58 protein-coding genes (2 of these 58 only partly in view) are annotated in these 57317 nt (G+C 43.7%); 29 read left to right on the top strand and 29 right to left on the bottom strand.

Translation table 11 applies throughout. From position 1 onward, the window contains the following. The 4 genes from K6Y31_RS09975 to fruB form a co-directional block, all read right to left on the bottom strand. Window positions 1-295: the beginning of a J domain-containing protein gene (locus K6Y31_RS09975; protein WP_233052637.1), read on the bottom strand. 821 nt of this gene lie to the left of the window's left edge; only the first 295 of its 1116 coding nucleotides appear in the window; it begins with the start codon at window positions 293-295; the stop codon falls past the left edge of the window. Between the two features lie 173 nt (window positions 296-468). Beyond that, window positions 469-2214 (bottom strand): PTS fructose transporter subunit IIBC, encoded by a 1746-nt coding sequence (gene fruA, locus K6Y31_RS09970; protein ID WP_233052636.1) that lies wholly within the window; start codon window positions 2212-2214, stop codon window positions 469-471. A 5-nt stretch (window positions 2215-2219) separates the two neighbouring features. Continuing rightward, window positions 2220-3182, bottom strand: a complete 963-nt coding sequence (gene pfkB / locus K6Y31_RS09965; protein WP_233052635.1) for a 1-phosphofructokinase — start codon at window positions 3180-3182, stop codon at window positions 2220-2222. Further along, complete coding sequence (gene fruB / locus K6Y31_RS09960; protein WP_233052634.1) at window positions 3172-4299, bottom strand: fused PTS fructose transporter subunit IIA/HPr protein; 1128 nt, start codon at window positions 4297-4299, stop codon at window positions 3172-3174. Before fruB ends, pfkB begins: the two co-directional genes overlap by 11 nt. Before the next feature lie 201 nt (window positions 4300-4500). On the opposite strand from fruB, the gene cra reads away from it, so the two are divergent. Beyond that, window positions 4501-5487 (top strand): catabolite repressor/activator, encoded by a 987-nt coding sequence (gene cra / locus K6Y31_RS09955; protein ID WP_233052633.1) that lies wholly within the window; start codon window positions 4501-4503, stop codon window positions 5485-5487. A gap of 96 nt (window positions 5488-5583) precedes the next feature. On the opposite strand, the gene K6Y31_RS22425 is transcribed toward cra, so the two are convergent. Continuing rightward, window positions 5584-6903, bottom strand: coding sequence for a diguanylate cyclase domain-containing protein (locus tag K6Y31_RS22425; RefSeq protein ID WP_233052632.1), 1320 nt, complete (start codon window positions 6901-6903; stop codon window positions 5584-5586). Next, on the bottom strand, window positions 6900-7904 hold the full coding sequence (locus K6Y31_RS09945; RefSeq protein WP_233052631.1) for an ABC transporter substrate-binding protein: 1005 nt from the start codon (window positions 7902-7904) through the stop codon (window positions 6900-6902). Before K6Y31_RS09945 ends, K6Y31_RS22425 begins: the two co-directional genes overlap by 4 nt. Window positions 7905-8326: 422 nt before the next feature. Here K6Y31_RS09945 and frdA point away from each other — a divergent pair, with 422 nt between their 5' ends. The 5 genes from frdA (at window position 8327) to K6Y31_RS09920 (ending at window position 12709) form a co-directional block, all read left to right on the top strand. Next, on the top strand, window positions 8327-10123 hold the full coding sequence (frdA, locus tag K6Y31_RS09940; protein WP_233052630.1) for a fumarate reductase (quinol) flavoprotein subunit: 1797 nt from the start codon (window positions 8327-8329) through the stop codon (window positions 10121-10123). Continuing rightward, complete coding sequence (locus K6Y31_RS09935; RefSeq protein ID WP_233052629.1) at window positions 10116-10853, top strand: succinate dehydrogenase/fumarate reductase iron-sulfur subunit; 738 nt, start codon at window positions 10116-10118, stop codon at window positions 10851-10853. Before frdA ends, K6Y31_RS09935 begins: the two co-directional genes overlap by 8 nt. A 93-nt stretch (window positions 10854-10946) precedes the next feature. Beyond that, entirely contained in the window at window positions 10947-11348 is a 402-nt protein-coding gene (locus tag K6Y31_RS09930; protein WP_233052628.1) for a fumarate reductase subunit C, read from the top strand. Between the two features lie 8 nt (window positions 11349-11356). After that, window positions 11357-11734, top strand: a complete 378-nt coding sequence (gene frdD / locus K6Y31_RS09925) for a fumarate reductase subunit FrdD (RefSeq protein ID WP_233052627.1) — start codon at window positions 11357-11359, stop codon at window positions 11732-11734. 228 nt (window positions 11735-11962) lie between these two features. Beyond that, a complete protein-coding gene (locus K6Y31_RS09920; protein WP_233052626.1) occupies window positions 11963-12709 on the top strand; it encodes a GAF domain-containing protein in 747 nt (248 codons plus the stop codon). 73 nt (window positions 12710-12782) lie between these two features. Here the strand turns inward: K6Y31_RS09920 and efp are convergent, their stop codons facing one another. Then, window positions 12783-13349, bottom strand: a complete 567-nt coding sequence (gene efp / locus K6Y31_RS09915; RefSeq protein ID WP_232801397.1) for an elongation factor P — start codon at window positions 13347-13349, stop codon at window positions 12783-12785. Window positions 13350-13380: 31 nt separating this feature from the next. Between efp and epmB the strand changes: the two genes are divergently transcribed. Next, window positions 13381-14403, top strand: a complete 1023-nt coding sequence (epmB, locus tag K6Y31_RS09910) for an EF-P beta-lysylation protein EpmB (RefSeq protein WP_233052625.1) — start codon at window positions 13381-13383, stop codon at window positions 14401-14403. Between the two features lie 86 nt (window positions 14404-14489). Here epmB and K6Y31_RS09905 read toward each other — a convergent pair whose 3' ends face one another. Then, on the bottom strand, window positions 14490-14678 hold the full coding sequence (locus tag K6Y31_RS09905; RefSeq protein ID WP_233052624.1) for a hypothetical protein: 189 nt from the start codon (window positions 14676-14678) through the stop codon (window positions 14490-14492). A 147-nt stretch (window positions 14679-14825) separates the two neighbouring features. Between K6Y31_RS09905 and K6Y31_RS09900 the strand changes: the two genes are divergently transcribed. Further along, window positions 14826-15146 carry a hypothetical protein gene (locus tag K6Y31_RS09900; RefSeq protein WP_233052623.1) on the top strand — a complete coding sequence of 107 codons (321 nt, stop codon included), beginning with the start codon at window positions 14826-14828 and terminating at the stop codon, window positions 15144-15146. A gap of 48 nt (window positions 15147-15194) precedes the next feature. Here the strand turns inward: K6Y31_RS09900 and K6Y31_RS09895 are convergent, their stop codons facing one another. Together K6Y31_RS09895 and K6Y31_RS09890 are read right to left on the bottom strand one after the other, a co-directional pair. Further along, window positions 15195-15851: a PilZ domain-containing protein gene (locus K6Y31_RS09895; RefSeq protein ID WP_233052622.1), complete on the bottom strand. Its 657-nt coding sequence runs from the start codon at window positions 15849-15851 to the stop codon at window positions 15195-15197. Between the two features lie 23 nt (window positions 15852-15874). Then, a complete protein-coding gene (locus K6Y31_RS09890; RefSeq protein WP_233052621.1) occupies window positions 15875-16381 on the bottom strand; it encodes a DUF3087 family protein in 507 nt (168 codons plus the stop codon). Window positions 16382-16700: 319 nt separating this feature from the next. Here K6Y31_RS09890 and rluA point away from each other — a divergent pair, with 319 nt between their 5' ends. The 4 genes from rluA (at window position 16701) to K6Y31_RS09870 (ending at window position 19626) form a co-directional block, all read left to right on the top strand. Continuing rightward, entirely contained in the window at window positions 16701-17357 is a 657-nt protein-coding gene (gene rluA / locus K6Y31_RS09885) for a bifunctional tRNA pseudouridine(32) synthase/23S rRNA pseudouridine(746) synthase RluA (RefSeq protein ID WP_233052620.1), read from the top strand. A gap of 131 nt (window positions 17358-17488) precedes the next feature. Further along, window positions 17489-18259, top strand: a complete 771-nt coding sequence (locus K6Y31_RS09880; RefSeq protein WP_233052619.1) for a substrate-binding periplasmic protein — start codon at window positions 17489-17491, stop codon at window positions 18257-18259. 97 nt (window positions 18260-18356) lie between these two features. Next, window positions 18357-19004, top strand: coding sequence for a YkgJ family cysteine cluster protein (locus K6Y31_RS09875; protein WP_233052618.1), 648 nt, complete (start codon window positions 18357-18359; stop codon window positions 19002-19004). A 259-nt stretch (window positions 19005-19263) separates the two neighbouring features. Continuing rightward, on the top strand, window positions 19264-19626 hold the full coding sequence (locus K6Y31_RS09870; RefSeq protein WP_233052617.1) for a DUF2799 domain-containing protein: 363 nt from the start codon (window positions 19264-19266) through the stop codon (window positions 19624-19626). An 81-nt stretch (window positions 19627-19707) separates the two neighbouring features. Here K6Y31_RS09870 and K6Y31_RS09865 read toward each other — a convergent pair whose 3' ends face one another. Together K6Y31_RS09865 and K6Y31_RS09860 are read right to left on the bottom strand one after the other, a co-directional pair. Further along, window positions 19708-19878, bottom strand: coding sequence for a hypothetical protein (locus tag K6Y31_RS09865; protein WP_233052616.1), 171 nt, complete (start codon window positions 19876-19878; stop codon window positions 19708-19710). A 179-nt stretch (window positions 19879-20057) separates the two neighbouring features. Further along, a complete protein-coding gene (locus K6Y31_RS09860) occupies window positions 20058-21137 on the bottom strand; it encodes a beta-N-acetylglucosaminidase domain-containing protein (protein WP_233052615.1) in 1080 nt (359 codons plus the stop codon). 149 nt (window positions 21138-21286) lie between these two features. Between K6Y31_RS09860 and K6Y31_RS09855 the strand changes: the two genes are divergently transcribed. The 3 genes from K6Y31_RS09855 to K6Y31_RS09845 all read left to right on the top strand — a co-directional run bounded on the left by K6Y31_RS09855 (window position 21287) and on the right by K6Y31_RS09845 (window position 24305). After that, a complete protein-coding gene (locus K6Y31_RS09855) occupies window positions 21287-22219 on the top strand; it encodes a DNA/RNA non-specific endonuclease (protein WP_233052614.1) in 933 nt (310 codons plus the stop codon). Window positions 22220-22348: 129 nt separating this feature from the next. Further along, window positions 22349-23284 carry a formimidoylglutamase gene (hutG, locus tag K6Y31_RS09850; protein WP_233052613.1) on the top strand — a complete coding sequence of 312 codons (936 nt, stop codon included), beginning with the start codon at window positions 22349-22351 and terminating at the stop codon, window positions 23282-23284. A 427-nt stretch (window positions 23285-23711) separates the two neighbouring features. Continuing rightward, a complete protein-coding gene (locus K6Y31_RS09845) occupies window positions 23712-24305 on the top strand; it encodes a superinfection exclusion B family protein (RefSeq protein ID WP_233052612.1) in 594 nt (197 codons plus the stop codon). A gap of 68 nt (window positions 24306-24373) precedes the next feature. Here the strand turns inward: K6Y31_RS09845 and K6Y31_RS09840 are convergent, their stop codons facing one another. After that, the gene (locus K6Y31_RS09840) at window positions 24374-26302 is read right to left on the bottom strand and encodes a hybrid-cluster NAD(P)-dependent oxidoreductase (RefSeq protein ID WP_233052611.1); all 1929 of its coding nucleotides are present in this window, start codon (window positions 26300-26302) and stop codon (window positions 24374-24376) included. Between the two features lie 68 nt (window positions 26303-26370). After that, window positions 26371-26829 (bottom strand): methylglyoxal synthase, encoded by a 459-nt coding sequence (locus K6Y31_RS09835; RefSeq protein ID WP_233052684.1) that lies wholly within the window; start codon window positions 26827-26829, stop codon window positions 26371-26373. Window positions 26830-27101: 272 nt separating this feature from the next. Here K6Y31_RS09835 and K6Y31_RS09830 point away from each other — a divergent pair, with 272 nt between their 5' ends. Further along, the gene (locus K6Y31_RS09830; RefSeq protein ID WP_233052610.1) at window positions 27102-27587 is read left to right on the top strand and encodes a hypothetical protein; all 486 of its coding nucleotides are present in this window, start codon (window positions 27102-27104) and stop codon (window positions 27585-27587) included. 132 nt (window positions 27588-27719) lie between these two features. Next, the gene (aroG, locus tag K6Y31_RS09825; RefSeq protein ID WP_233052609.1) at window positions 27720-28775 is read left to right on the top strand and encodes a 3-deoxy-7-phosphoheptulonate synthase AroG; all 1056 of its coding nucleotides are present in this window, start codon (window positions 27720-27722) and stop codon (window positions 28773-28775) included. Window positions 28776-29106: 331 nt separating this feature from the next. On the opposite strand, the gene K6Y31_RS09820 is transcribed toward aroG, so the two are convergent. Together K6Y31_RS09820 and K6Y31_RS09815 are read right to left on the bottom strand one after the other, a co-directional pair. Continuing rightward, window positions 29107-30288, bottom strand: a complete 1182-nt coding sequence (locus K6Y31_RS09820; RefSeq protein WP_233052608.1) for a cystathionine beta-lyase — start codon at window positions 30286-30288, stop codon at window positions 29107-29109. A 196-nt stretch (window positions 30289-30484) separates the two neighbouring features. Continuing rightward, window positions 30485-31195 (bottom strand): DUF3581 domain-containing protein, encoded by a 711-nt coding sequence (locus tag K6Y31_RS09815; RefSeq protein ID WP_233052607.1) that lies wholly within the window; start codon window positions 31193-31195, stop codon window positions 30485-30487. Between the two features lie 346 nt (window positions 31196-31541). On the opposite strand from K6Y31_RS09815, the gene K6Y31_RS09810 reads away from it, so the two are divergent. Further along, entirely contained in the window at window positions 31542-32450 is a 909-nt protein-coding gene (locus K6Y31_RS09810) for a chemotaxis protein (RefSeq protein ID WP_233052606.1), read from the top strand. On the opposite strand, the gene K6Y31_RS09805 is transcribed toward K6Y31_RS09810, so the two are convergent. From K6Y31_RS09805 to K6Y31_RS09770, 8 genes are all read right to left on the bottom strand, one after another. Next, window positions 32445-33149: a tyrosine-protein phosphatase gene (locus K6Y31_RS09805; RefSeq protein ID WP_233052605.1), complete on the bottom strand. Its 705-nt coding sequence runs from the start codon at window positions 33147-33149 to the stop codon at window positions 32445-32447. The two genes, K6Y31_RS09810 and K6Y31_RS09805, sit on opposite strands and share 6 nt — an antisense overlap. Further along, window positions 33142-33489 carry a VanZ family protein gene (locus K6Y31_RS09800; RefSeq protein WP_233052604.1) on the bottom strand — a complete coding sequence of 116 codons (348 nt, stop codon included), beginning with the start codon at window positions 33487-33489 and terminating at the stop codon, window positions 33142-33144. Before K6Y31_RS09800 ends, K6Y31_RS09805 begins: the two co-directional genes overlap by 8 nt. 68 nt (window positions 33490-33557) lie before the next feature. Beyond that, the gene (locus tag K6Y31_RS09795) at window positions 33558-34235 is read right to left on the bottom strand and encodes a hypothetical protein (RefSeq protein WP_233052603.1); all 678 of its coding nucleotides are present in this window, start codon (window positions 34233-34235) and stop codon (window positions 33558-33560) included. A gap of 54 nt (window positions 34236-34289) precedes the next feature. Then, window positions 34290-35123: a UTP--glucose-1-phosphate uridylyltransferase GalU gene (galU, locus tag K6Y31_RS09790; protein ID WP_233052602.1), complete on the bottom strand. Its 834-nt coding sequence runs from the start codon at window positions 35121-35123 to the stop codon at window positions 34290-34292. 71 nt (window positions 35124-35194) lie between these two features. Then, window positions 35195-37450, bottom strand: coding sequence for a GumC family protein (locus tag K6Y31_RS09785; protein ID WP_233052601.1), 2256 nt, complete (start codon window positions 37448-37450; stop codon window positions 35195-35197). Between the two features lie 18 nt (window positions 37451-37468). Continuing rightward, window positions 37469-38005 (bottom strand): polysaccharide biosynthesis/export family protein, encoded by a 537-nt coding sequence (locus K6Y31_RS09780; protein ID WP_233052600.1) that lies wholly within the window; start codon window positions 38003-38005, stop codon window positions 37469-37471. A 5-nt stretch (window positions 38006-38010) separates the two neighbouring features. Continuing rightward, a complete protein-coding gene (locus K6Y31_RS09775) occupies window positions 38011-39216 on the bottom strand; it encodes an outer membrane beta-barrel protein (protein WP_233052599.1) in 1206 nt (401 codons plus the stop codon). A 9-nt stretch (window positions 39217-39225) separates the two neighbouring features. Beyond that, window positions 39226-40626, bottom strand: a complete 1401-nt coding sequence (locus K6Y31_RS09770) for an undecaprenyl-phosphate glucose phosphotransferase (protein ID WP_233052598.1) — start codon at window positions 40624-40626, stop codon at window positions 39226-39228. A gap of 277 nt (window positions 40627-40903) precedes the next feature. On the opposite strand from K6Y31_RS09770, the gene K6Y31_RS09765 reads away from it, so the two are divergent. The 6 genes from K6Y31_RS09765 (at window position 40904) to K6Y31_RS09740 (ending at window position 46913) form a co-directional block, all read left to right on the top strand. After that, the gene (locus K6Y31_RS09765) at window positions 40904-41626 is read left to right on the top strand and encodes a transglutaminase-like cysteine peptidase (protein ID WP_233052597.1); all 723 of its coding nucleotides are present in this window, start codon (window positions 40904-40906) and stop codon (window positions 41624-41626) included. Between the two features lie 9 nt (window positions 41627-41635). Further along, window positions 41636-43546, top strand: coding sequence for a bifunctional diguanylate cyclase/phosphodiesterase (locus K6Y31_RS09760; RefSeq protein WP_233052596.1), 1911 nt, complete (start codon window positions 41636-41638; stop codon window positions 43544-43546). Window positions 43547-43635: 89 nt separating this feature from the next. Further along, the gene (locus tag K6Y31_RS09755; RefSeq protein ID WP_233052595.1) at window positions 43636-44292 is read left to right on the top strand and encodes a hypothetical protein; all 657 of its coding nucleotides are present in this window, start codon (window positions 43636-43638) and stop codon (window positions 44290-44292) included. A 63-nt stretch (window positions 44293-44355) separates the two neighbouring features. Then, window positions 44356-45711 carry an O-antigen ligase family protein gene (locus tag K6Y31_RS09750; RefSeq protein ID WP_233052594.1) on the top strand — a complete coding sequence of 452 codons (1356 nt, stop codon included), beginning with the start codon at window positions 44356-44358 and terminating at the stop codon, window positions 45709-45711. 254 nt (window positions 45712-45965) lie between these two features. Then, the gene (gene zur, locus K6Y31_RS09745; protein ID WP_233052593.1) at window positions 45966-46418 is read left to right on the top strand and encodes a zinc uptake transcriptional repressor Zur; all 453 of its coding nucleotides are present in this window, start codon (window positions 45966-45968) and stop codon (window positions 46416-46418) included. A 30-nt stretch (window positions 46419-46448) separates the two neighbouring features. Beyond that, window positions 46449-46913: a chemotaxis protein CheX gene (locus K6Y31_RS09740; RefSeq protein ID WP_233052592.1), complete on the top strand. Its 465-nt coding sequence runs from the start codon at window positions 46449-46451 to the stop codon at window positions 46911-46913. Between the two features lie 126 nt (window positions 46914-47039). On the opposite strand, the gene K6Y31_RS09735 is transcribed toward K6Y31_RS09740, so the two are convergent. From K6Y31_RS09735 to dnaB, 3 genes are all read right to left on the bottom strand, one after another. Next, window positions 47040-47642: a peroxiredoxin C gene (locus K6Y31_RS09735; protein WP_232801428.1), complete on the bottom strand. Its 603-nt coding sequence runs from the start codon at window positions 47640-47642 to the stop codon at window positions 47040-47042. Window positions 47643-47862: 220 nt separating this feature from the next. Then, window positions 47863-48939, bottom strand: coding sequence for an alanine racemase (gene alr / locus K6Y31_RS09730; protein ID WP_233052591.1), 1077 nt, complete (start codon window positions 48937-48939; stop codon window positions 47863-47865). A 57-nt stretch (window positions 48940-48996) separates the two neighbouring features. Continuing rightward, on the bottom strand, window positions 48997-50421 hold the full coding sequence (gene dnaB / locus K6Y31_RS09725; protein ID WP_233052590.1) for a replicative DNA helicase: 1425 nt from the start codon (window positions 50419-50421) through the stop codon (window positions 48997-48999). A 272-nt stretch (window positions 50422-50693) separates the two neighbouring features. Between dnaB and K6Y31_RS09720 the strand changes: the two genes are divergently transcribed. The 5 genes from K6Y31_RS09720 to ilvN all read left to right on the top strand — a co-directional run bounded on the left by K6Y31_RS09720 (window position 50694) and on the right by ilvN (window position 55326). Next, window positions 50694-51587 carry a LysR substrate-binding domain-containing protein gene (locus K6Y31_RS09720; RefSeq protein WP_233052589.1) on the top strand — a complete coding sequence of 298 codons (894 nt, stop codon included), beginning with the start codon at window positions 50694-50696 and terminating at the stop codon, window positions 51585-51587. 71 nt (window positions 51588-51658) lie between these two features. Further along, window positions 51659-52219 carry a GNAT family N-acetyltransferase gene (locus tag K6Y31_RS09715; protein WP_233052588.1) on the top strand — a complete coding sequence of 187 codons (561 nt, stop codon included), beginning with the start codon at window positions 51659-51661 and terminating at the stop codon, window positions 52217-52219. An 87-nt stretch (window positions 52220-52306) separates the two neighbouring features. Further along, window positions 52307-52954: a hypothetical protein gene (locus tag K6Y31_RS09710; protein WP_233052587.1), complete on the top strand. Its 648-nt coding sequence runs from the start codon at window positions 52307-52309 to the stop codon at window positions 52952-52954. A gap of 417 nt (window positions 52955-53371) precedes the next feature. Then, window positions 53372-55042, top strand: coding sequence for a biosynthetic-type acetolactate synthase large subunit (gene ilvB, locus K6Y31_RS09705; RefSeq protein WP_233052586.1), 1671 nt, complete (start codon window positions 53372-53374; stop codon window positions 55040-55042). After that, complete coding sequence (ilvN, locus tag K6Y31_RS09700) at window positions 55039-55326, top strand: acetolactate synthase small subunit (protein WP_233052585.1); 288 nt, start codon at window positions 55039-55041, stop codon at window positions 55324-55326. The genes ilvB and ilvN overlap by 4 nt, the downstream gene beginning before the upstream one ends. A 58-nt stretch (window positions 55327-55384) precedes the next feature. Here ilvN and chrA read toward each other — a convergent pair whose 3' ends face one another. Then, window positions 55385-56545 (bottom strand): chromate efflux transporter, encoded by a 1161-nt coding sequence (chrA, locus tag K6Y31_RS09695; protein WP_251080805.1) that lies wholly within the window; start codon window positions 56543-56545, stop codon window positions 55385-55387. A 355-nt stretch (window positions 56546-56900) separates the two neighbouring features. Further along, a protein-coding gene (locus K6Y31_RS09690; RefSeq protein ID WP_233052584.1) for a DUF4202 domain-containing protein crosses the window boundary here: on the bottom strand, window positions 56901-57317 show its 3' portion. Its footprint extends 177 nt past the window's final position; only the last 417 of its 594 coding nucleotides appear in the window; the start codon falls outside the window, past its right edge; it ends in the stop codon at window positions 56901-56903.

The raw sequence follows: 57317 nt of genomic DNA, 5'->3' as shown, positions 1-57317 counted from the left end.
CCATCAGCGCCTTACGCTCTTGATCAGTTAAGCTTTTATCTGCAATAAAGCCAATTAAATGCTTTAGTTGCTGGCGCTTCAAGTTAATGAGGGCCTGTTCAGCAGGCCCTAATTCTGCCATGAAGTGCTGATAAACCACGTCGGCATCTTGCCCTAACTGCTGCTGGTGATGCGCTATTTCAGACACCTGCTGTAGAAGCAATGGCACTTCGGGATCGCCAAAACCGACCAGTTCAGTTTCATTTTCTGGTACCGAGAAGGAGGAAAGGGCTTGATGATCCGCAAAATTGGACATAGTAAACTGGGCTTAGCTTGCTGCAAAAATATGCTTATGGTAACGGAGAACAAGACAAGACAAAAGCTTAGAGCAGTAAAGAGAAAACCGCCACGGGTCAGTGGCGGTGTAAATATCCCCAATCAACTTGAAAATGCATGTTTAAAGCATCTCCAGGTTGGGTATAGACTAACTTAAGCGACAGCGGGCACCGCTCGGTCACTGCGCTTTAACATGGCATAACCTAGGCCTGTCACCAGGGTTCCCGCCGCTATTGCAACCAAATATAACAAAGCAGGACTAATCGCACCGGGAATTAGTAGTACAAACAAGCCACCATGAGGTGCCATTAATTTTGCGCCAAACAACATGGATAGCGCGCCCGTTAATGCCCCACCTGCCATACAGCAAGGGATAACCCGCATTGGGTCTTTCGCCGCAAACGGAATCGCCCCCTCAGAGATAAAACATAAACCCAAGACAAAAGAAGCTTTACCGGCTTGCACTTCGCTATCGATAAATTTCGATTTAGCGACAAAAGTAGCTAAGCCCATGCCTAAAGCAGGCACCATACCCGCCGCCATAATCGCGGCCATTGGCAAATAAGTTTGCGAAGCCAATAAGCCCACGCCAAAGGTATAAGCGGCTTTATTGACAGGCCCACCTAAGTCAAAACACATCATCGCCCCCAATAACACACCTAATAGCACGGCATTGGTTGAGCCCATATTGTTCAAAAATTCAGTTAACCCCGACATCATGGCTGCAACGGGGCCACCAACCACATAAATCATCACTAAGCCAGTGACTAAAGTCGCCACTAAGGGAATGATTAAAATTGGTTTCAATGCCGCCATCGAATCTGGTAATGAAATTTTCTCCGCTAAAAACTTGGCGCAATAACCAGCTAAAAAGCCTGCCACGATCCCGCCTAAAAAGCCGGCCCCAATACTACTGGCCAACATGCCACCAATCAGACCTGGCGCTAAACCGGGACGGTCGGCAATGGAAAAAGCAATAAAGCCCGCTAATACCGGGATCATTAACGCGAATGCCGAACCACCACCAATGGTCATTAACGCAGCGGCCAGCGTGCCTTCTTCTTTAAATGCTTCAATGCCAAACACAAACGAGAGCGCGATCAACAAACCACCCGCAACCACCAGCGGCAGCATGTGTGATACACCAGTCATCAGATGTTTATAAACGCTGGATTTTTCACTCCCAGCGCTACTTTGAGAAGTGCTCCCCCCCCCCTGATGTTGATAAACATCGGCAGAAAAAGCTTTTTTCATTTCTTGCTCGGTTTTTTTCAACGCTAGACCAGTACTGGTTTTGTAGAGCTTTTTACCTTGGAATCGAGCCAAGTCCACTTCAATATCGGCAGCAATAATAACCAGATCGGCTTGCGCAATATCGTCCTCGGTCAGTTGATTTTTCGCCCCTACCGAGCCGCGGGTTTCAACTTTAATTTGATGGCCTTGTTTTTGACCTTCAGCGAGTAATGCCTCTGCCGCCATAAAGGTGTGAGCCACACCAGTAGGGCACGCCGTAATGGCCACAATACGCGCCTGACTATTTGCTGAAAGAAGTGGGCTTTCACTTTTTGGCACTACGATTTGCGCTTGCTCTAGAGGCTTAGCTTGCTCCTTAGCGAGGGTTAAGTAAGCACTCGCATCTTCAAAGCAGGCTTCAATATTCGATTGATAAACACTTTTACCGACAAAGCGAGTCAGATCGAGCTCGACACTCGCCGCGACGATCACTAAATCAGCCTCATCAATTTGCTGTTCAGAAAGTAAGGTTGTCTCGCTTACTTGGCTATGGCACTCAACACTCACTGACCAATTCAGGGCTTTGCCTGCTTGCTCTAATAGTCCTGCCGCGATAAAGCTGTTAGCTATACCATTTTGACAAGCGGTAATAATTGCAACTTTCATACTTATTATCCTTTTATGACCAGATCCATCGGATCAACCAGTTTCACTTGTTCGAGCAATGGCGTTAATTGCGATAAATCATCAATACCCACGCCCACTTGGCTGACCGCGAGTGCTGCTAATGCGGTCGAAAATGACAAGGTTTGTGATTTTGGCCAAGCATTTAGCTCACCCCAACACAGTCCCGCAACTAACGTATCGCCCGCCCCCACGGTACTAACTAACTCAACCTTGGGTGGCAATGCTGCTAAACAACCTTGGTCATCAAACCACAACAAACCTTGTTCGCCGAGCGAGACCACCACGTTGCGACAACCTTGCTGCTGCAATGTTTGGCCCGCTGCAGACAAACTGGCTATATCGGTTAAAGGTAACTGAGTTAACTCTCGTAACTCAGTCTCGTTAGGCTTAACCAAAAATGGCTGAGCTTGGATTCCTTGTGCCAGCGCTTGCTGGCTACTATCGAAAAATACTTTACAGCCTAGCTGAGTTAAACGAGCCACTAAGCTGCCACACTGACTTGGCGTCACCCCGCGCGGCAGACTGCCTGAAATGACAAAAACACGATGGGTTTCAGCTAGCTTTATTAGTTTCTCGGTTAAAGCTGCGAACGCTGCATCATCAATTTGCACACCGGGAAAATTTACATCGCTGACCCGGCCATCTTGCTCAACCAACTTTACGTTGATCCGCGTAGCGCCTGGCACCCTAATAAACGCATCTTCAATACCACTGCGCAAAAACAAGTCAGCGAAGGGGGTGTGATTCTCTTCACCTAAAAAGCCAGTTACCGTTACTTTCGCGCCCAACTCTGCCAGCACCTTAGCCACGTTAACGCCCTTGCCTGCAGGATGAAGAGTTGATTGGTTAACTAAGCTTACCTGCCCCGGTTTTAGCTCATCGAGTAAACCCGTTAAATCCAGTGCGGGATTCAAAGTAACGGTAACAACGGATAAATTAGCTTTCATGTTTTGTCTCCCCTAGCCCTTGTTCTATGGCTTCACCTAACGCCGTTAATGCCGCTTCGGCATCATCACCATCGGCGGTAAACGTTAAACGGTGGCCGCACTTAACCCCTAACGTCATTAGCTTCATCAAGCTTTTAGCGTTTGCACTTTTACCTTCGCTATCCAAATTAGTAACCTGAATTGAAGCATTAAATTTTTTCGCCACACTCACCAACATCGCCCCCGGACGAGCATGTAAACCGTGAGGGTTCTTAACCGTAAACGTTGCACTGATCCCGGTCGCTGGCGCCTGAGTGAGTAATTGAATAATTTCAGATTCTGAGCCATTCAAGAGCGACTCTAGGGAGTGAGATCCCATTAAGTTGATTAACAAAGATAAGTTGCTAGCGTGTAAATCATTACAACTGGCAATACAAAGTAAGCCTAACAACGGCTTTTCAGCTTGGCTTAAGGTAGCTTCTGGTGTAACAAAAGAAATAGCCGTTTCAGTAACACCTACCCCCGCGCAGCTCAGCCACAGCCCCTGCCCTAAATAAGTGGGCTCGTTAGCAATGACCTCTGCCACAAAGGCTTTATCAACATAGTGCTTGTTTTTCAGTAAACCTGCAGCCACAGCGGTGAGCTGCAATAAATCCGTGGCATTAAACTTTAGCTTAATAAGATCTGCTGCAACATGGGTTTGTAATTGTTGTTGCCCATTTAACAACTGCACCAGCGTGCTCTCATCGTTAGCTTGTTGCAACGCAGCTTCAACGCCGTCGGCACTTAACACTTTTGTGAGTTGTTTTAAGATGGCGAGATGTTGATCGGACTGGGCTGCAATACCAATGGCCAAGTAAACGGTGTTACCGTCACCCCAATCAACACCATCAGGAAAATGATGTAGTAAAACGCCTGTTTGTTTAACTTGGTCACGAGTATCCGTCGTGCCATGTGGGATCGCAATGCCACTGCCCAAAAATGTCGAGTTTTGTTGCTCACGCGCTAGCATGCCGTCGATGTAACCATCAGCGACATAGCCCTGCGCGATGAGTCCTTTTGCTATAGCCGTGATCGCTTGCTGTTTATTATCAGCTTGCTGCGCCATCACTATGTCTTGCTGGCGAATAGATAGCATTGCTCACCTACCTTGTCGGGTTTGCTGAACAAGTGAAACGATTCAGCAAATAGAGAAAAATAATTCAGCTTGCGCTATTTAGCCACAAGCTGAATCGGTTCAGTTGACATACTGAAACGATTCAGCGACAATTGCAACCACTTTTTATTATAGAATCAAAAAACATTTTTGTTTTTTGATTCCCGTTGGGATGTGTTCATCATGAAGTTAGAGCAAATCGCAAAATTAGCGGGCGTATCACGCACTACCGCCAGTTATGTAATTAATGGCAAGGCACAGCAATACAGGATCAGTGAAAAAACCCAACAGAAAGTAATGGCGGTCGTTAACCAACACAACTACACCCCTAATTATGCCGCCAGCTCACTACGAGCCGGTAATAGCCGAACCTTTGGCTTAATTATTCCCGACCTAGAAAATGCCAGTTATGCCAAGCTGGCTAAACTACTTGAACGCGATGCGCGAAAATTCGGTTATCAACTGATCATTTCCTGCTCGGATGACGAGATAGCAACGGAAATACAGGTGGCAGAAAACCTATTGAGTCGACGAATTGACGTGCTATTAGTCGCCAGCTCACTGCCTGTTGATCATCCTTTCTACCGTAAAGCATTAAACAAAGGTATTCCTATTGTTGCTTTAGATCGAGCCATGGATGACGAGGTATTTGCCAGTGTGATAAGTGAAGATTTAGAAGGCGCAGCATCCCTTTGTCACGCTTTGCTACAATCTCAGCCAAGCTCAATCGGCTTAATTGGCGCAGTACCAGAGCTGGTCGTATCGAAGGAACGTCAACAGGGCTTTGATAGCGCCATTAAGCACTATCCACAGAGTGTTCAGGTTCAATATACTTATGGCGATCATTTTAGTATTGAGCAAGGCAAATTATTAATGCAAGCATGGATCGAGCAACAGCAGATCCCCGCTGCAATCCTAGTGACCTCTTACACTCTATTTGAAGGCGTATTGGATTGCCTTTCTGCTTATCCTGATATATTGGCAAACACACGCTTTGCGACCTTTGGCGATCATCGGTTGTTAGATTTTTTGCCGATAAAGATCCAATCGTTACCGCTGCAATTAGAAATGATTGCAGAAAAGGCGCTTTATTTAGCGATGCAAGCCAGTAAAGGCGATTATCAAACAGGCATTGAAATCGTGCCTAGACGCCTCATTACAAGAAGCTAAGCAGACCACTTCACGAAGCTAAGTCCATAGCAAGCTAAGGTGATTACCCAGCGAGGGTTGAAATTGTATCGCAACTCGGCAATTGATTTCGCAAAGTTAAGTCTCAGACAAGCTTTGCCCTTGATAAAAACAATAAGCTGAGTGCAGCTCTGGCTTAGCTTTATACATAGCCTGATCTGACGCTTTCAGTAGTTCAGTAAAGTGCTTGCCGTCGCTAGGGAAAATACTAATACCAATGCTACAGCCAACAACCAGAGGTTGCCCTAAATACTCAATCGGTTGCGCAAGCGCATCCATGATACCTTGTGCTTTGTTTTCAACCTCTTCCTTTTTAGATATAAGATCCAACCAAACCACAAACTCATCACCGCCTAATCTACCAACCAAATCAGACTCTCTAATTAGGCCTCTCAACCGTTCGGCGGTGGCAGTCAATATAAAATCACCGGCATCATGGCCGTGGGTATCATTAATGTCTTTAAACTTATTGAGATCGATAAAAAGCATCCCTGCCATTGAATCGGTTCGACGATCGCGTGCCAAGGCTATCTTAACTTGGTTTTCAAATGCTCTGCGGTTGTAAAGCCCGGTAAGATCATCATGCTCCGCTAAAAAACGTAATCTCATGTGCTGCGATCTAAGTTGGCTGGTTTGTTGTTCGACCTCGTATTGCAGCAAATCCCGTTTAATCGTAGTTTTTTCCAATGAACCTTTCATTTGATTGAAATATTCAGCTAGCTGAGTAAATTCATCTTTTTGGCTTGGGCATAGGCGACTACTTAAATCTCCTCTGGCTAAATCATTCATCCCATGATGCAACATAGTAAAACCCACTTTGAACCGCCTTAACGTGGCGTAAGCAAATACAGCTAGCACAATAGCAATCACTAACAATGCGACACCATTTAAATACAGGATTTGCAAAGTTACCCGCTGCGCTTCATTAATGGCTTTTTGGTGTAATCGATATAAGTCTTCGGTCATACCTTGAATAGTCATGTTGAATCTAGCTTGAAGCATACTTTTAGCATTTGACTGCTCTGCTAATTGACCTCCCCCTGAGGTCTCCTTATTTATATCTAACAAGGCGCCAATAGTGGCATTCATTCGTTGTAAATTAAGTAACTCCAACGGCTCCGAATCTGATTGTATATGGGTTTGCGCAAGCTTCTCTGATAGGGCTAGCTGAGTGCTGCGCGCTTGCGCAAAGCCAGATTGATCTTGGTATTCGTGATACTGCCAAAGATGACTTCGTAACACATCCAAATTCAACTGTAACTGCATAATATGCTGCAGCTCTTTATTTACCACGCTTTGATGGGAATGGAGTCGAAACAAAGAAAAAATGACAGCAAAAATTAAGCTTACCGAGAGCAAGGATAGGATTAATAGACGCCGAGAGATAACTAAATTCACCTCTCCTCCAGCGGCTCATCAATTAAAGCTAATGATTTCCCTTTTGAAAACATTGCTCTAAAATCTGGCACTTCACTGCCCATAATTAATTGGCGATCTAACGCCCAACGCGCTTGGGCGTGAAGATTCGATAACAAAGCGTTACCTAGTGATAAGCGAAATAGGTAGTCTTGCCAAGACCAATTTAGCTGACGAAAGGAAATGCCCAATATTTCACTGACCAAGGTTTGGCTTTGTTTTGGATGCGTGATGAGATAAAGATTAGCTTGTTCAAGTGCGGCTAAAATGCCCGGAATAGATTCAGCCTGCTTACCCTTTTCCCCCAAACCTATAAGGTTAAAAGATAAATTATAAACACCCCGGCTAGGCAGCTGCACGACTTGCTCTGGCACCGTGTTAGTAAGCTCATAACCGTAAGGCTCCCACGCTGCAATAGCATCAACCTCAGTCAATAGTAACGCCTCCACTAACTGCGCCGGTTTATAGTATTTACGCTCCACCAAACTAGAATCAATTCCATTGAGAATTAATAAGCTATCAAGAAAAAACTCACTGGCACTGGCTTTAATTACCCCCACCTTCTTGCCTTCTAGTTGATCTAAGCTCGCTATCCCACCGCCTGATAAGGTAAGTAACTTGACATCATTATCTGACTCAACAAATGAAGAAATCAATCGTAAATCAGGCTGCTTAAAGCTATTAAACATAAATACGGTTTCAGATGCTGTGGCAAAATCAACTTCGTGATTAAGTAACATTTCCATACATTTATGGCCACCAAAACAGGGAACCAAAACAACCGCTAGTTGCTGTTGCGAAAAAAGACGTTTGTTTTTCGCGATAAAAAAAGGAGAAGAAAGAGGCGTTTGGGAAACGGCAATGCGAATAACGGGCTCAGAAGTGTCTAGATTAAACGCTCCAATTGCACGGCCATTAACCAACCACCACAGCAGCGCTGCAAGTAAAGTAATCCCCAACAATGTGGTGGCGACTTTTATCATCCGTAATTTCAGCCTTAATTCATTAATAAATTAAAGTGTAGTCAGGATTCCTTTTATCTTCTTCTTGATAGAAGTATTAATTGAAATAATCAACCACAAGTATTACATAAACACGAATATTCAATACTTTTCTTTACAGGATACTCACTTAACAACTAACCATCACACAGATCACAGAGTAACGATTGTTTATCCATAAATTTCTCATTAATGGTTCAACTTATGCTGATTTCGACTAACTTTATCTTTGTTTTCTCTGTTCCAAGAGCTAGCCAATAAAAACATTAATCAATTGTTTTGAAATAAGAAATATTAGTCAATTTGGTTTAATTCAGAAGCAGTTTTTGATCAAGATCATCTCTTAGAGTGTGGAAGAGAGGATCATCTACAAATATAAAATAATCACTCCTTAGGAGGTTAATGTGGAAATCATAAAAACGGACGTTGCGATTATAGGTGCAGGAGGAGGGGGGTTGCGTGCCGCCATTGCCGTGGCAGAAACTAATCCCGAGTTAGAAATTGCTTTGATTTCTAAAGTTTACCCGATGCGCAGCCACACCGTCGCGGCCGAGGGTGGCGCTGCAGGAGTAGTGCAAGAGCACGATTCTCTCGACAACCACTTTAACGATACCGTATCGGGCGGCGATTGGCTCTGCGACCAAGATACCGTTGAATACTTTGTCGAAAATGCCACTCGCCAACTCACTCAGTTAGAGCATTGGGGCTGCCCTTGGAGCCGTAAGGAAGACGGTAAGATTAATGTGCGCGCCTTTGGCGGAATGAAAATAGAGCGCACTTGGTTTGCCGCCGATAAGTCTGGCTTTCACATGCTTCATACCTTGTTCCAAACCTCAATTAAGTACCCTTCAATCAAACGCTTTGATGAACATTTTTGCCTTGATTTATTGGTATTTGATGGCAAGGTGCAAGGCGCGGTGTTACTCGATATAGCCGAAGGCATTACCCGCGTTATCCACGCTAAAACCGTGATTGTCGCCACGGGCGGTGCCGGTCGAGTTTACACTTATAACACCAATGGTGGCATTGTGACCGGCGATGGTATGAGCATGTGTTACCGTCACGGCGTGCCCCTGCGCGACATGGAGTTTGTTCAGTATCATCCAACAGGATTACCTGGCTCGGGCATATTAATGACGGAAGGTTGTCGTGGCGAAGGCGGTATTTTGGTCAATAAAGACGGCTATCGCTACTTACAAGATTACGGTTTAGGGCCTGAAATCCCCGTTGGTCAAACCAAAAATAAACACATGGAGCTCGGTCCGCGCGATCGCCTTAGCCAGTGTTTCTGGCAAGAGCAACAACAAGGCCGGGTTATTTCAACTAAGCGCGGCGATGTGGTGCACCTTGATTTACGCCACCTCGGTGAAGCCAAAATTAACGAACGCTTACCTTTCATTCGCGAATTAGCCAAAGCCTATGTTGGTGTAGATCCTGTTCATGAGCTAATACCCGTTCGCCCCACCGTACATTACACCATGGGCGGTATTGAAACCGACGCTAAAACCGCGACTCGCTTACCCGGTTTATACGCTGTTGGCGAATGTGCCTCGAGCGGCTTACACGGTGCCAATCGCCTAGGCTCTAATTCATTATCTGAGCTAGTGGTATTTGGCGAAGTCGCAGGCCAACAGGCTGCTAAATTCGCGCAAGAAAATAAGCATAGTGCAATAGGCAAAGTACGCGATGCCGCTAAAGTCGTCATTGATAAAGCCGAGGCTTTATTACACAACGATGGCACAGAAAGTATGGCCAAAATTCGTCGAGAAATGGGTGATTGCATGGAAGCGGGTGTCGGAATCTACCGCACCGAAGCCTCGATGCAGCAAGCAATAGACAAATTAGCCGAATTAAAACAACGCTATAAAAATATTAAAATCAGCGATAAATCCAGTGTATTTAATACCGAACTGTTATACGCCATTGAGCTAGGCTACCTCCTTGATACTGCTGAAGCTATGGCTCATAGCGCTATTTTACGCAAAGAATCCCGTGGCTCTCATCAACGTATTGACGGTTATGAAAAACGCGATGATGAAAACTATCTCACCCATTCACTGGCTTTTTATAATCCAGATAAGGCGCCCACTATCGACTACGCCAGTGTCACCATCACAAAAAGCCAACCAGCAGAGCGAGTTTATGGCGCCGCCTCAGACGCGCAAGATGCAGCCAAAGCAGCGGAGGTGAAGCATGACTAACCCAATGATTGAAATTGATATTTTACGTTATCGGCCGGAGCAAGATACGGCGCCGTTTATGCAAACCTATAGCATTCCTTACGACGAAGAAATGTCGATCTTAGAGGCCTTGCAATACATTAAAGATGAACTTGATGGCAGCATTAGCTTTCGCTGGTCTTGTCGGATGGCGATTTGTGGTAGCTGCGGCATGATGATAGACGGTGTGCCAAAGCTTGGTTGCAAAGCATTTTTACGCGACTATTTCCCTAACAAAATCAAACTAGAACCACTGGCTAACTTTCCAATTGAACGGGACTTAGTCGTGGTAATGGATGATTTTATTAAGAAACTTGAAAGCATTAAACCTTATATTATTCCTGCGCAGGAAAAATCCATCGATGATGGTGAATACATTCAAACCCCAGAGCAGATGGCTAAATATAAACAGTTTTCCATGTGTATTAACTGCGGATTGTGTTATTCGGCTTGCCCTCAGTATGCCCTCAACACCGAATTTACCGGTCCCGCGGCGTTAGCTTTACTGGCACGTTACAATCGTGATTCGCGCGATGCCGGCAGCGCCCAGCGCATGGAAATAGTGAATGCGGAAGAAGGCGTTTGGGGTTGTACCTTTGTCGGCTACTGCTCTCAAGTATGCCCAAAAGGCGTCGACCCTGCGGCAGCCATTCAACTATTTAAGGTGGAAAGTGCCAAGGATTATCTTATTGGTATGTTTAAGCCAGATTAAGGCATAGCTAGATGAATAACACATTATACGAACATAAACCCTATCAGCGTGAGTTAGCCGTTGTTAGTTCGTCCAAGTTAAGGAGCGCGGTATATGAATAATCCAGCAAGTAAAAGAAAACCCTATCAGCGCGAACTGCCCGTGGATTGGTGGTTGAAACATGCTTTTTATACTAAGTATATGATCCGTGAAGGGACCAGTATCGCCATCACTATTTACAGTTGCATTTTGGCTTGGGGCTTATTGCGATTATCCCAAGGACCAGAGGCATGGCAAGGATGGCTTGACGCGCTACAACACCCTATTGCCATCTTATTTCATATCATCGCGTTAGGCTTAGCCTTGTATCACACCGTGACTTGGTTTGACTTAGCCCCTAAAGCTGCTGATATCTGGCTTAAAGGAAAAAAGCTAGATGATAAATTCATCGTTATCGGTCATTACGCAGGCTTTGTCTTAGCAAGCTTGGCCGCTCTGATAATTATTACGCTATAGGAGGCGTTATGAGTCATACCGATTCAACTAAATTAAAGCGCTCTCACGAGCCCGTATTTTGGGGATTATTTGGCGCTGGTGGCATGCTCACGGCCTTTTTAACACCAGTAATGATACTAATTACCGGTATTTTAGTACCATTAGCTATTATTAGCCCAGAAGCACTTAGCTATGAGCGTGTACATGGTTTTGCTACTTCTTGGTACGGTGCGGCTATTTTATTGGTACTGATCGCACTACCACTCTGGCATACGCTACATCGTATTTTTCATGGCTTACATGATATAGGCGTTAAGCGAGGGCGAGATTGGCAACAAGTAATCTGTTATGGCGCCGCTTTTGCTGTATCAGTTTTTGTCTTTACCTTGCTACTTCAGATGCTTTAATTAACATAAAGCTCAATTGCAGTATTTTATACAGTAAAGTCCGGCGCTTTGGGCTTTACTGTCGTACTTATCATATCAAGCTAAAACCCTAAACAACTGTTTATAAAACACTTATTAAACATTAATTTAATTTAATCTATATTCGTAAGTTTTTTTGCGCTAAAAACTAAGCAACTTTGTTTTTAGCGTATATGCTATTGAGAGTGGCCAATAAGTAGTAGTGAAATTATGAATGATTCTCAAGCAAATGTTTTTACTTTTAACGTTAAGGCGGACTCAACGCAAGACGCCCTTGCAGAGCCGCAATCTCAAATGACTCAACGCTTAAGTGCACTTTACGAAATATCTGAACTTGGTAAAACAGCATTGCCATTAAGCCAGGTATTTTTCGCTTTTCATCAAGCAATAAAAAAAGCTCTGTATGCCGATAACATGTTATTGGCATTGTATAACGCTGAAAGAAGCCATATTCATATTCCATATTTCGTTGATCAAGCAGATGAAAATGTCGAACTACCAGGCTTAACACCTGCGCGTGAATTTATTGAATCTACCTTAGTCGGGTATATTTTTCGTCGTAAGCAAGCTTTTTTAGCAGACAGCGAAAAGCTACAAAGATTGAAAGAGTCCGGTGCTATCACCTTTCGTGGTACGCAAAGTGAGAGCTGGCTAGGTTTGCCTTTAGTATTTCAAGATGAACTACTTGGCGTGCTAGTGCTGCAAAGTTATGACCCCACCAAGCTGTATAAAAATGAGGATTTAGAATTTTTAACACACGCAGGCAATCAGCTTGCAGCTGTACTCGGTTATCAACTGGCGCAAACGTCACATAATAGTTATGTTGAGCAACTAGAAGATTTAATCGATTGGCAAATTGATGAGATAAAACACATTAGTAAGAAAGCACTCAAGTTAGAGGCTTTTCAAAAAGCAGAAACGAGTCCGAGAGCGATGAAGCAAAAAGTAACACATTAGCTCTAGTTTGTAGGCTATTACAAAATCATTAAAAAAAGCGGAAACATTCCGCTTTTTTTGTCTCATTAAGAAATTACTTAACTCGACCTACGTATTCGGCCGAACGCGTATCAACTTTAATCACTTCACCAATCTGAATAAACAAAGGAACACGAACAACGGCACCAGTGGCCAGAGTGGCTGGCTTGCCACCCGTTCCAGCAGTATCGCCTTTCAGGCCTGGATCGGTTTCGGTCACTTCAATCTCAACGAAGTTAGGCGGGGTAACTGCAATCGGATTATCATTCCATGTGGTAATCGTACAAATGTCTTGCTCAATTAACCATTTCCCTTGATCACCTACCGCTTTCGCATCTGCTGCGACTTGCTCAAACGTGTCATTGTTCATGAAATGCCAAAACTCACCATCGTTGTATAGGTAAGCTAGGTCATAATCCATCACGTCAGCCGCTTCTACCGACTCACCTGATTTAAAGGTTTTCTCTAATACTTTACCTGAAAGTAAACGACGGATACGCACGCGGTTAAAGGCTTGGCCTTTACCGGGCTTTACAAATTCGTTTTCGATGATGGCACATGGCTCGTTATCGAGCATTATTTTTAGGCCGCTGCGAAAATCACTGGTACTATATGTTGCCATTTTTTCCTCTTAGCAAAATCGAGTTACGCAAATGCCGCAAATAATAACCCGAAATGACCTCCCTGTGCAGGGGCATTGGCAAAAAGAACTGGCAAATGCGATCAAAACCCCCTCTGAATTGATCAAAATCCTAAATTTGAACGAAAAGGATTTCATCGAGGGCTTCATTGCACGCCAATCTTTCCCAATGTTAGTGCCATTGCCCTTTGTCAAAAAAATGCAAGTGGGTGATAAACACGATCCACTACTGCGTCAAGTGCTGCCTCTCAAAGAGGAATTACTAGAAGTAGAAGGATTTGGTCCTGATCCCCTTGAAGAGCACAATACTGCCGCACCCGGGTTGCTGCACAAATACAAAAGCCGGGTACTGTTTATTGTTAAAGGTGGCTGTGCCGTGAATTGCCGTTATTGCTTTCGCCGCCACTTTCCTTATCAGGACAACAGCCCGAATAAAAATGAATGGCACACAGCGCTCGATTATATTCGCCAGCATACTGAAATTAACGAAGTCATTCTTAGCGGTGGCGATCCCCTCATGGCCAAAGACGAGCACCTTGACTGGCTGTTAACCCAATTAGAGCGGATCCCCCACCTTACTCGGGTACGATTACACACTCGACTCCCCGTGGTGATCCCAAGTCGTTTAACCGATGCATTACTGAGCCGGCTACAACAGAGCTCTTTAAAGGCGATAATGGTATTGCATATAAACCATGCTAATGAGTTAGATCAAGCGCTCACAGCGGCGCTACAACGTACAAGGCGCTATGGCATTACCCTGCTAAACCAAAGTGTACTGTTAAAAGGCATCAATGATACTAGCGCTGACTTAATTAACTTAAGCGAAGCTTTATTTGCAGCAGATGTCTTGCCTTATTACCTTCATCAATTGGACAAGGTAGCAGGTGCCGCGCATTTTGAAGTGGATGAACAGCAAGCGAAACAGCTAGTGAAAGCCATGTTGCATGAACTACCAGGTTTTCTAGTGCCGAAGTTGGTTCGCGAGATAGCAGGTGAAAAAAGTAAAACGCCGTTGGATTTGTTCCATCCCTAGTGATGGGCTCATTCCTTGGTAAAAATCATAAAAAAAACGCGCTAATAAAGCGCGTTTTTTATGAAGCAGAGATCTCATAGCAATAACTAGACCTGAATATTAATATTCTGGCCAATAGAGCTTGATGGATCCGGTTTTGGTGCAGAGCTTGGTGATCCCGCCGTTGCTGACTGGATCAACTGCAACGCCTGCTGCCCTTCAGCTTGCTGCTGTTTCTTACCAATGGCTGCCTGCCATGCTTCTTGGCCTAAACCAGAATTTCCTGATACTTGCATATCGCCTCCCAATCACTATGCGAATTTGCTAGCTGACCTAAAAATATACGACCAAGTATTAAAACTGATCACCCATTTTAGTTGCTCATTCAGCTTACCGTTACTTAAGTATATACTAAGAACATTACTAACGGCTTAATGTATATTATGACACACGAACAAATTTTAAACAGCTTGAAAGAAAATATTCAGCTAATTTATCGCCAATCTGTTGATGCAGACCAGTCTATTGAGGCGCTTAAAGAGCAGGATAAAGCCAATTTCATAGCAATATTTGGCGACAATACTCCATTTACCACGCGCTCTGCGCGGTTTTTAGTTCATGTAGAAGAGCTCGCTGCCGATTTATTGGCACTGCAACAAAGCAACTCGAATGAAGAATTTGAACGTGATTTACCTCGTTTAGTGAAAAAGATTGAGCTTATGTTCAAAACCTTACAAAACTTTAAACAAGGCCTGCGTGGATAAGGTGGGCAGCGCCCCATGTCCCGGGGCGCTGATAATTATTTGCCGCGATTACACTTCATCTAAGCTAACGAGCATCTTCTCAAAAAGTTTTTCTATATTCTGACTCGCTGTTTGATCTAGTTTGATTCCTACCGACCACAGCCCCGATTCTTCTTTTTGATTACACACCACGCCCAACAGCTTGAACAATTCACTTTTATTGGCATTTTCAACCATAATTGTCATTTGCTGCCCCTTAAAAGCCGCATTTTGCACCGGATCGGCCAATCGCACTCGACAGCCATGCACCGAAATGTCGAGTAACTGACCCGCCATCATTTGCGTGCCGCAACGCACCTTAGCTAACAATTTTGTTGCCATACGCCGCTCAGCTCGCAGTGGTTGCTGCTGCACCATTTTTGGATAAGAAGCCACTAACATTTTAATTGGCCGAGTCACTGTGGGTAGAATTTGACACTTAAAGGCCACCACCGAGCCTAGCTCATCTTCCGCTAATACCCGGACGATTAACTCATACCCTTCTCTGAGTACATCATATTTATCTCCCCAACGACTAGGATCAGGGTATTGCAGTAACAAAAAATCACCCGCTTGATAACCAATTAATGGCAACTTCATTTTTGAACGAACGCCGGCTGGCGTTACGGCTTCAACATGAAGCATCATTCCGGGGCGGAGAAAAGCGAGATCATCAGTTTGCGTCATGCCATGATTCCATCATATAAGGCTTAAAATTCTTTTAGCATGTCCCGTGAGTATGCATCGGTCTTGAGTTCATAATTGAATTGCTGTGCTAACTTATCAAGTTCATTCATCAACGGACGTAAATCATCTAAAGTAATGGTGTTATCATCCAATTGCCAAAGCTGCTGTGAACCTTGATAGGAAAAATGCAGCGCTAACATTGCATGGTAATTCCCTTGCTGCGCCGCTTGTTGCACTTTACGTAAACGTCGGTTAATTAAATTAAGCTCCTGCTTTAAGTCCCAGACATACATTATTTCATGCATATAGGGATGAGTTCTAAAGTGACGAAGCAGTTGCAGAACGAGTCCCCCGCCTAAGACAACCCCTGTTAAATTTAGCATAAAGTGGGTTTCAGAGCCGTCGGAAAAAAAGTAAATTAAAGCTGTTGAAATAGACAACGCAGACACGGTCAGCACCACTATACATGCAATGATCACCCGGTTTAGTCGATGGCGATATTGAGCCTTATTTATATCCGTTAATATCATTATTTATTCCTTAGGTTTCAGCGGCATTATTTTAGAGTTTGAGTGAGAAAGCAACAAGCCTACCCTGCACCAACGCAAACAATAACTCACCTGATTAGCCTTCGTTTCATCTTTACGCACTTTAAGCCTGCACATTTAGCTTACCGAGCACTTACAAAGCGATGTCCAATACTTCATAACAGGAAATATAAGCCACTTTACTTATGCCGATTTCTGATTGACATAGCCAATAAAGGCGTAAAAAACCAGCTGGCTTTTTTGCGCAATTGACGATGAAAGGTTATCCTAGCGCCACTTTTTTCTGGAACCCTTTACCATTATGGCAATGTTGCACTATACCCCTCCTACCGACCCTTGGTTAGATATTTTATTTCAAGATCGCGACATCATAGTGGTGAATAAACCAAGTGGATTACTGTCAGTGCCTGGGCGCGACCCGAATCACAGTGATAGCACTTGGCGCCGCGTACAGGAACAGTTTCCTGATGCACAAATTGTTCATCGTTTAGATATGGCGACATCGGGTGTGATGGTTCTCGCCATGCACAAAGAAGCTGAGCGCAACTTAAAAATGCAGTTTATGAACCGAGAAACAGAAAAGGTTTATTACGCGCGGGTTTGGGGGCACTTAGCAGAGAAAGCAGGAGAAGTTGATTTTCCTTTAATTTGTGATTGGCCAAACCGCCCCAAACAAATCGTTTGCTACGAAAACGGTAAGGCGTCAAAAACCTTCTTTGAAGTTGAAAGTGAAGACCAGCACAGCAGTCTAGTAAAATTAACGCCCATTACCGGTCGTACTCATCAACTTAGGGTGCATATGCAAGCTATCGGCCATCCTATTTTAGGCGATTATTTTTATGCCACACCAGAAGCATTAGCGATGTCTGAACGTCTGCTACTGCATGCAACATGGCTTAAAATAAAACACCCAAGAACTCATCAAAGCATGGAATTTAGTTGTGAACACGGATTTTAAAGCCGTATAGAGCCAAGCAATATAAAGAGGTATGTTAACGAGAGTTGCCTGGCTAGAAATATCCTCTTTAGCTTGATGTAATTTTCGTTATAATTCTTTATTCTGCTTTTTTTAGGCTAGGCTATCAAACCATGATTTGGCTTCGACGACTGCTATTAATATTGACGATTGTCCCCAGCTTCACTCAAGCTGAATTAACCATCCTAACGTCCCATGAACCACCGATGAACTTTGAACAGCATGGCAAAATGGACGGCATTACCACTGACTATGTGAAACTGCTAATGAAGCACGTGGAGACGCCAAGCGAAATTCAAATAGCACCTTGGGCCCGAGTGCTTGAGGCAGGAATGCAGCAGCGTAATACATTAATTTTCAGTGCTGAGCGCAACCCTCAACGCGAGGAGCATTTCTACTGGATAGGACCAGTGATGGCAAAGCGCTGGTATTTTATTGCACGAGATACAACACAATTCCCTTACCAGCAACTGGCACAATATAAAGAAGTAGATAACATTGGTGTATTACGCGCCGACAATCGCGAAACATGGTTAAAAGCCCAAGGTTTTAGCAACGGCTATCCGGTTAGCAATCTAGAGCAAGCCTACAAAATGCTGATGTCTGAACGCTTAGACTTAGTGCTAACGGGCGATATTGAGCATGCCTACATGCTTTCACACCACCCCGAATATCGCTCTTTAGTGACCGTGTTTTATGTTACTACCGCTTATAGCTACTTAGCGTTTTCACGCAACACCGACCCGGCCATTTTAAAACAATGGCAGAATGCTTTTGAGCAGCAAAAACACAGTCTCGATTTAAAGCAAATTCAACAACGTTGGAGTCAAAAACTAGACCGAGAGTTACAGCTAAACAACGGCATGTTTGAGTTCAGTAATTAATACCGAAATGAGGCATCGTAATATCCACATTTTAAAGAGGGACTTTAACGGTTAAAAAGAGCTTACCATTAATCTGTTGTAAAAGTTGTAGATTAAAATGAATGCTGCTTTATATCGAGACCATATCATCGCCCTCCAATCTTGCTACTCGCAGGCTAAATCGAACACGAACCAGCTAGCCAAATTAGCTGCATTACAAACTGCACAGCTGAGTAAAAAAATGTCTCAGCATACTGAAATAGCCTGTAAGAAAGGCTGTTCAACATGCTGCAACATAAGAGTCCTTGCTTTTCCACATGAAATAATTGGAATATATTTTTACATAAAAACCGAACTAAGTGGCGAACAAAGTGAAACGCTTGTTACCCGAATTAAATCAACTGCAGCAATACTCAACAGCATCACAACCGAGCAACATGACACAACCAATATAGAGTGCCCCTTGCTACTTAATGACGCTTGCTCAGTTTACCCTGTCAGATCCCTTGCTTGCGCTGGCTATCATTCCACATCGCTTTCTCAATGCCAAAAATCTTACTCCGATCCGACAGACTTAACCGGCTTTATTCCACAAGTTAGAGAGATACAGAGCGAGCAAGAGAGTTTAACCAAGGCCGCTTATCAAGTGCTTCATCAAAACAAAGAGCCATTAAAAAAAGTAGAGCTGGTTAGCTCCTTGGCTAAGTTATTGGATTCACCTACGCTGATCAATAAATGGCGCAAGGGAAGAAATATATTCACATAAGCGTCATTGACGAAGCGCATTTTTCATTAGGCCTTGAGCATTTTTCGCAAGTAATCAATGTGCATAGAAGTGATACAAATAGTGTTTATTAGTAATCCAAGCATATCCACCAAGCGTATGCTTGTTATATCCGGTTAACTAGGGCTGACCTAGCTAACTAAATTGAGCATAGTCTTGGTTATCAGTTATTGTCTTAGTCGCCGGTTAAGCCTAAAGTGAAATTGATGAAATAACGCTTGCTCTTCTCGAGGAGGACAAAATGAGATTAGTAATTACACTATTTACTATCGGCTTACTGAGTGCCTGTGCAAACACAGAGCAGCAAAACCTTGCAACTCAAAATAACTGGTACAAAGTTGGCACGATTGACGGCCAACAAGGGCATTCAGAAAAGTCAGCTAACGATCTGAAAAAATTAGCTAACTTAGGCGAAATAAACTTAGCTGACTATAAGAAAGGCTATGAAGAGGGATTAGATAGCTATTGCGAATTATCTAATGCTTATGTTCTTGGCGTCACAAGGCAATATTATCAAGGCGTTTGTGAAGACCGCCCCAACGGCTGGAAATTTCGCGAAAACTGGATCAGCGGTAGACATTCAACCGCTGCAGGTATGATGTAATTATGACCAAAATCAAACGTATGACTACAATGGCCGATTGAGTCAAACTAATAAAAAAGCCAGTTTAAAACTGGCTTTTTGTTAGAATGATTTGTCGTCACCCTCGGCATATTTCTTTTGGCGCCTTTTCTCGCGCTCTAGGTTTGCTTGAATTTTTTCTTTCTTTTTACGTTTATGATCAGCAGCATCGTGAAATTCTGCATCATCATAATCGTCATCATAATCGTCGTCGTTAATGAATGTTTTACCCATTACCTAAGGCTCCAATATCAATTGCAGGGCAATAAATAACGTTAGCCCGCATTGAAATAAAGTGAATATTTTTCACCCTGATGAAAAATAATTTTTTACTCAAAAAGATTGGCCTGAATTAGCGCCGACATCGTTAGAAATAAAGCACACAAAACCATATTAATCAAATAATTAACATATTACTCTTGGATCCAAAGCTGAGTTTTATTAGCATCAAATTCAAATTCTTTATTCAACCAACCTAGAACCTCTTGTGCCATTGGATGATCAAACTGGCCATATTGTGACTTCAATGTCTCAACTTCTGTATCGGATAATTGCTTAAACCCTCGATCAGCAAAAGTGGCGATATCATTAAGTAACTGACTGGCTAATGCGCTTGGTGCTAGCTCTGATAATGCTTGGCGCAAGGCTAAATTTGGCTCATATTGGTCACCTTCAGCGTATAAACGCGGCAAGCTATGTAAGGCAATCTTGGATAGCTGTGCTTGATTCATCGGGTTAACAAAATGACCTCGGGTCAACGTTGGCATACTCGCCAATCGATCTTGAAAAGCACGCATAAACAAATAGTGCCAATTTTTCATATCATTAACCGGATAATTATCCCAGATCACAGGTTGTCGGCCTAACTGCTCGGCGACACGTATTAAGTGCTCAGGTGGGTAAGATACCGACCAAACACTTGGCCCGGTCCAAAAGACATCAAATTTAGCGTCAAGCTGTAAGCCAAGATTTTCCAAATAGTCATGCGGTTTAGCGCCAAAAATGCGCTCTAACACGGGATCATCAGAATAGTAGGTTGGACACATGATGATTTCCTGTGCTTGGCTTTGCTGAGCAATAAAATCACAAATTTCAGCTTGATTAATGGCCAGATCAGGTATGTCACCACGCATGTCATCAAATAAAATACAAAGTATATCTGCACCGATAGCATTTATTTCAGCCATCTTAATGGTAAGCGCTTGACGCGTGCTCTGGTTCCAATGCTGATAAACTTCATATGGGCTCAGTGCGATACCAAATTTAAGCCCCGCCTGTTGATAGCAAGCGGCCAATTGTTTTAAATGATTAAACTCCTGAGCAGTCCAAGGTTGCTGCCACTCTTCGCGTAATTTAAGGTCATATTTAGGACCGTAAATATAAGCGCCGTAACCTTGCTTCAATAAAAAATCGCTATACTGCTCGCGTGTTTGCCAAGACCAAGGTTTGCCATAAAACCCTTCAATCACGCCGAGATTAAACCCTTGTTGCATTATCGTATCCCTCGCTATTCATTTCCTTCAGCATAAAGCAAAAAGTAATGGAAATCTAAGGGGCTAGCTCACAGGTTATCCTTATGAGCTGGCACATACTCGGACTTACGCCTAAATTAATAACAAAAGACTCAATATAAGCGGTATTTATGCGAAGACTACTCATCATCAGTTTGTCCAGTTTGTTGCTCGCTTGCCAATCAAGTAATACGCCCCTAGAAGGCTCCCAAGCAGCAAATATAGATTCAGAGTCATTCATCACCTGTTCAACAAACCATATGCCTAGTCAACCAGATCAAGTGATCTGCCGCGATGGCTATAGCGTTGGCTTTAACTATCTAAACGGGGTTGCAGACTGGGTAAGCTACACCTTAACCCCTGAAAGTATCTCAGGCTTTGCAACCGTCGAATCATTTAGTCGCGATGCTTCATTGCCACTTGCGGTCCAAGTGGCATCAGCAGACTATATCGGCTCGGGCTATGACCGCGGCCATTTAGCGCCAGCAGCGTCTATGGACTTCTCTGTTGCATCTGCCAAACAGTCTTATTTAATGAGTAATATTGCCCCGCAACGGCCCGAGTTTAATCGTCAAGGCTGGGCTGAGCTCGAAGCATGGGAGCGTCAATGTACCCAGCAGCTGGGCAGCTTAAAGGTAGTGACTGGTCCAATTTACAACAGAGAAGATAACCTCTGGATTAATAATAAGGTACGTATTCCCTCCGCCTATTTTAAGGCTTATTTAGCACCGCAGGCAGCAAACACCAGTATGGCCTTTATTATGCCCCATCAAGGCTTCTCGCTATCAGAAATCCATCAGTTTCAAGTCACTGTTGCTCAATTAGAGCAACACTCTCACTTATCCCTATTTCAACAATACAACACCAATAAACAAGCACTACATAGCTTGTGTCAATTAACGGATAAAGCAGAGCCAAATATCGAAACGTTTAGCTGCCAAGATAAATATTACTGCAACCAAATGACAAGCTGCCAAGAAGCGCAGTTTTATCTTAATAGTTGCGGCGTTGATCGACTCGATAATGACGGTGATGGATTGGCTTGTGAGTCCCTCTGTTTTTAAACCGGGTTGAAAAACATTTGGGACAGTTCACAGTTGTATTATTTTTGTTCATTTTGGCCTGTATTCTAGGTTTTAGTTGAGCCTAAATGTGCCACACTGAAACCTGCTAACATATTGAGACATATAACAATGACAAACATATCTTCCCCTCTCTGGCTAGGCAAACAAGACCGTGAAGAAAGTGAGCTAGCGCTTCGCTGGCACAACAAGGTAACCAAACTGGCCCCAGACGATACACCTGGCACCTGCTTAGTTGGTTTCCCTTGTGATTTAGGTGTTCGTAAAAGTAAAGGTCGACACGGCGCAGCAAAAGGTCCGGAGGCCATCCGCCGCGCCCTTGCTAATCTAGCTTGGCACTTAGAAACACCTGTCTATGATGCTGGCAACTTAGATTGTGAGTGGTTTGAACTGGCAAAAGCGCAGCAAGATTTGGGGGTGATGGTGGGTAATATACTCACTCAAGGTCACTTTCCTATTATTTTGGGCGGCGGCCAAGAACTAGCTTACGGTGGCTATCAAGGACTAGAGCAACATATTGATGCCGGAAAGAAAATTGGCGTAATTAATTTTGATACCCATTTTGATATTCGCAGCGATCAAGACGGCGGCTCATCAGGTAGTCAGTTCTTTCAAATTATGAAACGGGCCAACGAGCAACAACGTCAATTAAGCTACCTTTGTTTAGGTGTTAGCAAAATAAGTAATAGCCAAGCCCTGTTTGCTCGCGCCAACGAGCACCAAGTGCAATATAAATACGATACCGATTTACACTGGAACAACATAGACACAATTAAAGCCGGGGTTCGCTCGTTTATCAGCGAAGTTGATGCCATTTACATCAGCATCGACTTAGCCGTATTGCCCGCCTACATTGCGCCAGGAGTGAGTGCCCCAGCGGCCTATGGCATGCCTTTAGAGCTACTTGAGCACCTGCTTATTACCATCAAGAAAAATGCCGGAGACAAATTGAAGTTAGCCGATATATGTGAATACAACCCCAACTTTGATCAAGACAGTTGCACGGCTAATGTAGCGGCACGCTTAATCAGCCAACTGGCAAAATAAACAGCTCGGGTAAGGATAATGTCATATAACCCGCTTAAGATAGGCAAGCTTAATTTAGACTTAGCGAACTTAGCTTATGTGGGTTGGAAAATTGGTTTCATATCCTAGACGGAACCTAGATTTCAGTGAAGGCGTAGTGATTAGTTATGATGTCAAATCTGGATTAGTTTCAATTAGAGACTTTTCCGGCGAATTTTGGCGCGGCCAATTGCACCTTATTTCATTGTTGTAACATCGCTTCTGGAACATAACAAAACCTCTTCAAGCACAAGCGGCAAGTTAAACAAATATTCTTTGTTGTGGCTGCCGCTTTTTCTTACCATCACGCCTAATCATCCTTGGCATCATTTTTGCTTTACATTATCCAGTAAAAGAATAGAGAGTTCACGCTAGTGTTAATTCTTATTGGGTAAACAGGGGATGTCACATGAAACAAATCATCACGCAATTTTCAATGAATGTACAAATCAGCTTACTAATGGCCTGGTTATTACTTGCAAGCATATTTATTGTGTTGCTGCCTGATGGACTAGCGCAAACATTGAACATGCTGGCGCTGCGCAGCCAGCTCAGTCCCTACTTAAGCGTAGCCATTATTGTTAGCGCCTCATACTTCATTGCTAAGCTACTGTTATTCATACACTTTAGATTAACCCACAGAACCGAACAGGAAGAACAAAATAAGCGCATGATGAGCATGATCAAACGCTTAGATTTTGAAGAAAAGGCCGTACTACGTGAATACATTATCCAACGTAAAAACATGTTGTCGCTGCCACTAAATGAGCCAGCAGTGGCGAATTTATTGGAAGCTGGGGTATTAGTGCCCGCCTTATCCACCCAAGAAATAAACGGTGAACGCCGCATTGTGAAATTATCAATCAACTTAGCTGCCCGACCTTTATTAACCCATAAACTACTGGGACTACCACAAGGCAAGATGACAGAAGCTGAAGTAGAGCTATTAAAGTCTGCGCGTCCTGAATATGCCCGTCAAAATTTTATCGGCATGCGCAGCTAAACCCTTCTTCCTCTGTTATATAGCCAAAAAGGCGTCACTTTCGACGCCTTTTTGACATTTATACCCAATCAAGTTTGTCCTATCACCAGATCAGACTGCGGTACGCAACTACAAGCAAGCACCACACCTGCTTCAATTTCATCAGGCGTCAAAGCTGAATCACTTAGTCGCCTTACTTCACCGGAATGTAATTGCACTTTGCAGGCGCCACACATACCGCCACGACAAGAAAAAGGCAAGCTCAATCCTGCTTGTTCCGCCTGCTCTAATAATGTCAGTTGATTATCGCCTTCAACATACGTATCCCAACTATCAAACAAAATATTGACCTGTTTTTTGCTGCCACCAAAACTGGCTTTCTGACCGAAGCTTTCATCAAAATACTGCGCTTCGGGTAAACCTAACTGCAGTAATGATTGTTTTATTTGCTCCATAAACATATTGGGGCCGCAAACAAAGGTCGTACGCTCAGAGAGATCGGAGACAGTGGCTAATGCAGCTTGGTTTATGTGTCCGTAATGTAACTCAGCTTTTGACCCAGCTATTTCTTGATGGGAATCGTGTTGAGTTTCACGGCTCAAAAAGTAATGAATAGAGAGTTTAGGAAGCAACGAGCTAAAGAAATTAAGCTCTTGGTAAGCAATTAAGTCTTTTACCGTTTTCGCGCCATGGATAAACACAATATCCCGCGCTTGATGTTGATCGGTGATTGCTCTGAGCATGGCCAATATAGGCGTTATACCCACGCCAGCTGAAATCAATAGTAGAGGCGCTTCAGGCAAAGCCTTTTGTAGGTGAAAACTGCCAGCAGGCGCTATTGCACTAATACTATCACCAACAGTTAAATGATCATGAAGCCAAGATGACACCATTCCATCGGACAGTTTTTTCACGGTGATGCTCAATAAATCAGGGCGAGTTGGTGTTGACGATAAGGTATAAGTACGCTTATAAGGTTTATTATTTATTACCACCTCAATATTGATGTACTGGCCCGCTAAATAACTAAACCTTGGGAGGGTTGGGCAGCTAAAGCGAAAGGTTTTTACATCATGACTTTCTTCCGTTACTGCAACGCACAGCAATGACTTAGCCTGTTGCTTTGGCCAGTCAAGCCGATCATCAACATTGCTGATTTCACGCACCTTAGGGGCATGATTAACATATTCAATTGGCTGATGATATTCCAGCACTTCAACCGTATCAAACACCGAAATTTTACCACTGTTTAGCGCCACCAAGTTTTGGCCAAAATATACCTGTCCATCTTCCCCTTTACGGTACTTTTGCAACGTATTCAAGGGCTCATTAACAGGACTTTTTTCTCCTGTGAGTGGGTCTAAGGTGGTAAAAACACAGCGAGAACAAGGCTTAACTAAAGCAAATTTCACTTCACCTATTTGAATCACCTTCCAACTGTCTTCCGCAAATGCACTGCAACCTTTGACCACTAAGTTAGGTCGAAACTGATCCATCAGCACAGTTTCATCAGCGCGTTCATTCAAATCGGCCAATGACGCTTCTGAAATCAGTAATAATGGATAGCCATCAGCAAAGCTGACTTGGGTTTGATGACCAGAAACAAAGCGTTCACTTTGTTCGCCAAAAAATAATAACCGGCAAGGCTGGTCTAAATAGTCACTAAACCAAGTGTCATAGTTTTTATGACACCACTGCCCTTGTACTGTTGTGCCCCAAATTTCTACCTCGGCATACAAATGACCAAATTCATTTTTATTTATTTCAAGGGCAGGCATGCCTGGCGCGCGTACATGAAAACCATCTTCACTAATAGCACTATGCACTAAGGCTAACCGTGGATGAGTGCGTGCGGTGATAAACTTCCCTTTGTTGTCTACTAACACAAAGCGCCGGTCAAAAATAAGACCTTTTTCTTCAACAAAAGAGTGATTTAAATGAATACCTGCAGTCGATTTTATCGGGAATATGGTTATCTGACTGAGTTGCGGTGACGTAGCGGTAGTTTGAGAAGTCATCAGACCTTCCTTAATCAATTTCTAAGGCGGGAGACTAAGCCAGCAAAGCTGGCTTGGATAAAGCGCGATTACTGAGTTCGCTCAGCTAAATAGCCAGCATAATCCGGAATTTCAATCTCACACGGATTATTCATAAACTCTGAATTCATTAAAAAGTTAGCGCTGGATTTATTGGTTGCACAAGGGATGTTCCACACGGCGGCTAAGCGCAATAATGCTTTTACATCCGGGTCATGTGGGACAGCGTTGAGGGGGTCCCAGAAAAAGATCATCACATCAATTTCTCCTTCAGCAATCAGCGCACCTAATTGCTGGTCGCCGCCCATTGGCCCCGACAATAAACATTTAACGGGCAGGCCTACTTCTTTACTCAACAAAGTCCCTGTGGTGCCTGTAGCAAATAAGTGATGTAACTTAAGTTGCTCAGCTTTTTTAGTTGCCCATGCTAATAAATCCGCTTTTTTATGATCATGAGCAACAAGAGCAATGCGTTTGTTGCTCGCCATAGTTCGAGTGGTATAGTTCACCATTAACTCCTTGCGACAGCCTAGCACTCTGAGAGTTTAGCTGTTTCGTTATTTATTTATGGAACCCTGCTAACAAGCTTTCATTCTATGATTAACTCGCTACCAACAAATGGTTCCGCTTTTATATTTGCTTGATACAAATCAATTTACCCGTGAATAGTCAAAACATCTAGTGCTTGTCACGCTAAGTTCGCTCAAATTGTGCTAAAACAATTTTTCTTTGATGTGATTGTCGCAAAATGCCAATCCACTAACCGTGTTTAGAGTGTGCAATGATAAAAAGTAACCAGCTATTAGTGCAAACCTTAGAGCAGCTTCCTCAGTTGTTTATCGCTAACCCTGACATTAAACTAATGGGGTTGTGGATAGATGAAAGTAAAACCCCCCATTTACTTCATGCGCTATACCTCGAAAAAGATGATATTTCCGAAGAGCTGCCCTATCGCGCGCAACTCGCTATTGGAGAGTGGGATAATACAGACAACAGCGAAGAGTTCTTTATTGAAGCCTTAACCGCATCACGCTTAGCGGAAAAACTGAAAAGTTTTATCGATCCTGAGAAATTTGTTTTTTTTGAAGTACCTAAAAGTATTACCATCGATGTGGTCAACATGTATCCCGATCCGATGATGTACAAATTGTTTCCTGAATTAGGCGAATTTGATGCCACATTAGAGCAACAAGACTTAGCGTTAGCGCGAAAACAAGCAAGCCAAATCCTAAGTAATTTGCTCGAACGATCAGAACTGACTATTTAAGCTAAAAATAAGCATAAACAGTCTTTAAATCTATCAGCTAAATTTGCGCCAGATAGGTGAAGGCTGGTACATTATCTAGCCAAAGGGATAAGAGTTGCCGATGTACTCGGCCAAAACTAACGAGTGAATATTATGCAGTACCAAACGGATGACCTTCGCATTCGCGAAACCAAAGAACTTTTACCACCAATTGCCGTATTAGAGAAATATCCAGCAACAGAAAAAGTGTCTGCGACTGTATATCAAGGACGAGCTGCGATTCAAAATATTCTCAACGATCAAGACGATCGCTTAGTTGTTGTCATTGGTCCTTGCTCAATTCACGATACCCAAGCAGCGGTTGAATATGGTAAAAAACTACTAACATTACGCGAAGAATTAAAAGATAACCTAGAAATTGTGATGCGTGTTTATTTTGAAAAACCACGTACCACCGTTGGCTGGAAAGGGCTAATTAATGACCCGTACATGAACGACAGCTTCCAAATCAATGATGGTTTACGTATTGGCCGTAAATTACTACTTGATTTAAACGAACTTGGCATGCCAACAGCAAGCGAATTTTTAGACATGATTTCACCACAGTATGTCGGTGATTTAATGTCTTGGGGTGCCATTGGCGCACGCACAACTGAGTCTCAAGTCCATCGTGAACTGTCTTCTGGCTTATCTTGCCCAGTCGGTTTCAAAAACGGTACCGATGGCACCATTAAAGTCGCGATTGACGCCATTGGCTCAGCCAGTGCACCGCATCACTTTTTATCTGTTACTAAGTTTGGCCACTCAGCGATTGTCTCCACGACAGGTAACCCTGATTGCCATATCATTTTACGCGGTGGTAAAGAGCCTAACTACAGCGCCCAGCATGTTGAAGCTATCTGCAATGACTTGGCGAAAGCAGGGTTACCAGAAAAAGCCATGATCGACTTCAGCCATGCCAACTCAAGTAAGCAGTATAAAAAGCAGCTTGAAGTGTCTACCGACGTTGCAGGTCAGATCGCAGCAGGTAATAAAGCAATATTTGGCGTGATGATTGAGAGCCATCTTGTCGAAGGTCGCCAAGATCTGGTTGACGGCAAAGCGGCAACCTATGGCCAAAGCATTACTGATGCTTGTATTGGTTGGGATGACACAGAAACCGTATTGCGCCAATTAGCGGATGCTGTTGCAACCCGTCGTAACGCCTAAATATCACCCTATTTAGTCATACAAAAAAGCCAGTTGAGTTTACCTTAACTGGCTTTTTTATTTAATTAGAGTTATATCGAAAAACAAAAACCGCTTAAATAGATATATCTAGGAAATCCCCAATGGTACGTTTGGCTACCACTAACGATAATAGCGTCTCCAACACACCTAAAGGAGACGATATGCAAAGCTTAAATTTGTTTTTTCTATGTCTGCAAATAGGCTTTGTCGGCGCAACCAGTTTCAGTATTTGGATGCTTTGGCGGTTTTTAAAGCGGCTTTGAACCACCTTGCTGCAAATAACAACAAGGCAGACAGTTGATCAGTTCGGCTAACCTTTCGCTAAAACTTGGTTAAAACGGGCGAATCCTTGCTCTAAATCCGCAATCAAGTCGTCAGGATCTTCCAAGCCAACATGTACCCGCATTAATGGCCCCGCAGCTCGCCACTGGGTAACACTACGTAAGCCTTGCACGTTATTAACGGCAAGAATTAAACTTTCAAATCCCCCCCATGAATAACCCATTTTAAAGTGATGCATGCCATCTAACAGTGCAGTCAACGCTTCGTCATTACCGCGATTTAGCACAAAAGAAAACAGGCCATTACTGCCGGAAAAATCACGCTTAAAAAATTCATGGCCGGGACAAGTAGCAAACGCTGGATGGCGAATATGATCCACTTCCTCGCGTTGCGCTAACCAATTTGCCACTTTCAGCGCATTTTCTTGATGTTGACGCATACGAACGCCGATTGTGCGCAGGCCCCGCATCGCCAAATAGATATCGTCTGGAGAGGTACACTGGCCCATAATATAGCTATTCTCACGCAGCTGTGGCCAGTGCGCCGCATTGGCTGTCGCCGTGCCCATCATCACATCGGAATGACCGACGATATATTTGGTGGCGGCTTGGATACTAATATCAACACCATGAGCAAAGGGGTCAAAGTTGAGAGGTGAAGCCCAAGTATTATCGAGCATCACGGTGATATCGCTCTCATGGGCGATACGCGCCAGCGTTGGCACATCTTGCACCTCCATGGTCAGTGAGCCCGGTGATTCCAAAAACAATACACGCGTATTAGGTTGAATTAAGTCACGAATACCTTCGCCAATCATAGGATCGTAGTAGGTAGTACTTACACCCAAGTTAGCCAGCATCTTGCCACAAAAATCACGGGTTGGCTCATACGCAGTGTCGACCATTAAAATATGATCGCCCGATTTAACAAAAGACAAAATAGCATTGCTGATAGCGGCAGTGCCCGATGGATATAAAGCGCAACCGACACCACCTTCCATTTCAACCATCGCTTCTTGAAAAGCAAAAGAAGTATCTGTGCCACGACGGCCATAAAACATCACTTGATTTGCTCGATTGCGTGTAGCGTGTTTCATTTCAGCAACGGAATCAAATACAACCGTAGAAGCGCGCACGAGTGGTGGATTGACCACCCCTTTAGTCCATTTTTTGGCTCTGCCAGCAGAGATTATCTTGGTATCTTTTTTCATTTACTTAGCCAATCCTTCGAGAAATAAAAACTATTCTCGCATTTTTTATCCCAGCTGCCAAAGTTCACAACCAAGGGATGGCAATAATCAGTAAGAAGCGCAATATCATAGCAAAGGAATTTAGCCGATTTCGATGTGATAAACCGACAAGGAGAAAGGAGGTTGCTCAACTGCACAAGTCAGTTGAGCCAAGTAATTAGATTTCGTAACTTTCACGACTGGCTAAATATTCAACACAAAATGCGTCAATGGCCGCTTTATCAAACTCACGCAGACCACTTAATACCATTTTCTTTGACCCTGTACCGACAACTTCGTCACCGGATTTCACATCGAAAATAAGATAGGCAACTCCACGCTTACCATTAACTTCTAACTTACTCTCAGCCAGCTCTAATTGCGGCGGTTGCGAAAAATTAACATGTGATAGGTTAAATTCCATGCTCTCATAAATAACCAATGGCCGTTCGGGGTTAAGCATGACATTGTGTTCGGCCATTAAAGGTACCAATATATGAGGGAAGTTATGACCAGAAAATTCAACATAGTTTCGCGCCATCGCTTCAATCACTGCAGCATCACTATTAATCGCCCCTTCACGCTCAACGCCAAGGTAAACCTTATCTTTATCATCGGTCACGTTAAACTGATTTTCAGTGGTATCAGGGAAGTTTAACCACACATCCTTGCCAACCATGCCAGCAAAGCTAAACGCCATGCGCTGACTTAATCCGTATTTCGCCAATACCATTGAAAACAGCAAATCGCCAGGCACACAGAATCGCTTGTTAGTCGGGTCGTGTAGTGGATTAAAATCACCAGCAACACCTTTAGCAAAATGACTAGCCTGTTCAGGTGTGATCAAAACTTGTTTATTGTTCTCGGTAAAAAATTCGGATAAAAACATCGAAATGACACTGCCTTGTACTGGTAAAAAACAAAAAATAATAGTCAAACTATTAACGAAGGCGGATTTATACCAATTCTTCGGCCAACTGTTAAGCAAAAATAAATAAAACCCCTTGCCCGACCCACTAATGTTGCTTTTTTTGTTGTTGAGCTTAGACTTTCAGACCTGAGCCAATGTTGCCTAACAAGCATGGTATAAATAGAGTACTATTTTGCTTTGCTTGGTCACAAAGCCAACACCCTCTATTTCTGTGAGCCACTTTCACTGCTAATCTATAGTTAATAGCTATCTACCTAAATAGCCGTAGGATACTGAGTGAGATTAAACTAAGGTGAGATAAAAAATGAAAACAAAAAGCGGCGCTAATCAATCACAAGGGTTATTGCTATTTCATTTAACTCAACTGCAAAGCTTTGCTATTGGTACCTTGAAAGTACAAGAAATCGTACCTTATACCAAGTTAACGAGCATACCTAACTCCCACTCCAGTGTATTAGGCGCAGCCAATTTCAGAGGAAAAACCATCGCCGTGATTGATATGGCCAAAGCCATAGGCTATCCAGCGATTGCCAAAGAGGAGCGACAAAACTGCGTTATCATTATTACTGATTGCAGTCGCCAGCTGGTTGGTTTCCTCGTTCGCAGTATTGATAAAATCATTGAGTGCGATTGGAAAAAAATTGCACCGCCTAACAAGTCTCTGGGCAAACACACCTATGTGACTGGCGTTACCAAAGTGGCAGATAAGCTAGTGCAACTAATGGATGTTGAACTATTACTGGATCAGATTTATCCTCATAAAGATAATGAAGACTTACCCAGCCTTTCGCCTAAAGAGCAAGCCTTATTAAAAGCGCAGAATATTTTAGTGGTCGATGATTCGTCCGTTGCGAGAAGACAACTGGCTAGCGCACTCGATGAAATGGGGGTGCATTATTTCGTTAATGAAAACGGCCATGATGCATTTGAACAAATGAAAGCGCGCGCAGATAAAGGTGAACCTATCGACATTCTCGTTAGTGACATTGAAATGCCAGGCCTAGATGGCTATGAGTTAGCATTTGAAGTGCGAAGTGAACCCAAGATAGCGGATTCTTACATCATCTTACATACCTCTCTGTCGAGTGAAATAAGCGTTGATCGCGCTCACCAGATAGGTGCAGACGAGGCGTTAACCAAATTTGATGCCGATGAGCTTATTCATGCCATCCTACGTGGTGCAGAAAAAAATCAAGCCCGTAAACAGCTATAAGCCTATCATCTCGGCAGGGGTATCTAGCACTAATTTAGTCGCCGCGACTTCCCCTAGCCAAGCTTTCGCTTGTTGATAAGCCCCTGATAACACAGGAGGTCGGTTAGACAAATTATGTGCATCGCTGGCAATAACACTCGCCGTACCTTCCAGTAGTAGTGCTTTGGCTCGCGCTAAGCTGCGCTCGCCAAATACCCCGAGTAACGAGCCAGCGGTAATTTGCATTAAACAACCTTGATTGATGAAAGGCTGCAACTTACTGGGCTGATCCCAGATAGCACGATTGCGTTCAGGGTGTGCGATCATTGGAAGAATATTATTGCTGAGTAACCAAGCGGTTAAATTGTCACTGCCAGGTGGAATATGAGCGTGAGGAAACTCTAATAACAACACAGATTTGCCTTGATATTGGCCTATAAAGGGCAATTGCCCCTGTTTGGCCCAAATCATAATCTGTGGGTCGAGGCGTACTTCAGCCGCTAACGAAAAAGAAAAATGGTTCGATTCCTGAGTTAACTTGTCGGCAGCAGCTTTTATACTGGCAATATCGTTATCGAAGCGACCCGGCTCAATATGTGGGGTCATTACACTGTGAGTGATGCCATCTTGCTTGGCCATCGCCAGCATCGCTAGGCTAGTCGCCACGTTAGCAGCGCCATCATCAATGCCGGGCAAAATATGGCAATGTAAATCAATCATGCTCAATCCTTTCCTCTAGATAGATCTTTCGTCCTACATAAAACAGCAACCAAGCCAAGATACCACCCGCAGCACTCAGCGCAAAATCATCGAGGTCAAATTGCCGCAAGGGTAAAACAGCCTGTAACGACTCATCGAGTAAATAGAGCAATAAGACTACCAGCGCAGTCAGAATTGAGGGCCAATTAGCATATCGCTGTCGGGTTGACTGACAAACGAATCCCCCCCATTGCACGGTTAACATAATGATAAAACCAAAGAAAAAGTGCACCACCTTATCACCACCAACCGCGAGCTCAAGCCAGCGAATGTACTCTACACCAATACCTACCGACTTCATCACTGAAAGCCCAACGGGCAAGCAACAGACAGTAAAAACAAGCGCTAAAGAAGGCCATCTGAAGTTCATTACTTGCGTCGACACACTCGAGGTAGTTGATGCTCCCCGATAGTTGCATCGGCTTTGACCCTATTTCGGGCCAGTGCGCAGCCGTAAGCCAAACGTTGCTGATTGTTAAGAAAACGAATTACCTCAGTTTGACTTTGGCGGTTTAACAAGCCAAGGGCAATATGGCGAGATGTGGCTTGACGCAGCGTTTTGTCAAGTTTAGCCCAACTTAATAAGCCAGCTTCAGCTAACACTTGATGTACTTGTGCTGTCATTGGACCATATAAATTAGCCCGCTCAAAAGCGAGCATAAATTCTTCATCGATTTGCTCTAGCCACAGCTTAGTTCTCACCACGTCGGCATGATTATTTGCCCAGTGCGGGCGTAACGCCAGCGCTTGCTTAAATAGGATTAATGCTTGATCAAGTGTCGAGTCGTCTGACGAGTTACTTAATAAAAATAACCACTGCCAAACCTTACCCTCTAGGGTTAAATAGTAAGGATGGTCCGGATGAAAACGATTGGCACGCTGAGCAGAGACTAATACCTTGTTTACATGCTCAACCGACAAGTTAGAAACATTGGGCCAACTACTCAGTTCGTACTCAACATGTTTAGCATACAAGTTCGCCATTAGAAAACGCGAGGCGTAAAAAATAAGCCCAATTGCGAGCAATGCAATCAGGCTTTTTAGCATAATAATCAATAAGTGTCTTAGCATTAGTATATTGGCAGCCAAAGCCGCTAACGATTAACCTTTATAGAAGTTTTCGTAGCAGTAGTTAGTCGCCTCAATAAAACCAGGTACGCTACCACAGTCAAAACGGCGACCTTTAAATTTATAAGCCAACACACAACCTGATTTAGCTTGCTTAAGCAGCGCATCGGTAATTTGAATTTCACCGCCTTTGCCTGGCTCTTGATTTTCAAGAATATCAAAGATATCCGGCGTCAAAATATAGCGACCAATAATCGCTAGGTTGCTTGGCGCAGTCCCTGGCTCAGGCTTTTCTACCATGTCATCAACGCGGTATAGGTCATCTTTAATCATTTCACCAGAAATAACACCGTACTTATGAATTTCATCGGCAGGTACTTCTTCTACAGCGACAATGCTACAACGGAACTGTTTATACAACGCGACCATTTGCGCTAATACGCCGTCCCCTTCGTTAATGCATAAGTCATCAGCCAGCACGACAGCAAAAGGTTCATCCCCCACTAACTCTTTACCCGTTAAAATGGCATGACCTAAACCTTTCATTTCACTTTGACGAATAAAAGTAAATTTAGCGGTATCAATAATATTGCGAATATCTACCAGCATGTTTTCTTTGCTGGTGCCTTTGATTTGATGCTCAAGCTCATAGTTCATATCAAAGTGATCCATTAACGAGTGCTTACCACGACCAGTCACAATACACATGCCTTCAATACCCGCTGCAATGGCCTCATCAACACCGTATTCAATCAAAGGCTTATTCACGATCGGCATCATTTCTTTTGGCATCGACTTTGTTGCGGGTAAAAAGCGTGTGCCGTAGCCAGCCGCAGGAAACAGACACTTGGTGATAGTAGACTTCATTTAATCATCCCTAAAATTATTAATTCTAAATTACAAATACTTGCCCTTAACATTTTAAGAGCATAAATTTATTAAGCGGATTGCGACTCTTGTTTAATCGGTACTTGGCTTGGCGTAGCCTTTTCGGCGTAGCCATAATATTCGTAATAGCTACCGTGACCGCTGTATTTGGCTGCTTTTTTGAGGTTTAGACGATTAAGAATAACACCATCAATTTTCACCCCTTGCTGTACTAGTTTGCCTAATGTCTGCTTAACGACACCGGTACGAGTATGCTCTGCGCGTGTCACTAAAATACAAGAGTCCACCTTTTGTGACAATAAGTAAGCATCACTTACCGCCTGACAAGGAGCGGTGTCTAACACAATTCGAGCATATCGTTGCTTTAACTTATCCAGTAACACTGTAAAGCGTTCCGATGCGAGCAATTCTTGTGGGTTCGGTGGCACTAGGCCAGCAGACAGAATATCTAATCCTGACACTTCATCTTTAACCAAACACTCTTCAAAGGTATGAGTCCCTGCAATCAAATTGGCTAAACCGGGCTGCGCTGACGGTAAGTCAAAGCGACGACCAATAGCTGGGCGGCGCAAATCACAGTCAATAAGAATGGTTTTTTCCAATTGAGCCAAGCCAAAAGCTAAGTTAATAGCCGAGGTTGTTTTACCCTCACTGGGCTCAGAGGACGTCACTATCACAGACTTATTGTCATGGTTCATGTTCGACAGCATGTAACCCGTGCGGATGGTGCGTACTCCTTCAGAAAAGGCGCGCTGCTTTTCATCGTAATAAATATAAGTCGGCACTTTATCTTTTTTCGCTTTCACCAGAGGTAGCACACCCAACAAACTCACCCCTAAAATGTGTTCAACCTGCTTAGCGCTGGTAAAGGTGTCATTCAACGCTTCAAGCACAAAGGCCACGACACAACCAAATCCAAATGATGCAACAAATGCCATTAACACAATAAGCTTGCGTTTAGGGGCACTAGGTAGCAGCGGTTGGTGGGCAACATCGGTAAAGCGCGCAATAGTTGAACCAAAGTCACTAGAAGCCGATGTTTCTTTATAACGGTTAAGGAATAGATCATACAATTGCTTGTTCGAGTCAACTTCGCGTTGAAACTCTGAGTAGCGTGCAGTTTTTACTGTCAGCTCTTGGAACTCGGCTTTACGACTATCAATTTCACCGCGAATCGTGTTCTCTGCTTGTCTGGCCGCTGTCACTTCCGAACCGATACCTTTGACTAACTGACGTAATTCACGGTCGAGATTTTTTTCGGCGCTTGCTAACTCAGCTTGAGCTGCTTTCATCTTTGGATGCTTCGGGCCATAGCGCTTGGTCAAATCGGAAATTTTACGTTCTGCATTAGACACAGCCAACTTCACATCACGAATAACAGGGTGATTAGTAATTTCTGGCACTGCAGATATTTGTGCCACATTTTGCGTACTGCTTTTTGCCAAGTTATACAACGATTCAGCAGCAACACGGCGATCTCGCGCCTTATTTAACTGCGAAGTCAGTTCATTTAGCTCTTGTGAAGCTAAACCTCCTACACCCGCAATATCCACTAAGCCTTCTTGTTTTAGGAAGTCTTGCAACTTAGCTTCTGAAGCTTGTAATTCTGCTTTTAGCGTGGCCAAGCGATCGTTTAACCAACCCGAAGCTTTATTCGCCACTTGCATGGTTGAGTCTAAGTTACTTTCGATATAGACATTACCCACTTCATTCGCCACTTGCGCCGCTAATGTAGGGCTTACACTGCTAAATGAAATATTTACAAGCTGCGTTTTACGCACTGGTGAAATTGACAACTTACTTTTAAATATAGCCAGCACGCGCTGCTCTAAGCGGTATAATTCATCTTCAGCAGACAGCTCTGGCGCTGGTTTTTTCAGGCCATTTAAGAATGGCAATAAACTATATATATCAACCGATAAATCTAACAGCTTATCTTCTTGCACTAATGCGGGATTAAACTCTGGGTTATTTACCAAATCTAGCTTTCGGATCACCGCTAACGCAATACTGTCTGATTTTAATATTTCAAACTGGGTTAAAAAATACTCATTAATCCGCGTATCTAAACCATATACTTCCTCAACAGATACAGCTTTAGCCTGTTTAGACTCGATAAGTAATGTTGCCGTGGCGGTATAAATTGAAGGCTTAGACAATGCGACCAAGCTGGCAATGGCGGTTACCATCAATGAAAAAAACAAGATACGCCATTTATACTTTAACAACGTAAGCCAGATTTGCTTTATATCGATCAGCTGTTCCATTTGAGGCATGCCTGCCGTAGCAGATACTTTCTGTTCCATTTGATTTGACCTGCTTATTTAAAAGAAACTTTGTTCTATGGTAATGATGTCACCAGGCATGATGCTGGTATCTAATTCGACGGGCTTAGGCTTTTGATTTGGCGAATCACTGGAAGAAACAAAAATACTGCTCTTCGATGCACGAGGAGTAAAACCGCCAGCCAACGCAACCGCTTTATTAACCGTTAAGCCAGGCTGAAAGGCGTAGCCGCCTGGCTGCTTGACCTCACCATTAATGAAAAACGGACGATACTCAACAATACTGACGTGAACGCTAGGATTAATCAGATAGTCACCTTCTAATCCTCGTTGAATGGTGTCTTTAAGCTTTTCTATCGTAAGACCTTTAACCATAATTTGCCCTAAAAAAGGGTAATTAATACGGCCACTGTCGCTTAGCAAAGTTTCCATAGTAAGCTCTTCTTCGCCGTAAACGAGGATAGAAATAGTATCTCCAGCGCCCAGTTTATACCTTGCGTCAAAGTCATTGGCGTGGGCTTGCAAGGCAAAAAGCATCACAAGGCCCGTTAGAAAAAACGAAAAAACACCTTTCATTGTATTTACATCACCATGTTTACAGAAATAAAGAACACGTTCTTGTCATAACCAATATTGGCTGCAGTTGAGTCTTTTTCCGTGACTCGATACCCCATACCAAGGTTTAACCAGCGGCGAATGTCATAGTTAAGCGCAATTTGGTACTCATCAGTGTCATCTTTTCGCGCTGAACCGGTGTAATCATCTTGAATATATGACCAACTTACATTGCTTGAAAAGCGCTCCAACCAATAATGTTCCCAAGCTGCGCGGTAATATGACTCCTCAATGTAGTCTCCAAGTTGGTCAGGGTCTTTCGCTTTATGACGTGTGCCGATATCAAACTTGGAGTATTCTTTAGCTTGCCAAGTTAAGCCAATGTCCCAACTGAAACCATCAAACGACTTTCGGCCTGATTCTTTAAAATCTTTATTTTGGTAACCCACTTTCGCAATACCCGTTACCGTAGCCGTGGTATCCCAAGTGGCCCCCACGTAGGCGAAGTGATCATCAGAATCACGCGAGACGCCAGATGTATCAGTAGTGTCGTAACGCTTATCATTTTTCAACAACTCAAAAATCAAGCTGGTTTTTGGGGCCACGCGGTAATAAAAAGCGCCGCCGTAGCGCATCTCATCAAAATCACGATATTGCGTAATGCTGCGGTAGTTACTGTAGCTTTGGTCAAAATAGCCTAAGTTAAATTTAAAGCGACCTGTCGCTTGCATACCGCCAAAACCATAACTTGCATTGATATAGTTAGTTTTGTAGCGAATCACTTCATCAATCGCGTTACCAGCACCGTCTGAAATCCCAGTACCGCGCGCTTCATGGGTAGCATTGAAATCGTAAACTAAACCCGCTCGGTTTCTATCGTTAAACTCCCAATCACCGCTTAAACGTAAATTGTGATCAGTATAATCGTCATTGTGAGAGCTAAAAAAACTGCCCTTACTTAGGCGATACAGCAAAATGTATTCATTATTGCCAGGGTTCAATTTAACCATTACGCCAGGATCAATCACACTGGCCCAAGAGCTCTGTTCATTGCTGGCAGCATTGGTCACGTTATCATCGTGCTTAAGCTCGGCATTCACAAAAGGCAACACCTCGATACCACTTTCCGTTACATAAGGATTTGGCGTAACTTGTGCAACAGCAGAAGTTGCAACCAGCGCTGCTAAACTAAAGCAAACTGATGATACTTTTTTCATCGGAGGTAATTTCATCTATATTTCCTAGTAAGCGGTTTTGCTTACAAATCCCTTAAAAATAGTTAAAAACACAATTTTAATATCCAGCCACAGCGACCAACGATGGATATAATCTAAGTCAAACTGAACCCGCTTCTCCATTTTATCCAGCGTGTCTGTTTCGCCGCGCCAACCATTTATTTGTGCCCAACCGGTAATACCAGGCTTCACCTTATGGCGCAGCATGTAACGTTCAACTAACACTCGGTACTCTTCATTGTGAGCTACCGCATGCGGCCGCGGGCCAACAATGGACATAGAGCCCTGCAATACATTAATGAACTGTGGCAGCTCGTCTAAAGAAGTACGACGAAGAAAACTCCCCAGTGGTGTTACACGAGGATCGTTCTTTGTTGCCTGTACGACTTTGGCGCCATTATCCATGGTTGACATCGAGCGAAACTTCCACACTTTGATTTTTCGGCCATCTAAGCCATAGCGGTATTGCTTGAAGATAATCGGGCCGGGTGACGTTATCTTTACCGCGGCAGCAATAGCAATCAACAGTGGTGAAATTAAGGCTAAAATCATGCTTGAGAGAACAATATCTTCGAGGCGTTTAATCCAACTGGTTAAGCCGTTAAACGGGGTATCAAATACACTGAGAGTGTGAATATCGCCGACCGAGTCCCAGCGCGAGTGCAGTAGGTTATAGGTAAAGAAATCGGGTACGAGGTAAGTACAAGCGGTGGTGTCAGCAAATTCTGATAACAGATGTGAAATTCGGTCTTTAGCATGCATCGGCAGCGCAATATACACCCGCTCAATGGTGCCTTTTTTGGCCAGTTTTAATGCTCTTTCGGCATTACCGCGTAAGCGAGCGGGTAATTCTTTATCTAACCGACTGGTATCTCTATCATCATAAAAACCCAATACTTTCACGCCAATTTCAGGGTGGCGCTGTAAATTTTTAACTAACGATATCGCCTGTGGCGTTACCCCTATCACGACTGCGTTGCGCACATTTAAACCTTTACGGCGCATTTGCGCGCGATAGAACCGCATTACCACTCGCCATGTAAGCAAGCCACCCCAAGTGATTAAAAACCACCAACCGACGACTAAGCGCGAGTATTCAATGCCTAGCTTAGAAAAGTAAGCCAATAACATGAGTAAAGAGCAAACAATCGCCCAACTAAGTGAGGTCAACATGGCTAAGTAGCTAAAATTACTTCCCCGCCAAGAGCGATATAGATCAACACTTTCAGAGGCGATGGTAAATCCAACGGTGGCTAACAAAGCCACTGCGACATAATGAACATTAAAGGCCTGCTCATGAACCGATAGCGATACAATTAAAGCAATAGAAATCACTGCGATATCAATCAAGCGATAGAAAAAACTAGAAGATTTACCAAGCGTACGTATATGGCCTTGCGCGCCCATTTTTTATAATCCTTTATAGCAACGATTTCTTCACGGCTAGTGAAGCACTAAAGTTTGTTGAGAGAGCGTACAGCAATAAGTTGTCTTTTTTGTTGCAGTGCTTTGTGAGGTGCATTTATTTTTTATTATTATTTACCAATTAAAACATGACTCAGTTGGCATTTTTAATAGCGGCTATACTAATCAACTTGACAGATTACCTCAAGCCGTTTTTGTGATAACTTTACATTTTTGATACTTATGCATGACACCTTTTAAACCGTTAGCAACATAATCAATGATTTATGCTAGACTCGATTTCCAATTAGAGGCAGTAACTAATGGTAAACATGAACCAATGAATGTCATCTTACGCATTCAGAGAATGCTTATCGTATCGGTTGTATTTATTGCAGCGGCATCACCCGCCATCAATATCAACCAGTATTTTACGCCAACCCTGTTTCAAGAGGTTAAAAACAATCATGGCAACCGTGCTGAATATCGAGTCAAAGCTTGGCAGCGCCTGATTGAAGACAATCAAGACCGTACAGAATTAGAAAAATTAAAGCTGGTCAACGACTTCTTTAACAAACATATAGAATTCATTGACGACATAAAGCACTGGCATAGAGAGGATTACTGGGCCACACCACTAGAAACATTAGCAACAGAGGGCGGTGACTGTGAGGATTTCTCTATAGCCAAATATTTCACCCTCAATGCCCTCGGTATCAGTGAAGATAAAATTCGCATGATGTATGTCAAGGCCCTTGAGTATAATCAAGCGCATATGGTGGTCATTTATATTCCCAGCCCGGGTGAATACCCTTTGGTGCTAGATAATATTAATCGTGATATCGTAACTGCAAATCAACGTCGAGACCTTAAACCAGTATATAGCTTTAATGGTCAAGGGTTATGGGTTGCAAAAGCGCAAGGTTTAGGAAATAAAGTCAAACAGCGTAAAGGATTCGCCCCTTGGGTGAAACTCATTAAACGGATTGAACAAGGTCAATAGAGAATAAATATGAGCTTATTTGCCCGCCTTAACGGCATGCTATTTGGTGTTATTTTAATGTGCTTTTTGAGCAATTTAATCACCAACATTCAAGAAAGCCAAAACTACCTTGAAGAGCAATTAGACTCGCACAGCCAAGATGCAGCGACATCGCTGGGGTTGTCGTTAAGTAATATCATCGGGCTTGAAGACATAGCCATGATAGAGACCACCGTTAATAGTATCTTCGATTCAGGCTACTATCACTCCATTAAGCTGTACAAGATTGATGGCACACCTCTGGTGATCCGAGAATACCCTACTCAAGTTGAAGGTATCCCAAACTGGTTTATCGCACTCTTTCCATTAAACCCGCCTACCAATCAAACAGAAATCAATGATGGCTGGCGTATCGTTGCCACAATGAAAATTCAAAGTAACCCCGGTTTGGCTTACTACCAGTTATGGCAAATGGCCAGTAATACCTTTATTTCGTCCGGTATTATCTTTGTGTTGGCGCTCATTACTGGCTGGTTTTTATTGCGCATCATTTTACGACCTTTGAATGCCATGGAAGAAAAAGCCAACGCCATTGCCGATAAAGATTTCAGCCCAATTACGATGCTACCCAAGGCGCGTGAATTACGCGTGGTGGTCGAAGCCTTTAACCGCATGGCTGCGGCATTAAAGCGTAATTTTGATGAAGTTTCGATCTATGCAGAAAAAATGCGCCAACAAGCATTTATGGACATTTTGACTGGGTTCGGTAATAAGCGCAGTTTTATGTCAAAACTAGCACTTGAATTAGAGTCAAAGAAGAGCGGTAACAGCGGCGTCGTTGGTCTGTTCCAGTTACAAGGCTTGCAAGCATTAAATGAAAAACACGGCTATCAAGAGGCCGACCGTCACTTAAAGGCCTTATCAATGAAGCTAAAACAAAGCTTCAGCGAGCACCCCCAATCGTCTTTTTTCCGCTTGCAAGGCGCCGAGTTTGCAGTGATTATGCCCAACACTGATATCGGTATTTTGGAGCAAATTCAACCCTTGCTCAACCAAGCGCTAAAACAGGCCGACACCGATGTCGCAGGTGCCTTTGTGCGTTATCAAGAAGGCCAACAATGCGGTGAGGTACTGGCGCAACTCGACAACCAAATAAGTCACTCGCTACAAAATGGCTGCCAAGTAAGCGTCGCCAGTGACGAGCGTCAGGCAACCCAGCGCACGGATTGGCACGGTGTGATTGATAACATCTTAGTTAACCAACGCATCCATCTTGTGTTTCAACCCATTACCGATAAAAACAAGCAAGTACTCTACTATGAAACCTTGACACGTTTTGTCGATGAGCAAGCAAAGCCGCTCAATACCGGTGATATATTCTCAGCAGCTAACCGCATCAATCAAACCATGGCCCTTGATAAAGCTATCTTTCTACAAGTACTGAATACGTTAAAGCAATCTAGTCAAGTCACGCTTTCTATTAATTTAGCCGGTAGCTCATTGGCAGATGAAGCATTCCAAGCGTTTATTTTTAGTGAATTAAAGCAAGAAGAAAAATTAGCCAAACGACTGATTATTGAAGTCAGCGAAACCAGTGCTAACCACTTCCTGGTTGCGCTAAAAGCCTTAGTTGCTGGACTCAAACAGTCAGGCGCAGCCCTATCAATTGATCGATTTGGTACTAGCTTCACTTCATTTAGCTATATTCAGTCACTCAAGCCGGATTATCTAAAAATTGATGGCAGCTATATTCGCCAATTAGAGCAGCATAAGGATAATCAATTCTTTTTAAAAACCTTAGTCCAAATAGCCCACGGTATAGATACTAAGGTAATAGCGGAACATATTGAAACTCAAGCTGAATTGGATACAGCGCAAGAACTGTTGGTAGATGGTTTCCAGGGCTATTTAGTCGCAAAACCCGGACCGCTAGCTAATTAATAATAGTTAATACTTTTTCTAGTCTTGAGATCCGATAAGACAAGCTCTAGAATCGCGATGATTATTTTATAACCTAAAGGGAAGTAGCAATGAAAATGCCGATGAAACACTTACTGCTAGCTGCAGCCGTCTTTTCTTGCGCTGCTAATGCCAGCATCAGCGAGGATTTAAGCGCTGGTACGAGTTTAGATGTCAGCATTAATAATGCACTACAAGCCGGTGATGCTAGCCAAGTAATATTTGAACAAGTTGCAAGCACTAACCCAGATCAAATGACCCCTTCGTTTCAATACTTAGCTCAGTTACCTAACAGTGATTTAGTCTTGTTACTAGAGCAGGCATTAGTTGCAGCAAAGGATTTAGACGCTCAAATCCAAGACGATATTATTGTCGCAGCAATTGAATTAGCTGACGCAGACGAAGCGCTCGTGCTGGAGGTCTTTACTGCTGCGATCAATAACTCAAGCACTGAAGCTCAACTAGACATTATCGCAGCATCGATTGCAGCTGTAGGCGCGACAGAAGAAGCTCGGCTAGAGATGCGTTTAAGCATCGCGAAGAGAGCAAGTGATTTAGGTATTACTGAAGATACCTTACTGGCCGGTTACGCCGCGTCGGGTGCTGACACAGCCGAGCTAGAAGCAACTGCTGCAGGCGGCCCCGTAACGACAACGGGCACAACCCCGACTGGTACCGGTAACGGTGCAGGCACTGGTGGTGGTGGTATCACGGCTTCAAACAACTAAGCAAATAAATAAGTATGCTATTAAGGGCGGTTCTCCGCCCTTTTTTTTATCTGGGAGCCTGCTATGTCTGCGCTACAAAAAGGCTGCTTCTTCGCTTTTTTAGTCTTTGTTTTTTATCTGCCCCTCCCGCTAGGTGGAAACCGTCCATGGATTTGGTCCCTTAATGAAATATTTCTTAGCTTACTGATACTACTCAGCTTATTTAGCTTTACTAGTGAACAATGGCAAACTGCTGTGAATCGAGCTCGCTGGGTACTCTGGCCCGTTAGCTTATTCACCTTGTATAGCTTAGTGCAATGGTTTAGCTTTAAAATTCCGGCTTTAACCATTTTGGCCAGTGTCGATCCGGCGCAAACGTGGATCCAACTACTAAAAAGCATCAGTTATATTTGGCTAATATTATTAACCGCCTTGATGGTCACCAATACCAAGCAACTCGTCATTTTAGTATCAGTGATGATATTCAGCGGCGTACTACAAGGATTTTATGGTGCTATTTTAGTACTGGGTAATATCGATCCAACCCCAGTATTCTCGCTGCCACTCAATAGCCGAGCATCGGGGTCATTTGTCTACCATAATCATCTGGCTAACTTTTTAATGCTCAACCTTTGTTTGGGTTTTGGCTTACTGGTATCACAGCTGCAGCACAGTAACCATTACAACTTAAAGCAGGCGATCATCAATTTCTTTGCCACCTTTTTAACCTACAAAGCGCTGTTACGCATGGCCTTGGTCATTATGGTGATTGCTTTAGTGCTAACCCGCTCTCGTATGGGTAACACTGCTTTTTTTGCTGCCCTCTCTATTGGCTCTTTACTGCTCCTGCTTTTTTATAAAGACAAACCGAAAAGCTTATACATTTTAGTTAGCAGTATTTTTGTTATCGACACCCTGATTGTCAGTACTTGGTTTGGCCTAGAAAAAGTAAAGCAGCGATTAGTTGAAACCAGCCTCAATGCCGAAACGCGCGATAATGTTGTTGAATTTGCACTTAACGCTATCGTACAACAGCCTTGGACCGGATATGGCGCGGGCAGCTTTTATTCGGAATTTCAGCGTTATATAGAGCACAGTATCTACATTTTCTACGATCATGCCCACAACGAATATATCCAGTTTTTGTTCGAGTCAGGTGTGATCGGCACAGCATTATTGGGAGTTGCGGTGCTCGCTGCTTTAACCATTAGTTTTCACCAATTTATTACCCGTAGAGATCCCCTTATCCTAGGTATTGCTCTAGCTTGCGTCATGGCGATTATCGGCATGCTAATCCATATTTCGGTTGATTTCCCACTACAAGCCCCGGCGACCACCTGCTACTTTATTCTTACCTTGGTCATCGCAGTTCTATTACCTAGTTTATCGCAACAAAAAAAACGGAAACGTAGAAAAGGCGCTATTAATTCATCAACTTAAACTAGACTAAAGCCAAGCCATTGCTAAAATTTGATGACAACCTTTACTTATAGCAAGCTGTTTTACAACTTTAAGCTAAGCTGTAAGCATAGCCATAACGTGAAATGAAAATTTAAAAAGTCATATAAGCAGGGAGAAATTGTACTGTTCGGCAATTCATCAACGCAACTCAGTTAACGTCTACACAAGTGGGTGCTTTATAAGGAATAAAATAATGTTAGTATCTAAATCTAGCTATTCAACTTAATAAGCATATGCATAATACCTCCACAGAGTTACTAAAACGCGCTGAGCTTATCTGCCAAAAACGCAGTGTAAGATTTACTCCAATTCGCCAGAAAGTGTTTAGCATTATGGCTGAGCAGCTAGGCTCAATTAGTGCCTATGATTTGCTAGACAAGTTGCGTGAAACAGAGAAAAGTGCCAAGCCACCCACTATCTATCGCGCCCTAGACTTTCTGCTAGAGCATGGTTTTATTCATAAAATTGAATCCATAAATGCTTATATTTTATGTCCACACTTTGGCACACACCACCCGATGCAACTTTTGATATGCGATCAATGTGGTGTAGTCATTGAATTACATGACGAGAAAATTGATGATGCTTTTTCTGAGCAAGCGACTTCTCATGGGTTTAGTATTACTAATACAACCTTAGAAGCGCACGGCAACTGCAGTGATTGCCAAAGTAACGAGATAGCTTAACGATTAACACCAATTAATAAGAACGCAAATATGAATGTAGATTTTGTAAACCCTTTTCTCAGTTCTTTGATGAACGTATTACAAACCATGGCTCAGCTGGAACTAAAGCCAGGTAAGCCAAAACTTAAGCAAGACAATATCGCGCGAGGTGATGTGTCAGGGCTGATTGGTATGGTGAGTCCCGAAACAACGGGGTCATTTTCTATTAGTTTTGACGAGCCGCTGGCACTTGAGATAATGAAGCGTATGCTAGGTGAAGCGCCCACTGCTATCGACAGTGAGGTTTCTGATATGGTAGGTGAAATAACCAACATGGTTACCGGCGGGGCAAAACGCTTACTGGCTGAAAAAGGCTATGATTTCAATATGGCAACGCCGATCGTGGTATCTGGTAAAGCTCACACCATTTCTCACAAAACGGATGGCAAAAAAGTATTGATGCCATTCACTACCGAATACGGTAACGCCACACTAGAAATTTGTTTTGATAAATAGCCGTTCGCCTGCAGCAATCAGACTTAAATAATGGACTTAACTAATAAAGCTTAAGCAATAAAAAAAGCCGCTAAAAACAGCGGCTTTTTTGTTAACTAACGGCCAACAAACTTGGCGAATGTTAGCTTATAGGTCGTCTGAGTGTGCAGATAGGTACTTAGCTACGCCTTCTGGAGACGCTTGCATACCTTCTTTACCTTCTTCCCATTGTGCAGGACAAACTTCACCGTGTTTTTCGTGGAAGTTTAATGCGTCTACCATGCGTAGCATTTCGTCAATGTTACGACCTAGTGGTAAGTCGTTCACTACTTGGTGACGAACAACACCGTTAGTATCGATAAGGAAAGAGCCACGGAATGCAACGCCCGCTTCTGGATGCTCAACATCGTACGCTTTACAAATTTCGTGTTTAACGTCAGCTACTAGTGGGTATTTAACTGCACCGATACCGCCGTCTGCAATAGCAGTGTTACGCCATGCGTTGTGAGAGAACTGTGAGTCAATTGAAACACCAATTACTTCAACACCTTTGTCTTGGAAATCTTGGAAACGTTTGTCGAAAGCGATTAGCTCAGAAGGACAAACAAACGTGAAATCCAATGGGTAAAAGAAGATAACGGCAGCTTTACCTTTAGTGAATTCTTTTAGGTTAAAGCTATCTACGATCTCGCCATTACCTAGTACTGCTGCAGCTGTAAAATCAGGTGCTTCTCTTCCTACTAATACCATTTTTATTTCCTCTTTGAAAAGTTTGGATTATCAATGAAATACATCGCAAATAATGGCTCACACAGGGGCTTTTTGCGAATCGTTTAAAGCAATTAAATCAATAGGTAAAAACTATCAAAATCACTTTAAACTGTCATTAATACTATTGATAATCGATAAATTTGACCTAGCTGTCAATAGCCATATCAAATTTAGCTCACCTTTGCCGATTGCGCTGAAATTATCCTTTAAAACTGAGCGATACCCGCGGGGTAAGCTTAGTAACAAGTTCATAAGCGATAGTGCCAATGGCACGAGCGACTCTTTCTACAGGTAATACATCGCCCCATAAAATAACTTCATCACCCATTTTGTCTTGCGCATTCGGCCCTAAATCCACAGTAAGCATATCCATGGAAACACGCCCTACCACAGGAACAATTCGACCATTAACCCAAACAGGCGTGCCCGCAGGGGCATTTCTTGGGTAACCGTCACCATAACCAATTGCTACCACGCCAAGTTTAGTGTCTTGCTCTGCGCGCCAGATGCCACCATAGCCAACGGGTTCGCCAGCTTGATGATGGCGCACCGCAATAAGGCTTGATGTTAATGTCATCACTGGGCGCAAGCCATAAGCGCTAGCATCGCCTTGATCAAAGGGCGATACGCCATATAAGGCGATACCGGGGCGGATCAAATCGCTATGGGCTTTTGGCCAAGCCATCACGCCAGCCGAATTTGCCATCGACTTATAACCCACAATTTCTTGAGTTAACTTATTAAATAAAGCGATTTGCTTATTGGTTTCTGGTCTTTCAAGTTCATCGGCACAGCTAAAATGCGTCATCACATTAACCGGTTGTGATACTTGAGCGCAGTGACTTAAACGCGATAAGCTGGCCTCAAACTCTTCCGGATGCACACCTAATCGGTGCATCCCAGTATCAATTTTCAACCAAACCTTGACCGGTGATTCCAATTCAGCTTGCTCTAAAGCCGTTAACTGCTCGTCATTATGTACCGCGGTTTGAATATTATTCGCCACCAGCACAGGTAAATCACTGGCATTGAAAAAGCCTTCTAATAAAACGATAGGCTTAACGATTCCGCCCGAGCGCAGCGCTAACGCTTCTTCAATACGCGCCACACCAAAAGCATCTGCATTAGCAACGGCATGGGCAATTTGTACTAAACCATGGCCATAGGCATTCGCCTTTACCACGGCCAACACCTTGGCATGGGGAGCCATTTTTTTCAGCTGCGCCAAATTGTCACGTAAAGCACAAAGGTCAATTACTGCAGTCGCCGCTTTCATTTTTTTATCCTGTTGCTATTAACCAGCCATTTTAAAGAGAGGGGTAGCCTATTTAGCTTAATAGTCATCATCAAAGGCGGGACCAGCATAATTATCAAAACGAGAAAATTGCCCTTGGAAAGTTAATCGTACCTTACCAATCGGACCATTACGTTGTTTACCAATAATGATTTCCGCCACGCCTTTTTCGGCGCTGTCTTCGTTATAAACTTCATCACGATAAATAAACATAATTAAGTCGGCATCCTGCTCAATCGAGCCTGATTCACGGAGATCCGAGTTAATCGGTCGCTTATCAGCACGTTGCTCCAAACTACGGTTGAGCTGAGAAAGGGCTATAACGGGACACTTTAACTCTTTCGCTAATGCTTTTAATGATTTCGATATTTCAGCAATTTCCAAAGTACGGTTATCGCTTAATGAGGGAACTCGCATTAATTGCAGGTAATCCACCATGATCATCGAGACACCTCCATGATCTTTTGCAATACGCCGCGCCCGTGAACGTAATTCGGTAGGGGTTAAGCCTGAGCTGTCATCAACGAACATATTACACTTTTCAAGTAACAAGCCCATGGTGCCCGATAAACGCGCCCAGTCATCATCATTGAGCTGACCAGTACGAATGCTACCTTGGTTAATACGACCCAGTGATGCCAACATACGCATCATAATTTGTTCAGAGGGCATCTCTAACGAGAAAATAATAGCAGGTTTATCTTGGGTCATTGCCGCATGCTCTGCCAAGTTCATGGCAAAAGTAGTTTTACCCATCGACGGACGGGCCGCGACAATAATCAAATCAGAAGATTGAAAGCCAGCGGTCATTTTGTCTAAATCCGCATAGCCACTTGAAACACCTGTTACCCCGTCTTGTGGGTTTTTGAACAGCTCTTCTATTTTATCGACGGTTTTTTCTAGGATACTGTTGATGCCTTGCGGGCCTTCACTTTCATTGGCCCTTGATTCGGCAATTTTAAATACCTTACTTTCCGCAAAATCGAGCAGCTCATCACTGCCCCGCCCTTCTGGGTCATAACCCGCTTCTGCAATTTCATTGGCTACACCAATCAGCTCACGAACCACCGCGCGCTCACGCACAATATGGGCATACGCTGAGATATTGGCCGCACTGGGCGTGTTCTTAGCTATCTCGGCTAGATATGCGAACCCACCCACGTTATCTAGCTGCTGATCACGCTCCAGCAGCTCTGACACCGTGATCAAGTCAATTGGCATACTGGCATTGGTTAATTTTTCCATGGCTTGAAAAATAAGCCGGTGGGGCCTCGAATAAAAGTCTTTGTCCACCACCGCCTCGGCCACACGATCCCAAGCTTGGTTATCTAGCATAACGCCACCAAGCACTGATTGCTCGGCTTCAAATGAGTGAGGCGGGACTTTAAGAGAGTCAACCTGAGCTTGGCCGCTGGATTTTCTATCAAATTTGTTTTTTTCAAAAGGGGTGCGTGATTTTGTCATAATTCGATCAAGGCCATTATTGAGGAACTGCATTATCTAAAAAAAGCGCTAAGGATGAAAGCATGCTAGTCATCTTCTGTGTATTTATTCACTGCTGGTAAGCAAAGTAACTAGGGTTAATTATCTCGCCGTTATTAATTTATTTGTCGTATAGCTATTCAGCTTAGGTTCAGCTGCACAAGGATACGCTAACACCATACCGACAAGGAATGGCCACTATTTTTCGCGTAAAGGAATATTCAAACTCTTACCTATTGTGATAAGGCTTAACTATGCAGCTACAACTTCGTAATTTGGATCTGAACTTACTGACATTATTTGTCACGGTAATGGAGCAGCAAAACGTTTCAAAAGCAGCCAAAAAATTGAATATGTCACAGCCAGCCATGAGCTTGGGGTTAAACCGCCTGCGCAAAAAGTTTAACGATGATTTATTCTATCGCAGTGGTGGCCTGATGCAGCCAACAACATTAGCAAAAAGCTTGTATCAGCCGATTAATGACGCGCTAAAAACAATTGGTCACGCCCTACCACAAGATGATAACAGCGAAAATCAGGTCGCCCTGGATTTCAACTTAGCAATGCAACCCGCTTTAGAGTCATTATTACTGACCAAGGTATTAGCTCACCTCCATCAAGTCTCGCCTAATATTCGACTAAAAAATCAATACCAAATGGACTTAGATGCGCTTAAATATAATCGCTTAGACTTCCTTATTGGTACCCAGCAATATCAAGGCGATGAATTATACAGTGAGCAGTTAACAGCCGAACCTTTTATCTTAGCTTACAATTGCGCTCATCCGAGAATGCAACAAGGGATGAGCTTGGCGGCGATATTAGCAGAAGACTTTGCTATCGTTGACCCAGAGATAGGGCTTAATAACGATGAAAAAATGAAAGTAAAATACCAAGTCAACTCGTACCAAGCAGCGTTATCTCTGGTTGCGCAAACGAATGTACTCACCATCATCCCTAAATCCTGTCTCGATAACAGCGAAGCCAAGCGCTTGATTAACTGGCAATATACCCCCTTTAGCAAAAAGCATCTTGATGTTTACCTCACTTGGTTAGCCCTGCGTAAACACGATAACAGCCACCAATGGCTAAGAGAAGTGCTGCTAAGTTGCTCGCAACCCAATAAGCTCAGCGCCGTCTCCGCATAGTGTAAGTGAACTGCGCTGCTTGAAATAAACTGGTAATATAGCCATGGTTTTCGTTATTAAAGTCAATTTTCATGCAGAACAACCGAGTAATCTTAAGCGCGGCAAATTGCTTAATCACCCCTTTAGCTATTGAAGACGCTCACTTAATTCACGCCTATCAGGTGAGAAATAGGCGCCATCTTGCCCCTTGGGATCCAAGCCGCAGCGAAAACTTCTTTGAACTAGGAACATGGCAAAAAGTGCTCCAAGTTAACCAAGAAAATTGGCGACAAGGAAATGCCTTTCATTTCGCCGCTATCGATGAAAAAAGTGGCGACATGATAGCAAGCATTAACTTTTCTGCCGTTATGCGGGGCGTATTTCAAGCTTGCTACTTAGGTTACTCCATCGACCAAGCCCATCAAGGGCAAGGAAAAATGCAAGCTATCTGCCAGACTTGCATTAATTACATGTTTGAACAGCAAAACCTGCACCGAATCATGGCCGCGCATAAACTAGACAACAGCCGAAGTGAACGTTTACTATTAAAACTTGGCTTTGAATATGAAGGGTTAGCAAAAAAATACTTAAAAATTGCAGGGCAATGGCAAGATCATAAGCTATACGCCTTAATCAACCACCAACACAACTAAGTGAAGTCCACCTTAACTCTCCTATATTGTACCTATGGCACAGAAGTGCTAATTTGCCGTAAAAATTGACCGCGAGAATTACGATTCATGACTAAAAATAAAAAACTACCATCACCATTGATTGTCATCGCTTTGGTCATTTTAAGCTTGCTACTCAGCGCCAGTATATTAGGCGAAAACGCCCGTTCAGAGCAGGTAACCAAAGATTATTTTAATGCAATTGCCAGCATGAAATACAACCAAGTTGAGCATTACCTAAGCCAAAACAACATGGATATGGACCAAGGTTTCGAACACTTTTTTGCCTTAGAAACCGCGCTACAGAAGCACTTTAATCTAGCGATGAACCAAGCGTATCTAATTGAAGCAAAACAAGAATCATATTGGTTTCCCTATTTCGCAGCAAACGAGGTTACCGTGGGTGTTAAACTTTCTTCGATCAGCCAAGATGATGGCGAAACAAACTCCCACTATCTCTCCGGGCTGGTTCAATTAGTAAGAGAATCAGGGCGCTGGCGCATAAAACAACTCAACTTACCAACCCAAGTAAAAGCCGACTACTTACAAACTCGTGAAATGCTAGCCAGCCAACAGATTGTTGAAATCAAACCCAACCAATTGATCCTGAATCAAACTGAGCTAACACTGGATACCCTTGATGCCATTGAGCAAAAACTATGGCTGTTTCAGCTTAATAGCGCGTTGGAAACTGTCGCTAAGATCAAGCCTGAATAATTCGTTTTGCTCACAATTTTAAGGCAAGAGAAAAAAAGAACAGATCCGCTGCTTTTGTTTAAATGAGTCAAGTAAGACACTACCTGAAAAGAAAATAGCAGTTTAATACTCTGCTAACTTATCTTTAACAGCAAGAAAAACTAAGCAAAAAACTGTTTTCACTTAAATCTTCTCGCAGGACGTTTGCGCCAACGTTATTCCTTTGTTAACTTTATTGGCATATTCGTAAGGAAAAAAACAATGAAACTGGCTATCACAGCAAACCTAATCAACACTCTACAACACGTCGTTAGCGTCGTGGTTGTCGTCGTGGTTAGCATTTTGCCGTAGCGGGTTTTAACAATTTAAACCCCCTTCGGCGCAGGCCCAAGGGGGTTTTTTTATGCCATAAAGAATTGATAGCAAGAGAGGCAACAGATGAAGATCAGCGGCGCACAGCTCGTAATAAAACTATTAGAACGTCAAGGCATTACGCAAATTGCCGGACTTCCCGGCGGTGCAGCTCTGCCACTCTATGATGCACTACCCGGGAGTAACATTAAGCACGTGTTAACCCGCCATGAACAAGGTGCAGGCTTTATTGCCGAAGGCATGGCACGCGTATCAGGCAAAGCGGCTGTTTGTTTTGCTAGCTCAGGTCCTGGTGCCACTAACTTAGTCACCGCCATCGCTGATGCTCACTTAGATTCTATTCCGGTTATTGCAATTACCGGTCAAGTGCCAAGTAGCATGTTAGGCACCGATGCCTTTCAAGAGATTGACACCTTTGGCTTAATGGCGCCTATTACCAAACATAACTGGCTAGTGCGCTCTGCTGAAGAATTGTTAGAAGTGATCCCAGCAGCCTTTCGCATTGCTACTTCAGGCCGCCCGGGACCGGTTGCGATCGACATTCCAAAAGACGTGCAAAACCAAATCATCGAAATTGATGAATTTCCAGCTCCAGGCGAAGCCATGCCTTTACCACAGCCCACTTTAGCCCAGCTAAAAGAAATGGAAGCCATGATCGCTAAAGCAGAACGTCCAATGCTGATGGTAGGTGCCGGCGTGATCCAATCAAACAGCAGCGAAGCCTTAGTAGCGCTAGCTGAAAAACTCAACATCCCTGCCGTATCCACATTCTTAGGTTTAAGTGTATTCCCCCACGGTCATGAATTACACCTTGGCATGCTGGGTATGCACGGTTCAAAAGGCAACAACATCGCCCTTGAAGAATGTGATTTACTAATTGGTGCCGGCGTGCGTTTTGACGATCGCGCCACCGGAAAAATCAGTGAGTTCTGTCCACAAGCCGCCGTGTTACACATTGAAATTGACCGCAGTGAAATCGGTAAACTAAAAACTCCCACTCTTGCCGTTCATGCTGACGTTGGCGCTTGCATTAAAGCACTGCTTACTAACTGCGAGCCACAACAGCGTATAGAATGGGTTAGCCGGATCAAGTGGTTAAATGAAAACCATGGTATTCCACTGCCAACTAAACAAGACTTATCTAACCCTTACAGCCTGATCAAAACAGTGGCAGAAATTGTCGGTGACAACACCAACGTCCATACGGATGTGGGCCAACATCAAATGTGGACCGCACAAGTGTATCCGTTTGTACGCGATCGCCAGTGGAGCAGCTCTGGTGGCCTAGGCACGATGGGATATGGCCTACCAGCCGCGATTGGCGCTGCCCTAGCGGATCCTGAACGCATGGCACTATGTATCAGTGGCGATGGCAGCATCATGATGAACATTCAAGAAATTGACACGGCAGTAGAGCACAACTTAAACGTAAAGGTAGTGGTAATTAACAACTCACGCCTTGGCCTAGTTCGCCAGCAACAAGCTTTGTTCTACCAAGAGAATTTTGCCGCAGTGAATAACAAACGTACCGCTGATTTTGCCTTAATGGCGCAAGCCATGGGCGCAAATGGTTTTGATTTAGGCAAAGCGACCGATCCGTTAGCCATGTTAACCGAAGCATTAAACACCCCTGGGCCCGTACTGATTAACGTGCCAATCTCAGAAGATGAAATGGTATTCCCCATGGTACCACCGGGCGCAGCTAACAAAGATTTAATTGAGGAGCGTAAAGCATGAGTGATTTTAGCCAGTGTGCAATCTTAGAGCTTAAAGTAAACAACCACCCCGGTGTGATGTCTCATGTCTGCGGCTTATTCGCCCGCCGCGCATTTAACGTAGAAGGCATTTTATGTATGCCGATGCAGGATAAAAAGCACAGTAAAATTTGGTTATTAGTGGGTGAAGATCAGCGCCTTGATCAAATCACCCAGCAAACCCTAAAGCTTGAAGACGTGCTAGAAATTAGTCAACACTCAGCAAGCCATCCGGTGTTTGCGCAAATGATGGAATTTGTCGAATAACCCATTTCAGCTCAAGCACAGTACGGAGCATCCGTGCTGTGCTTGTTTGCATTTTTGCTCATGCCAAAAGATGCAAGCCCAAGCCCCAAACCAACGCGCCTAACACCAGCCACATCACTTTTAACTTTAGCACCCGCAGCGCAAACAAGCCGATGACTACCGCCACCATATCAAGTGACGAGACCACCGCACTGGTAAATACCGGCTGATACAAGGCTGCCAACAACAAGCCCACAACGGAAGCATTGATCCCCGCACTAGCAGTGGCGAACCAAGCTTGTTGCGATAATTGCTGCCAGCTTTGCAATAAAGCCAACACCAGTAAAAACCCGGGTAAAAAGATCGCTAAGGTCGCAAGCATCGCGCCCAGCAAAGGCGAGGCATTTAGATACGCACCAAGAAAAGCCGCCAAGCTAAACATAGGTCCCGGCACCGCTTGCGCCGCGGCATAGCCAAATAGAAAGGTGTCTTGGCTGATTTGGCCTTGCAAGCCTTGCTCTAGCAGTGGTAACACCACATGACCACCGCCAAATACTAAACTGCCGGCTTGGTAAAAGTCATTCAATAGCGGCAACACCGAGCCATAGCCACTGAGCCATGGCAGCGCTAAAAATAGTACAGCGAATAATCCTAATGGCAGCCACTTCACCACCACCTGCTGGCTCGACGCTTCGTCGTCTGCGGCTCTTTCCACCTTGTGCCATTTAAAACAAATTAACGCTGCGGCAATAAACACCACAAATTGTGTCACCACACTGGGGAAAAGTAACAACGCCGCCGCGCTCAGCACCGCCATCGCGGTTAATAAACGCGTAACACAAAAGCTACGATACATATTCAGCACCGCATCAACGACCACCACTACAGCTAACAGCTTTAATGCGTGGATCAAAGCATTAAGCCAATCAGGTTGCTGACCTTGGCTAAACAGCGCCAAACCAAATAACAAGCAGAATGACGGTAAGGTAAAACCAACAAATGCAGCGATGCCGCCGGCTAAGCCAGCCCGCTTTAAACCAAGAGCAAAGCCCACTTGGCTAGAACCCGGTCCCGGCAATACCTGACTTAACGCCACTAGGCCTTGATAATCTTGCTCGCTGAGCCATTTCTTTTCATCGACAAAAGCTTTTTTAAAATAGCCAATATGCGCAGCGGGGCCACCAAACGAGTGAAGACCGAGCAGGAAGAAAGAGGAAAAAATTTCAAATATGGATTTCATGATAACGGCTGCCTATTAAAGTTAACAGCCGCATAATAAGACAGTTTTATGACAATTCAATAACAAGCCAAGTAGGAGCAGAGCTTGCTCTGCGAATATCACAAATTCCCTGAGCAAGCTCATGTCCTACAAAAACACCAATCAACTAGCTCAACATACAAGGAGCGGTATTTATACCGCGAAAAAGAGGGCTCGGAGTCAAACTCTTCACTTTCACAATCCACCTATTTCTCTGTAAAATCGCTGCAAGTACCTCCCTGTAAGCTCAATTTTTTCATCCCTGAAAAAGATGTTTTACTGCGAAACAGGTGGATTATTCATTTAGCACCCATATCGAATTCGAACTATTGTAAAGCTACTCCCCCGCTAACGCCTTCTCAATCAAAGGCACTAACGGCGTAGGCAAAGTGATCTTACCCGCCAACACAAAGGCATGGGCCTCAGTCGACATTTTTTTCCACGTGCGTTGCAAAATACCAATCCATTTTTGCTCATCATAATCTGGCTTAGTCGCAGCAAACGCGAGCATGTAATGCTCAATAAATACCAAGCTAGCAACATCTTCCACCAGCTGGCTATCGGGATTTTTCTTGATTTGTTTCTTCGCCACGGCAGCATAAACGCGCTCACGTGCCGCGTCATCATAGCCCACTTGCTGCATCAGCTGCATCACCGAGTCGGCGTGAAACAGATACAAGGCACTGCGCCATTGATGATACCCTTGCTTATTCATCGGAAAATCACTACGCGGTGAACACCAGCGTTTAATGTG

Source organism: Motilimonas cestriensis, from assembly GCF_021295315.1.
GTDB lineage: Bacteria > Pseudomonadota > Gammaproteobacteria > Enterobacterales > CBDFNC01 > Motilimonas > Motilimonas cestriensis.
The sequence above is the reverse complement of the archived record's forward strand: the minus strand, read 5'-3'. Positions and strand labels throughout refer to the sequence as shown.

Excerpts from the sequence above, each read along its gene's own strand:
- fruA (WP_233052636.1), bottom strand. The coding sequence starts at position 2,214 with ATGAAAGTTGCAATTATTACCGCTTGTCAAAATGGTATAGCTAACAGC.
- pfkB (WP_233052635.1), bottom strand. The coding sequence starts at position 3,182 with ATGAAAGCTAATTTATCCGTTGTTACCGTTACTTTGAATCCCGCACTG.
- fruB (WP_233052634.1), bottom strand. The coding sequence starts at position 4,299 with ATGCTATCTATTCGCCAGCAAGACATAGTGATGGCGCAGCAAGCTGAT.
- cra (WP_233052633.1), top strand. The coding sequence starts at position 4,501 with ATGAAGTTAGAGCAAATCGCAAAATTAGCGGGCGTATCACGCACTACC.
- K6Y31_RS09945 (WP_233052631.1), bottom strand. The coding sequence starts at position 7,904 with ATGATAAAAGTCGCCACCACATTGTTGGGGATTACTTTACTTGCAGCG.
- K6Y31_RS09935 (WP_233052629.1), top strand. The coding sequence starts at position 10,116 with ATGACTAACCCAATGATTGAAATTGATATTTTACGTTATCGGCCGGAG.
- K6Y31_RS09930 (WP_233052628.1), top strand. The coding sequence starts at position 10,947 with ATGAATAATCCAGCAAGTAAAAGAAAACCCTATCAGCGCGAACTGCCC.
- frdD (WP_233052627.1), top strand. The coding sequence starts at position 11,357 with ATGAGTCATACCGATTCAACTAAATTAAAGCGCTCTCACGAGCCCGTA.
- K6Y31_RS09920 (WP_233052626.1), top strand. The coding sequence starts at position 11,963 with ATGAATGATTCTCAAGCAAATGTTTTTACTTTTAACGTTAAGGCGGAC.
- efp (WP_232801397.1), bottom strand. The coding sequence starts at position 13,349 with ATGGCAACATATAGTACCAGTGATTTTCGCAGCGGCCTAAAAATAATG.
- epmB (WP_233052625.1), top strand. The coding sequence starts at position 13,381 with ATGCCGCAAATAATAACCCGAAATGACCTCCCTGTGCAGGGGCATTGG.
- K6Y31_RS09905 (WP_233052624.1), bottom strand. The coding sequence starts at position 14,678 with ATGCAAGTATCAGGAAATTCTGGTTTAGGCCAAGAAGCATGGCAGGCA.
- K6Y31_RS09900 (WP_233052623.1), top strand. The coding sequence starts at position 14,826 with ATGACACACGAACAAATTTTAAACAGCTTGAAAGAAAATATTCAGCTA.
- K6Y31_RS09895 (WP_233052622.1), bottom strand. The coding sequence starts at position 15,851 with ATGACGCAAACTGATGATCTCGCTTTTCTCCGCCCCGGAATGATGCTT.
- K6Y31_RS09890 (WP_233052621.1), bottom strand. The coding sequence starts at position 16,381 with ATGATATTAACGGATATAAATAAGGCTCAATATCGCCATCGACTAAAC.
- rluA (WP_233052620.1), top strand. The coding sequence starts at position 16,701 with ATGGCAATGTTGCACTATACCCCTCCTACCGACCCTTGGTTAGATATT.
- K6Y31_RS09880 (WP_233052619.1), top strand. The coding sequence starts at position 17,489 with ATGATTTGGCTTCGACGACTGCTATTAATATTGACGATTGTCCCCAGC.
- K6Y31_RS09875 (WP_233052618.1), top strand. The coding sequence starts at position 18,357 with ATGAATGCTGCTTTATATCGAGACCATATCATCGCCCTCCAATCTTGC.
- K6Y31_RS09870 (WP_233052617.1), top strand. The coding sequence starts at position 19,264 with ATGAGATTAGTAATTACACTATTTACTATCGGCTTACTGAGTGCCTGT.
- K6Y31_RS09865 (WP_233052616.1), bottom strand. The coding sequence starts at position 19,878 with ATGGGTAAAACATTCATTAACGACGACGATTATGATGACGATTATGAT.
- K6Y31_RS09860 (WP_233052615.1), bottom strand. The coding sequence starts at position 21,137 with ATGCAACAAGGGTTTAATCTCGGCGTGATTGAAGGGTTTTATGGCAAA.
- K6Y31_RS09855 (WP_233052614.1), top strand. The coding sequence starts at position 21,287 with ATGCGAAGACTACTCATCATCAGTTTGTCCAGTTTGTTGCTCGCTTGC.
- hutG (WP_233052613.1), top strand. The coding sequence starts at position 22,349 with ATGACAAACATATCTTCCCCTCTCTGGCTAGGCAAACAAGACCGTGAA.
- K6Y31_RS09845 (WP_233052612.1), top strand. The coding sequence starts at position 23,712 with ATGAAACAAATCATCACGCAATTTTCAATGAATGTACAAATCAGCTTA.
- K6Y31_RS09840 (WP_233052611.1), bottom strand. The coding sequence starts at position 26,302 with ATGACTTCTCAAACTACCGCTACGTCACCGCAACTCAGTCAGATAACC.
- K6Y31_RS09830 (WP_233052610.1), top strand. The coding sequence starts at position 27,102 with ATGATAAAAAGTAACCAGCTATTAGTGCAAACCTTAGAGCAGCTTCCT.
- aroG (WP_233052609.1), top strand. The coding sequence starts at position 27,720 with ATGCAGTACCAAACGGATGACCTTCGCATTCGCGAAACCAAAGAACTT.
- K6Y31_RS09820 (WP_233052608.1), bottom strand. The coding sequence starts at position 30,288 with ATGAAAAAAGATACCAAGATAATCTCTGCTGGCAGAGCCAAAAAATGG.
- K6Y31_RS09815 (WP_233052607.1), bottom strand. The coding sequence starts at position 31,195 with ATGTTTTTATCCGAATTTTTTACCGAGAACAATAAACAAGTTTTGATC.
- K6Y31_RS09810 (WP_233052606.1), top strand. The coding sequence starts at position 31,542 with ATGAAAACAAAAAGCGGCGCTAATCAATCACAAGGGTTATTGCTATTT.
- K6Y31_RS09805 (WP_233052605.1), bottom strand. The coding sequence starts at position 33,149 with ATGATTGATTTACATTGCCATATTTTGCCCGGCATTGATGATGGCGCT.
- K6Y31_RS09800 (WP_233052604.1), bottom strand. The coding sequence starts at position 33,489 with ATGAAGTCGGTAGGTATTGGTGTAGAGTACATTCGCTGGCTTGAGCTC.
- K6Y31_RS09795 (WP_233052603.1), bottom strand. The coding sequence starts at position 34,235 with ATGCTAAAAAGCCTGATTGCATTGCTCGCAATTGGGCTTATTTTTTAC.
- galU (WP_233052602.1), bottom strand. The coding sequence starts at position 35,123 with ATGAAGTCTACTATCACCAAGTGTCTGTTTCCTGCGGCTGGCTACGGC.
- K6Y31_RS09785 (WP_233052601.1), bottom strand. The coding sequence starts at position 37,450 with ATGGAACAGAAAGTATCTGCTACGGCAGGCATGCCTCAAATGGAACAG.
- K6Y31_RS09780 (WP_233052600.1), bottom strand. The coding sequence starts at position 38,005 with ATGAAAGGTGTTTTTTCGTTTTTTCTAACGGGCCTTGTGATGCTTTTT.
- K6Y31_RS09775 (WP_233052599.1), bottom strand. The coding sequence starts at position 39,216 with ATGAAATTACCTCCGATGAAAAAAGTATCATCAGTTTGCTTTAGTTTA.
- K6Y31_RS09770 (WP_233052598.1), bottom strand. The coding sequence starts at position 40,626 with ATGGGCGCGCAAGGCCATATACGTACGCTTGGTAAATCTTCTAGTTTT.
- K6Y31_RS09765 (WP_233052597.1), top strand. The coding sequence starts at position 40,904 with ATGATTTATGCTAGACTCGATTTCCAATTAGAGGCAGTAACTAATGGT.
- K6Y31_RS09760 (WP_233052596.1), top strand. The coding sequence starts at position 41,636 with ATGAGCTTATTTGCCCGCCTTAACGGCATGCTATTTGGTGTTATTTTA.
- K6Y31_RS09755 (WP_233052595.1), top strand. The coding sequence starts at position 43,636 with ATGAAAATGCCGATGAAACACTTACTGCTAGCTGCAGCCGTCTTTTCT.
- K6Y31_RS09750 (WP_233052594.1), top strand. The coding sequence starts at position 44,356 with ATGTCTGCGCTACAAAAAGGCTGCTTCTTCGCTTTTTTAGTCTTTGTT.
- zur (WP_233052593.1), top strand. The coding sequence starts at position 45,966 with ATGCATAATACCTCCACAGAGTTACTAAAACGCGCTGAGCTTATCTGC.
- K6Y31_RS09740 (WP_233052592.1), top strand. The coding sequence starts at position 46,449 with ATGAATGTAGATTTTGTAAACCCTTTTCTCAGTTCTTTGATGAACGTA.
- K6Y31_RS09735 (WP_232801428.1), bottom strand. The coding sequence starts at position 47,642 with ATGGTATTAGTAGGAAGAGAAGCACCTGATTTTACAGCTGCAGCAGTA.
- alr (WP_233052591.1), bottom strand. The coding sequence starts at position 48,939 with ATGAAAGCGGCGACTGCAGTAATTGACCTTTGTGCTTTACGTGACAAT.
- dnaB (WP_233052590.1), bottom strand. The coding sequence starts at position 50,421 with ATGACAAAATCACGCACCCCTTTTGAAAAAAACAAATTTGATAGAAAA.
- K6Y31_RS09720 (WP_233052589.1), top strand. The coding sequence starts at position 50,694 with ATGCAGCTACAACTTCGTAATTTGGATCTGAACTTACTGACATTATTT.
- K6Y31_RS09715 (WP_233052588.1), top strand. The coding sequence starts at position 51,659 with ATGCAGAACAACCGAGTAATCTTAAGCGCGGCAAATTGCTTAATCACC.
- K6Y31_RS09710 (WP_233052587.1), top strand. The coding sequence starts at position 52,307 with ATGACTAAAAATAAAAAACTACCATCACCATTGATTGTCATCGCTTTG.
- ilvB (WP_233052586.1), top strand. The coding sequence starts at position 53,372 with ATGAAGATCAGCGGCGCACAGCTCGTAATAAAACTATTAGAACGTCAA.
- ilvN (WP_233052585.1), top strand. The coding sequence starts at position 55,039 with ATGAGTGATTTTAGCCAGTGTGCAATCTTAGAGCTTAAAGTAAACAAC.
- chrA (WP_251080805.1), bottom strand. The coding sequence starts at position 56,545 with ATGAAATCCATATTTGAAATTTTTTCCTCTTTCTTCCTGCTCGGTCTT.